This window comes from Cupriavidus sp. FW305-46 (genome assembly GCF_058787075.1).
In genome coordinates this window covers 1-55,799 of record NZ_JBYSZI010000012.1, presented here as the reverse complement: position 1 = coordinate 55,799, position 55,799 = coordinate 1, and the positions used below count along the sequence as shown (strand labels likewise).

At 67.1% G+C, this 55,799-nt stretch carries 51 protein-coding genes (1 of these 51 running past the window's edge); 13 read left to right on the top strand and 38 right to left on the bottom strand.

All coding sequences use genetic code 11. The features are described from left to right. The 8 genes from AC3WON_RS08260 to AC3WON_RS08225 all read right to left on the bottom strand — a co-directional run. On the bottom strand, positions 1–236 hold the 5' end (the start) of the coding sequence (locus AC3WON_RS08260; protein WP_492317305.1) for a DUF4397 domain-containing protein. 544 nt of this gene lie to the left of the window's left edge; only the first 236 of its 780 coding nucleotides appear in the window; it begins with the start codon at positions 234–236; its stop codon lies off the left edge, out of view. Between the two features lie 331 nt (positions 237–567). After that, a complete protein-coding gene (locus tag AC3WON_RS08255; RefSeq protein WP_492351583.1) occupies positions 568–1,587 on the bottom strand; it encodes a diguanylate cyclase domain-containing protein in 1,020 nt (339 codons plus the stop codon). A 54-nt stretch (positions 1,588–1,641) separates the two neighbouring features. Next, on the bottom strand, positions 1,642–2,661 hold the full coding sequence (locus AC3WON_RS08250) for a chemotaxis response regulator protein-glutamate methylesterase (RefSeq protein ID WP_492317307.1): 1,020 nt from the start codon (positions 2,659–2,661) through the stop codon (positions 1,642–1,644). Beyond that, positions 2,658–4,913, bottom strand: coding sequence for a hybrid sensor histidine kinase/response regulator (locus AC3WON_RS08245; protein ID WP_492351582.1), 2,256 nt, complete (start codon positions 4,911–4,913; stop codon positions 2,658–2,660). Before AC3WON_RS08245 ends, AC3WON_RS08250 begins: the two co-directional genes overlap by 4 nt. After that, positions 4,910–5,596: a chemotaxis protein CheW gene (locus AC3WON_RS08240; RefSeq protein ID WP_492317309.1), complete on the bottom strand. Its 687-nt coding sequence runs from the start codon at positions 5,594–5,596 to the stop codon at positions 4,910–4,912. The genes AC3WON_RS08245 and AC3WON_RS08240 overlap by 4 nt, the downstream gene beginning before the upstream one ends. Beyond that, positions 5,589–6,860 (bottom strand): CheR family methyltransferase, encoded by a 1,272-nt coding sequence (locus AC3WON_RS08235; RefSeq protein ID WP_492317310.1) that lies wholly within the window; start codon positions 6,858–6,860, stop codon positions 5,589–5,591. The genes AC3WON_RS08240 and AC3WON_RS08235 overlap by 8 nt, the downstream gene beginning before the upstream one ends. Further along, entirely contained in the window at positions 6,857–7,333 is a 477-nt protein-coding gene (locus AC3WON_RS08230; RefSeq protein WP_492351581.1) for a chemotaxis protein CheW, read from the bottom strand. The genes AC3WON_RS08235 and AC3WON_RS08230 overlap by 4 nt, the downstream gene beginning before the upstream one ends. 18 nt (positions 7,334–7,351) lie before the next feature. Further along, positions 7,352–9,007 carry a methyl-accepting chemotaxis protein gene (locus AC3WON_RS08225; protein WP_492351580.1) on the bottom strand — a complete coding sequence of 552 codons (1,656 nt, stop codon included), beginning with the start codon at positions 9,005–9,007 and terminating at the stop codon, positions 7,352–7,354. Positions 9,008–9,252: 245 nt separating this feature from the next. Here AC3WON_RS08225 and AC3WON_RS08220 point away from each other — a divergent pair, with 245 nt between their 5' ends. Both AC3WON_RS08220 and AC3WON_RS08215 read left to right on the top strand, forming a co-directional pair. After that, positions 9,253–10,581, top strand: a complete 1,329-nt coding sequence (locus AC3WON_RS08220; RefSeq protein WP_011617609.1) for a putative bifunctional diguanylate cyclase/phosphodiesterase — start codon at positions 9,253–9,255, stop codon at positions 10,579–10,581. A 288-nt stretch (positions 10,582–10,869) separates the two neighbouring features. After that, positions 10,870–13,719 carry a DUF6600 domain-containing protein gene (locus AC3WON_RS08215; protein WP_492351579.1) on the top strand — a complete coding sequence of 950 codons (2,850 nt, stop codon included), beginning with the start codon at positions 10,870–10,872 and terminating at the stop codon, positions 13,717–13,719. A gap of 103 nt (positions 13,720–13,822) precedes the next feature. Here the strand turns inward: AC3WON_RS08215 and AC3WON_RS08210 are convergent, their stop codons facing one another. From AC3WON_RS08210 to AC3WON_RS08180, 7 genes are all read right to left on the bottom strand, one after another. After that, positions 13,823–14,995 (bottom strand): ABC transporter substrate-binding protein, encoded by a 1,173-nt coding sequence (locus tag AC3WON_RS08210; RefSeq protein WP_035824303.1) that lies wholly within the window; start codon positions 14,993–14,995, stop codon positions 13,823–13,825. A 114-nt stretch (positions 14,996–15,109) separates the two neighbouring features. Then, positions 15,110–15,817, bottom strand: coding sequence for an ABC transporter ATP-binding protein (locus tag AC3WON_RS08205; protein ID WP_010812719.1), 708 nt, complete (start codon positions 15,815–15,817; stop codon positions 15,110–15,112). After that, a complete protein-coding gene (locus AC3WON_RS08200; RefSeq protein WP_492317315.1) occupies positions 15,804–16,568 on the bottom strand; it encodes an ABC transporter ATP-binding protein in 765 nt (254 codons plus the stop codon). Before AC3WON_RS08200 ends, AC3WON_RS08205 begins: the two co-directional genes overlap by 14 nt. Further along, positions 16,561–17,592, bottom strand: coding sequence for a branched-chain amino acid ABC transporter permease (locus AC3WON_RS08195; RefSeq protein WP_492351578.1), 1,032 nt, complete (start codon positions 17,590–17,592; stop codon positions 16,561–16,563). Before AC3WON_RS08195 ends, AC3WON_RS08200 begins: the two co-directional genes overlap by 8 nt. Positions 17,593–17,605: 13 nt before the next feature. Beyond that, positions 17,606–18,469 (bottom strand): branched-chain amino acid ABC transporter permease, encoded by an 864-nt coding sequence (locus AC3WON_RS08190; protein ID WP_492317317.1) that lies wholly within the window; start codon positions 18,467–18,469, stop codon positions 17,606–17,608. A gap of 847 nt (positions 18,470–19,316) precedes the next feature. Continuing rightward, complete coding sequence (locus AC3WON_RS08185; RefSeq protein WP_492351577.1) at positions 19,317–21,305, bottom strand: thioredoxin domain-containing protein; 1,989 nt, start codon at positions 21,303–21,305, stop codon at positions 19,317–19,319. 212 nt (positions 21,306–21,517) lie between these two features. Beyond that, entirely contained in the window at positions 21,518–22,285 is a 768-nt protein-coding gene (locus AC3WON_RS08180; protein WP_492317437.1) for a ParA family protein, read from the bottom strand. A gap of 255 nt (positions 22,286–22,540) precedes the next feature. Between AC3WON_RS08180 and AC3WON_RS08175 the strand changes: the two genes are divergently transcribed. Beyond that, positions 22,541–23,488 (top strand): pseudouridine-5'-phosphate glycosidase, encoded by a 948-nt coding sequence (locus tag AC3WON_RS08175; protein WP_492351576.1) that lies wholly within the window; start codon positions 22,541–22,543, stop codon positions 23,486–23,488. 167 nt (positions 23,489–23,655) lie between these two features. Continuing rightward, a complete protein-coding gene (locus AC3WON_RS08170) occupies positions 23,656–23,994 on the top strand; it encodes a penicillin-binding protein (RefSeq protein WP_492317320.1) in 339 nt (112 codons plus the stop codon). Positions 23,995–24,090: 96 nt separating this feature from the next. Here AC3WON_RS08170 and AC3WON_RS08165 read toward each other — a convergent pair whose 3' ends face one another. The 3 genes from AC3WON_RS08165 to AC3WON_RS08155 all read right to left on the bottom strand — a co-directional run bounded on the left by AC3WON_RS08165 (position 24,091) and on the right by AC3WON_RS08155 (position 25,536). Continuing rightward, the gene (locus AC3WON_RS08165; RefSeq protein ID WP_492317321.1) at positions 24,091–24,531 is read right to left on the bottom strand and encodes a hypothetical protein; all 441 of its coding nucleotides are present in this window, start codon (positions 24,529–24,531) and stop codon (positions 24,091–24,093) included. 177 nt (positions 24,532–24,708) lie between these two features. Continuing rightward, a complete protein-coding gene (locus AC3WON_RS08160; protein ID WP_010812734.1) occupies positions 24,709–24,912 on the bottom strand; it encodes a cold-shock protein in 204 nt (67 codons plus the stop codon). Between the two features lie 249 nt (positions 24,913–25,161). Continuing rightward, positions 25,162–25,536 carry a PHA-granule associated protein 4 gene (locus tag AC3WON_RS08155; RefSeq protein WP_492317322.1) on the bottom strand — a complete coding sequence of 125 codons (375 nt, stop codon included), beginning with the start codon at positions 25,534–25,536 and terminating at the stop codon, positions 25,162–25,164. 1,020 nt (positions 25,537–26,556) lie between these two features. Between AC3WON_RS08155 and AC3WON_RS08150 the strand changes: the two genes are divergently transcribed. Further along, complete coding sequence (locus AC3WON_RS08150) at positions 26,557–27,126, top strand: phasin family protein (RefSeq protein ID WP_492317323.1); 570 nt, start codon at positions 26,557–26,559, stop codon at positions 27,124–27,126. A 75-nt stretch (positions 27,127–27,201) separates the two neighbouring features. Here AC3WON_RS08150 and AC3WON_RS08145 read toward each other — a convergent pair whose 3' ends face one another. Next, positions 27,202–27,510 (bottom strand): EthD family reductase, encoded by a 309-nt coding sequence (locus tag AC3WON_RS08145; RefSeq protein WP_492317324.1) that lies wholly within the window; start codon positions 27,508–27,510, stop codon positions 27,202–27,204. 142 nt (positions 27,511–27,652) lie between these two features. On the opposite strand from AC3WON_RS08145, the gene AC3WON_RS08140 reads away from it, so the two are divergent. After that, positions 27,653–27,856: a hypothetical protein gene (locus tag AC3WON_RS08140; protein ID WP_010812739.1), complete on the top strand. Its 204-nt coding sequence runs from the start codon at positions 27,653–27,655 to the stop codon at positions 27,854–27,856. A gap of 75 nt (positions 27,857–27,931) precedes the next feature. On the opposite strand, the gene AC3WON_RS08135 is transcribed toward AC3WON_RS08140, so the two are convergent. The 11 genes from AC3WON_RS08135 to AC3WON_RS08085 all read right to left on the bottom strand — a co-directional run bounded on the left by AC3WON_RS08135 (position 27,932) and on the right by AC3WON_RS08085 (position 39,776). Next, positions 27,932–28,522, bottom strand: a complete 591-nt coding sequence (locus tag AC3WON_RS08135; protein ID WP_492317325.1) for a helix-turn-helix domain-containing protein — start codon at positions 28,520–28,522, stop codon at positions 27,932–27,934. 57 nt (positions 28,523–28,579) lie between these two features. After that, complete coding sequence (locus AC3WON_RS08130; protein ID WP_492317326.1) at positions 28,580–29,896, bottom strand: M20 family metallo-hydrolase; 1,317 nt, start codon at positions 29,894–29,896, stop codon at positions 28,580–28,582. Positions 29,897–29,911: 15 nt separating this feature from the next. Further along, complete coding sequence (locus tag AC3WON_RS08125; protein WP_492351575.1) at positions 29,912–31,216, bottom strand: amidase; 1,305 nt, start codon at positions 31,214–31,216, stop codon at positions 29,912–29,914. A gap of 15 nt (positions 31,217–31,231) precedes the next feature. Further along, positions 31,232–31,945 carry an ABC transporter ATP-binding protein gene (locus AC3WON_RS08120; RefSeq protein WP_492317328.1) on the bottom strand — a complete coding sequence of 238 codons (714 nt, stop codon included), beginning with the start codon at positions 31,943–31,945 and terminating at the stop codon, positions 31,232–31,234. Beyond that, the gene (locus AC3WON_RS08115) at positions 31,942–32,724 is read right to left on the bottom strand and encodes an ABC transporter ATP-binding protein (protein WP_492351574.1); all 783 of its coding nucleotides are present in this window, start codon (positions 32,722–32,724) and stop codon (positions 31,942–31,944) included. Before AC3WON_RS08115 ends, AC3WON_RS08120 begins: the two co-directional genes overlap by 4 nt. After that, positions 32,721–33,932 carry a branched-chain amino acid ABC transporter permease gene (locus tag AC3WON_RS08110; protein ID WP_492351573.1) on the bottom strand — a complete coding sequence of 404 codons (1,212 nt, stop codon included), beginning with the start codon at positions 33,930–33,932 and terminating at the stop codon, positions 32,721–32,723. Before AC3WON_RS08110 ends, AC3WON_RS08115 begins: the two co-directional genes overlap by 4 nt. Continuing rightward, complete coding sequence (locus AC3WON_RS08105; RefSeq protein ID WP_013953596.1) at positions 33,919–34,848, bottom strand: branched-chain amino acid ABC transporter permease; 930 nt, start codon at positions 34,846–34,848, stop codon at positions 33,919–33,921. The genes AC3WON_RS08110 and AC3WON_RS08105 overlap by 14 nt, the downstream gene beginning before the upstream one ends. An 81-nt stretch (positions 34,849–34,929) precedes the next feature. After that, the gene (locus AC3WON_RS08100; protein ID WP_492317331.1) at positions 34,930–36,105 is read right to left on the bottom strand and encodes a branched-chain amino acid ABC transporter substrate-binding protein; all 1,176 of its coding nucleotides are present in this window, start codon (positions 36,103–36,105) and stop codon (positions 34,930–34,932) included. Positions 36,106–36,538: 433 nt separating this feature from the next. Beyond that, positions 36,539–37,486: a tripartite tricarboxylate transporter substrate binding protein gene (locus AC3WON_RS08095; protein ID WP_492317438.1), complete on the bottom strand. Its 948-nt coding sequence runs from the start codon at positions 37,484–37,486 to the stop codon at positions 36,539–36,541. Positions 37,487–37,539: 53 nt separating this feature from the next. Further along, on the bottom strand, positions 37,540–38,550 hold the full coding sequence (locus AC3WON_RS08090) for an NADPH:quinone oxidoreductase family protein (RefSeq protein ID WP_492317332.1): 1,011 nt from the start codon (positions 38,548–38,550) through the stop codon (positions 37,540–37,542). Further along, complete coding sequence (locus AC3WON_RS08085; RefSeq protein ID WP_492340408.1) at positions 38,547–39,776, bottom strand: CaiB/BaiF CoA transferase family protein; 1,230 nt, start codon at positions 39,774–39,776, stop codon at positions 38,547–38,549. The genes AC3WON_RS08090 and AC3WON_RS08085 overlap by 4 nt, the downstream gene beginning before the upstream one ends. A gap of 90 nt (positions 39,777–39,866) precedes the next feature. On the opposite strand from AC3WON_RS08085, the gene AC3WON_RS08080 reads away from it, so the two are divergent. Beyond that, positions 39,867–40,841, top strand: a complete 975-nt coding sequence (locus tag AC3WON_RS08080) for a LysR family transcriptional regulator (RefSeq protein ID WP_492340409.1) — start codon at positions 39,867–39,869, stop codon at positions 40,839–40,841. A gap of 29 nt (positions 40,842–40,870) precedes the next feature. Here AC3WON_RS08080 and AC3WON_RS08075 read toward each other — a convergent pair whose 3' ends face one another. Beyond that, positions 40,871–41,845: a Bug family tripartite tricarboxylate transporter substrate binding protein gene (locus tag AC3WON_RS08075; RefSeq protein WP_492351572.1), complete on the bottom strand. Its 975-nt coding sequence runs from the start codon at positions 41,843–41,845 to the stop codon at positions 40,871–40,873. 332 nt (positions 41,846–42,177) lie between these two features. On the opposite strand from AC3WON_RS08075, the gene AC3WON_RS08070 reads away from it, so the two are divergent. Next, positions 42,178–42,480, top strand: a complete 303-nt coding sequence (locus AC3WON_RS08070) for a DUF1330 domain-containing protein (RefSeq protein ID WP_492317333.1) — start codon at positions 42,178–42,180, stop codon at positions 42,478–42,480. Positions 42,481–42,618: 138 nt separating this feature from the next. Here AC3WON_RS08070 and AC3WON_RS08065 read toward each other — a convergent pair whose 3' ends face one another. Further along, positions 42,619–43,110, bottom strand: a complete 492-nt coding sequence (locus tag AC3WON_RS08065; RefSeq protein WP_492317334.1) for a polyhydroxyalkanoate granule-associated phasin — start codon at positions 43,108–43,110, stop codon at positions 42,619–42,621. A gap of 364 nt (positions 43,111–43,474) precedes the next feature. On the opposite strand from AC3WON_RS08065, the gene AC3WON_RS08060 reads away from it, so the two are divergent. Both AC3WON_RS08060 and AC3WON_RS08055 read left to right on the top strand, forming a co-directional pair. Further along, positions 43,475–43,954 (top strand): carboxymuconolactone decarboxylase family protein, encoded by a 480-nt coding sequence (locus tag AC3WON_RS08060; RefSeq protein WP_492351571.1) that lies wholly within the window; start codon positions 43,475–43,477, stop codon positions 43,952–43,954. A gap of 4 nt (positions 43,955–43,958) precedes the next feature. Continuing rightward, positions 43,959–44,369, top strand: a complete 411-nt coding sequence (locus AC3WON_RS08055) for a cupin domain-containing protein (RefSeq protein WP_492317335.1) — start codon at positions 43,959–43,961, stop codon at positions 44,367–44,369. A 72-nt stretch (positions 44,370–44,441) separates the two neighbouring features. On the opposite strand, the gene AC3WON_RS08050 is transcribed toward AC3WON_RS08055, so the two are convergent. The 3 genes from AC3WON_RS08050 to AC3WON_RS08040 form a co-directional block, all read right to left on the bottom strand. After that, on the bottom strand, positions 44,442–44,942 hold the full coding sequence (locus tag AC3WON_RS08050) for an Ohr family peroxiredoxin (protein ID WP_492317336.1): 501 nt from the start codon (positions 44,940–44,942) through the stop codon (positions 44,442–44,444). A 17-nt stretch (positions 44,943–44,959) separates the two neighbouring features. Beyond that, on the bottom strand, positions 44,960–45,718 hold the full coding sequence (locus tag AC3WON_RS08045; protein ID WP_492317439.1) for an SDR family oxidoreductase: 759 nt from the start codon (positions 45,716–45,718) through the stop codon (positions 44,960–44,962). A gap of 144 nt (positions 45,719–45,862) precedes the next feature. Beyond that, complete coding sequence (locus AC3WON_RS08040; protein WP_492317337.1) at positions 45,863–46,879, bottom strand: GlxA family transcriptional regulator; 1,017 nt, start codon at positions 46,877–46,879, stop codon at positions 45,863–45,865. Positions 46,880–47,250: 371 nt separating this feature from the next. Between AC3WON_RS08040 and AC3WON_RS08035 the strand changes: the two genes are divergently transcribed. Continuing rightward, positions 47,251–48,270, top strand: a complete 1,020-nt coding sequence (locus AC3WON_RS08035; protein WP_492351608.1) for a LysR family transcriptional regulator — start codon at positions 47,251–47,253, stop codon at positions 48,268–48,270. Between the two features lie 37 nt (positions 48,271–48,307). Here the strand turns inward: AC3WON_RS08035 and AC3WON_RS08030 are convergent, their stop codons facing one another. Further along, positions 48,308–49,243 carry a LysR substrate-binding domain-containing protein gene (locus AC3WON_RS08030; RefSeq protein WP_492351570.1) on the bottom strand — a complete coding sequence of 312 codons (936 nt, stop codon included), beginning with the start codon at positions 49,241–49,243 and terminating at the stop codon, positions 48,308–48,310. Between the two features lie 119 nt (positions 49,244–49,362). On the opposite strand from AC3WON_RS08030, the gene AC3WON_RS08025 reads away from it, so the two are divergent. Then, positions 49,363–52,929, top strand: coding sequence for an indolepyruvate ferredoxin oxidoreductase family protein (locus AC3WON_RS08025; protein ID WP_492317339.1), 3,567 nt, complete (start codon positions 49,363–49,365; stop codon positions 52,927–52,929). 39 nt (positions 52,930–52,968) lie between these two features. Here the strand turns inward: AC3WON_RS08025 and AC3WON_RS08020 are convergent, their stop codons facing one another. Further along, a complete protein-coding gene (locus AC3WON_RS08020; RefSeq protein ID WP_492317340.1) occupies positions 52,969–53,586 on the bottom strand; it encodes a LysE family translocator in 618 nt (205 codons plus the stop codon). 52 nt (positions 53,587–53,638) lie between these two features. Then, the gene (locus tag AC3WON_RS08015) at positions 53,639–54,262 is read right to left on the bottom strand and encodes an FMN-binding negative transcriptional regulator (protein ID WP_492317341.1); all 624 of its coding nucleotides are present in this window, start codon (positions 54,260–54,262) and stop codon (positions 53,639–53,641) included. 83 nt (positions 54,263–54,345) lie between these two features. On the opposite strand from AC3WON_RS08015, the gene pdxR reads away from it, so the two are divergent. Next, on the top strand, positions 54,346–55,799 hold a 1,454-nt coding region (gene pdxR, locus AC3WON_RS08010; protein WP_492351569.1), incomplete at its 3' end, for a MocR-like pyridoxine biosynthesis transcription factor PdxR.

Here is a 55,799-nt window from a genome sequence, read left to right as displayed (position 1 = left end):
GTCTCCACGTTGAAGTAGGTCGAGACGAACTTGTAAGGCTTGTTCACGAAGCTGGTCAGGGTGCCGTTCTGCAGCACGTCGACGTTCGGGCCGCCGGTGATGGCGTGGATCACGCGGATGCTCGGCTTGCTTAGCCCGACGCGGTCGTCGATGCCGTCATCACCGCCGCCGCAGGCGGTCAGGACTGCGGTTGCAGCTAACGCGAGGCCGATGAACAGGGTCTTGGATCGGAACATGGGTCACCTCTTGCTGTTGGAGTCAGAGACGATCTGGCCCATGCCCGCGCGGGGGCGCGCCGGTCGCGTGGCCAGTTGGCTGTCTTTCGTTGCAGGCGCAGTGATTGCACCTGTCGTGATGCAACGATAGGTATCAACGCAACGGCGAGACAGGCGCGGGGCTCCGAATCGCATGTCGGACAATTCCGACAAGCGGTGACGCGTGCGTGCGTGGCGGGGCCGGCCAGGCCCGCAGGCGCGGGGCCTGGCGGACGTGGGCGGGGCTGGTGCCCCGGTTGGCCGGTGGCCGCCAGTGTGTAACTGGTTGTTGCAGTTGTGCTGCTGCAGTGACTCAGCCTTGCGCCATCATCACCTGGTTGCGGCCATTGCGCTTGGCCTGGTAGAGGCCTGCATCGGCGGCTTCCACTACCTGGTTCGGCGCCTGGTCAGGCTGGGGCACCAGCACGGCGCCGCCGATACTGACGGTGACGCAGTCGGCGGTGGGGGAGCCGCCGTGGGCAATGGCCAGCCCCTGCACCGCGCGCCGCACCTTTTCGGCCAGCAGCCGCACGCCGCCCGGCGAGGTCGCCGGCAGCACCATGGCGAATTCCTCGCCGCCAAAGCGCGCGGGCAGGTCGGTGGGGCGCACGCAATTGTCGCGGATCACCGCGGCCACGCGGCGCAGCACCTCGTCACCGGCGACGTGGCCGTAGGTGTCGTTGTAGGCCTTGAACGCGTCGACGTCGATCATCAGCAGCGCCACCTGGGTTTGCTCGCGCAGCGCGCGGCGCCATTCCGCGCCGAGGTATTCATCGAAATAGCGCCGGTTGGACAAGCCGGTCAGGCCGTCTGAATTGGTCAGCCGCTGCAGCTCCAGGTTGGTTTCCAGCAGCTGTTGCTGGCTTTGCCGCAGCGCGCGATAGGCTTCGTCGCGCTGCAGCTGGTTCAGGTAGGAGCGCGAGTGGTAGCGGATGCGCGCAATCAGCTCGATGCTGTCGGGCAGCTTGACCAGGTAGTCGTTGGCGCCTGCGGCAAACGCCGCGCCCTTGGTCGCGGCTTCTTCCTTGGTCGACAGCACGATGATGGGGATGTCGCGCGTGGCGGGGTTCTCGCGATAGCGCTGCACCAGCGTCAGGCCGTCCACGCCCGGCATCACCAGGTCCTGCAGGATCACGGTGGGCTTGGTGCGTTGCGCCACCGCCACGGCCTCGTCAGGCTGCGCGCAGTAGTGGAAGTCGATGTCGGGCTCGGTGGAGAGCGCGCGGCGCACCGCTTCGCCGACCATGGCCTGGTCGTCCACCAGCAGCACCATGGCAAGGTAGTCCTTGTCGGCCGCAGGCGCTGCGGGTTGGTTGGGGGATTCCGGTTGCATGTTCAGTTCCTGGGTGTCACGGTCCGGGTGCCGGTCGCGACGTATTGCATTGGGTCAAAGCGGTACGGTGCCGCCGCATGCCTGCACCAGCCGCGGCGCAATGCGCGGCAGCGGCAGGATCTCCGCGGCAGCGCCCATGGCTGCGGCGGCCTTGGGCATGCCGTACACGGCGCTGGTGGCGCGGTCCTGGGCGATGGTCAGGAAGCCGCGCTCGCGCATCGCCTTCAGCCCCAGCGCGCCGTCGCGGCCCATGCCGGTGAGCAGCACGCCGATCACGTCGCCGCGCCAGTGCTCCACCACGCTTTCGAAGAACACATCGATGGAGGGGCGGTACAGGTAGTCGCAGGGCTGTTCGGTGTAGGCCATGCGCGTGGGACTGGCCAGGCGCAGGTGGTCGTTGGTGCCGGCCAGCAGCACCGTGCCGGCCTGGGGCGCGTCGCCGGCGCGGGCAATGCGCACCGGCAGCTTGCACTGTCCGTCGAGCCAGTCGGCCATGCCGGCGGCAAAGGCCTCGTCCACATGCTGCACGGTGACCACCGCGGCGCCGAAGTCCGCCGGCAGCGCGCCCAGCAGCGTGGCCAGCGCGGCCGGGCCGCCGGCCGAGGCGCCGATCGCCACCAGCCGTGGTGCGGCCACTGCGCGTGGCGCCGCCGTCAGCGTATGCTGCGGGGCCACGCGGCCGGCCAGCAGGCGGCCGATATTGCGCAGCTTGCGCAGCAGCGGCCCGGCGGCAAGCTGGGCGTCGGGCTCGGCCAGCGTGGGGGTGTCGACCGCGTCGATGGCGCCGTGGCCCATCGCGTCGAACACCTGCGAGGCGTTGCGGCCCAGGTCCATGGTCACCACCACGATGGCGCAGGGGGTGGCGGACATGATGCGCCGGGTCGCCTCGACGCCGTCCATGACCGGCATCAGCAGGTCCATCAGGATCAGGTCCGGGGTCTGGCGCGCGGCCATCTGCACCGCCTGCTCGCCATCGCCGGCGACCCAGGCGATCTCGAACGACGGATCCAGCGCAAGCGCGCGGCGCAGCGCGGCTACTGCAAGCGCCGAGTCATTGACGATGCCGATCTTCATGGGCGTGCCTCGCCGATCAGGTCATGGACCGCGTCGAGCAACGCGGCGTCGTGGAAACTGCCCTTGGCCAGATAATAGTCCGCGCCGGCCTCGAGCCCGCGCTGGCGATCCTGTTCGCGGTCCTTGTACGACACCACCATCACCGGCAGCTGCCGCAGCGCGGCGTCCTGCCGGATCCGGCGCACCAGTTCGATGCCGTCCATGCGCGGCATGTCGATATCGGTGATGACCAGGTCGAAGGGCTCGGCGCGCAGCACGTTCCAGCCGTCCATGCCGTCGACCGCCACCGCCACGTCATAGCCGCGCCCGGCCAGCAGCTTGCGCTGCAGCTCGCGCACAGTGAGCGAGTCGTCCACCACCAGCACGCGCCGCGCGCGCGCCTGGACGCTGGCCACGGCCGCCTGCCGCACGCCTTCGATGCGGCCCTCGGAGACCAGCTTCTCGACCGAGCGGATCACGTCCTCGACATCGAAGATCAGCACCGGCGTGCCGTCGTCGGTGAGGCTGCCGGCGGCGATGTCGCGGACCTTGCCCAGTGCCGCCGGCAGCGGCTGCACCACCAGCAGGCGCTCGCCCAGCATGCGGTCGACGGCAATGCCATAGATGCGCTCGGCCTCGCCGATGACCACCACCGGCACTTGCGCGTGCGCATTGGCAGCGTCAGCGTCGGGGCGTTGCAGCACCTGCGTCGCGCTGACCAGCCCGATGGCGCGACCTTCGTGGCGGAAATGCTGGTGCCCTTCGGTCTGCTCGATCTCGCTGCGCGCCACCGAGGCCGCGCGCAGCACGCGGCCCAGCGGGAAGGCATAGGCTTCGCCCGCGACCTCCACCAGCAGCGTGCGCACCACCGACAGTGTCAGCGGCAGCTCCATCCGGAAGTGCAGGCCCTGGCCCGGCTGCTGCGTCAGGCGCAGGCTGCCGCGCACGCGGCGCACCATCTCCTGCACCGCATCCAGGCCCACGCCGCGGCCGGAGACCTCGGAGACCGTGTCGCGCATGCTGAAGCCCGGCAGCAGCAGGAAGTCAAGCAGCTCTGCCTGCGACAGCCGTGCCGCGGTCTCTTCGGACGCCAGCCGCCGCCGCGCGATGGCGTGGCGCAGGGCTTCCAGGTCGACGCCGGCGCCGTCGTCGAAGATCTCGATCACCAGGCGGCCCGCGTTGTGGCGGGCCTGCAGCGTGACGCGGCCTTCCGCCGGCTTGCCCTGCGCCGCGCGTACCTCGGGCGCTTCGATGCCGTGGTCCACCGCGTTGCGCAGCAGGTGCGCCAGCGGCGCGTCCAGTGCTTCCAGGATATCGCGGTCCACCTGCGTGCCGGCGCCGATCAGCTCCAGGTGCACCGGCTTGCCGAGCGTGCGCCCGAGGTCGCGCACCATGCGCGCGTAGCCGGTCAGCGCGTCCGCCAGCGGGCGCATGCGCGAGGCCAGCGCGCTGTCATAGAGCCGGCGCGCCAGCCGCGTGGCGCGGTGATCGTACTGTTCGAACTCTTCCAGCCGCGCGGCCAGCTGATCGTGGCTTTCGTCCAGCAGCTGGCGCAGTTCGGCCAGCGCGGTGTGCGCAGCCGCGCCCGCGTTGCCGTCCTGCAAGGCTTCCTGCAGCGCATCGACGGCGCGCAGTGCGCGCGCCTGTTGCCGCCTTGCCTTCTGCAGCGAGGTGCCGAAGGGGCGCAGCCAGTGAGACTCGACCATGGCCTCGCCGGACAGCGCCAGCAACTGGTCAAGCGCGTCGGCATTCACGCGCAGCATGCGCTCCTGCGTGTCATCTGCCGGTGCCGCCGGCGCCGGTATCGCGGGCGCTGGTTCCGGTAACGGGTCCGGCGCTGGCTGTGCCTGCACGACCGGCGCCGCGGCACCGCCATCGACCGTGCCCAGCCGCTGCACCACTGCATCGATCTCGGCGCGGCCGGCGTGCTCGGCCCAGCCCGGATCGCCGCCGGGCGGATGGCCGATGCGTAGCAGCAGGTCGGTGCCTTGCAGCAGCGCGTCGATATGCGCGGCGGTCAGCGGCATGCCGCCCTGAGCGGCGACCAGGCAGTCTTCCATGGCGTGTGCCACGCGCACGCCGCCATCGAGCCCGACGATGCGGGCCGCGCCCTTGAGCGAGTGGGCGGCGCGCATGCAGGCTTCGAGCTGCTCGGCGGCTGCCGGGTTGCGCTCCAGCGCCAGCAGGCCGGCATTGAGGACTTCGGCCTGGGCATCGGCTTCGAGCGCGAACAGTTCCAGCAGCGAGGCGTCGCGCAGTTGCTCGGAATTCATGCCAGGCTCCTGGCCAGCGCCTGGCGCACCAGTGCGGCATCGAGCAGCCCGACGCTGCGGCCCTGGTCGAGGAAGAGCGCCTGCGTGTAGCGTGCCGAGGCCCGCGCAAGGGTGGCGGGCAGCGGCTGCAGCGCGGGCTGCGGCACGCGGGCGATGCCGGACACCTCGGCCACCGGCAGCGCGATCGCGGCGCGGCCCTGCCCGAGGATCAGGAAGCGGCTGCCGCTGGCACTTTCACCGGCGCCCGCGTCGAACAGCCGGGCCAGCGACAGGCAGGCCAGCAGGTTGCCGCGCACCGCGGCCAGTCCCAGCACGGCGGCATCGCGCCGGTGCGGCAGCGAATGGATCGGGCAGGGCGCGGTGACTTCGCCCAGCGCGGCGGTCGGCAGGGCCAGCCATTCATCGCCGATGCGGAACACCAGGCAGGCCAGCGCGGTGCCGCGTTCGGCCGGCAAGGCCCCGTCATCGTCGGCGAATGTGGCGGCGTCGGGCAGTGCATCCGGCATTACGTCCAGCCGTTGCGCGTCCAGCAGCATGGCCGCGGCCTGGGCGTAGGTGGGGCAGTTGCGGCAGTGCGCGTGCTCGGCCAGCGCGGGGCACGAGCCGTCGCCGCGCACGCCGATGCGCCGCCAGCAGTCGTCGACGTTTTCGGTGCGCAGGAGAATGCCTGGGGGCTCAGCCATGGTGCTTGCGGGTGTGGCGTTGCGCGCGCTGGCGCAGGCGCATGGCGCCATCGTGATCGCCTTCGGTATCGAGCAGCGCGGCCAGGTGGTACAGGCATTCCTGGTGCGCCGGGTCCAGGTACAGCGCCTTGCGGTAGGCGGCATGGGCCTGCGCGGCGCGGCCCGCGGCGTCGTGCAGCACACCCAGCATGCAATAGGCGTCGGCGTTGGCATCCGCGGTGCGCTCGAGCAGCGCCAGGCAGGCTGCGGTGGCAGCCTCCAGCTCGCCGCGGTCGGCCTGGGCGGCAATGGCAGCCAGCGCGGCGCGCTGATCGTTGCCAGGCGCGGGCGCTGCGGGCCGCAGGGGCGGGGGCGTGACCGGGACGGGCCGCATCGAGGCAGGCGGCCGCGGCAGCCGTGGCGGTGCGGCCATGCGCGGCGGCTGGGCCGCGTGCACGGGCGCACGCGGCGCCGCCCTGGCGGCGGGCACGGCGGACGGCTTGCGGAAGGCAAAGGTCAGCGGCAGGCCGACTGGCTCCAGGCCCTGCGCGCTCAGCACGCTGGCCTCGGCCGGCCCGACAAAGAGAATGCCGTCGGCAGCGGCCAGCCGCGCCAGCGTCTGCACCGCATGCCGCTGCCCCGGCGCGTCGAAGTAGATCAGCAGGTTGCGGCAGAACACGAAGTCATAGGGCGGCTCGCCGGCCAGCAGGCCGGGATCGACCAGGTTGCCCTGCAGCAGCCGCACCTGCGCGCGCACGCGTGCATCCAGCACATAGCCGCTGGGCGTGGCCGTGAAATAGCGGTCGCGGAAATCCAGCGGCGCGCTGCGAAAGGCGTTTGCGCCGTATTCGCCCTGGCGTGCGCGGGCCAGCGCGCGGGCGCTGATGTCCACCGCATCGATGGCAAAGCGGCCCGCCGGCACGCCCGCATCGAGCATGGCCATGGCGATCGAGTAGGGCTCTTCGCCGGTGGAGCAGGGCAGGCTCAGCACGCGCAGGGTGCGCCTGCCGTCGGCAAAGGCGCGCTCGGCGGCAAGGCGGCCCAGCGCCAGCAGCGCTTCGCGATGCCGGAAGAACCAGGTCTCGGGCACCACCACGGCCTCGATCAGGGCCTGGAATTCATCGGCGGTGCCGTGCAGCAGGTCCCAGTAGGCCTGGGTGTCCGGCGCCTGCCGTGCCTGCTGGCGCTCACGCACGGCGCGTGCCACCGCGCCAGTGCCGATGGCGCCCGCATCCAGGCCGATGCGGGCCTTGAGCAGGGCCTCGATGTGCGTGGCAGTGCTCATGCCGCGGCCTCCCCGGAGGTGTCGGCAAACAGCATGGCATGGACGTCGTCCGGCAGCAGGGCATCGACCTGCACCCACTGCAGCAGGCCGCGCGCGTCGTGCCGCACCGGCCCAAGGTAGCGCGGGCTGGCTCCGGCGATGCCGCCGTCGACAAACGATTCCACCGGGCAGCGCAGCGTCTGGGTGGCCGATTCCAGGCGCAGGCCCAGCAGCCGGCCGGCCTCGCCGCCATGGCGGCGGTAGTGGACCAGCACCGTGCGCGTGCTGGTGCGCAGCGCCGCCGGCACGCCGGTGGCCAGCGCCGGCAGGTCGATCACCGGCACCGGCTGGCCGCGGCGCTCCATCAGGCCCGCCACCCAGGCCGGCGTGCCGGGGATCTGCTTGAGCCGCGTGAGCGGCAGCACCTCGGCCACCTCGGCGGCATCGAGCGCATAGTGGTCAGCGCCGAGGCGGAACAGCAGGAAGAGTTTCATGGCGGCGGGGCGCAGGCCCTAGACCTTGAAGCGCGAGACGCCGCTGCGCAGGTCGTTGGCCACCAGCGTCAGTTCGTCGATCGCCTGGCTCGACTGGCGCAGCGACTCCACGGTCTGCTGCGCGGCCTCGGACAGCTGCATCAGCGCCTGGTTGATCTGCTCGGCGCCGCCGGCCTGGGCCTGCATGCCTTCATTGACCATCAGCACGCGCGGCGCCAGCGACTGCACCTGCGCGATGATCTGCGACAGCTGGTCGCCCACCTGCGTGACCTCGGACATGCCGCGGCGCACTTCCTCCGAGAACTTGTCCATGCCCATCACGCCCGCCGACACCGCCGACTGGATCTCGCGCACCATCTGCTCGATATCGTAGGTGGCCACCGCGGTCTGGTCGGCCAGGCGGCGGATCTCGGTCGCCACCACGGCAAAGCCGCGGCCGTATTCGCCGGCCTTCTCGGCCTCGATCGCGGCGTTCAGCGACAGCAGGTTGGTCTGGTCGGCCACCTTGGCGATGGTGGTCACGACCTGGTTGATATTGCCGGCCTTTTCGTTGAGCGTGGCCAGCTTGGCATTGACCGAGCCGGCGGCGTCCATCACATGCTGCATGGTGCCTTCCATGCGCGACAGCCCGACCTGGCCGGTGCCGGCCAGCCCGGCCGCCTGCTCGGCGGCGCTGGAGACTTCATGGATGGTGCGCACCAGGTCGCGCGCGGTGGCCGAGATCTCGCGCGAGGTCGCGCCGATCTGGGTCGTGGTGGCGGCGGTTTCGGTGGCGGTGGCCTGCTGCTGGCGCGCCGTCGCGGCGATCTCGTTGACCGAGGTGGTGACCTGGATCGCGGTACGCTGGGCCTGGCCCACCAGCGAGGTCAGCTCGCCCGTCATCTGGTTGAAACCTGCCTCCACTTCCTGGAATTCGTCCTTGCGGCGCAGCGCCATGCGCAGGCGCAGGTCGCCGCCGCGGATGCCGGACAGCAGGCTGACGATCGACTGCATCGGCACCGTGATCGCGCGCAGCAGCAGGTAGCCGCAGACGATGGCGACCACCAGGGCCACGATCAGTGCCGCTTCGATGCCGATCTTGGCCGCATTGACGGCGTCGTCGATGCCGCGCGCCGCCCGCGCATTGACCGCGCTGTTGTCGTCCACCAGGTGCTGGGCCGCCTTGCGCGCCTCGACCCAGCGGTCATGCGCTTCGCCGCGCAGCGCTGCCGCGGCTGCGGCGCCGTTCCACTCGCCCTGGCGGGACAGCGCCTGGGCGGCCTGTTCGTAGCGCGCGCGCACGTCCCGATAGGCCCTGAAGGCGGCGCGGTCTTCGTCGCGCGTGATCGAGGTCTCGTACTGCTGCTCGACCTTGTCGAGCCGGCTTGCCGCGTCCTGGCCCTGTTGCTGGAAGCTGCGCCGCTCGGCCTCGTCGGCGGCATTGATGGTCTGCCACGCCAGCACGTACCGCTCGCCCCAGATGCCGCGGATGCCGGTGCTGTGGTTCAGTCCGGGCAGCGCGTCCGTCAGCATCAGCGTGGTTTCGCGCTCAATGGCGCTCAGGCGGGTGTAGGAGACAACGCCCATCAGTGCCATGACAAGCAGGATCAGCGAGAAGCTTGCCAGGATGCGCGTGCGGATGGTCCATTCGTTCACGGTGTGGTCCCGGTGATGTTCTTGTTCAGGAGCGGCCATTCCCCGCAAAGCCGCCTCAGGGGCGCCTCTCGGGGTAGCAAGGGGCAGCGCGGCGGCGGCGGGCGGCCTCGATGCGCGGTAGGGTACTGTAAGCCGGGAGCCGATTCAACGCGCAATGCGGCGCCGTTGCGCGGGCGCATAGCCATTCCCGCCACAATCGGAACTGCTTGATTTTTTCCAAGTTTTCGTCACACTTGCTAAATTGCTAGCGGGTAACAATGTCGACAATTACAGATGGGGCAGGGATGGTGGCCAAGTCGGGGGCGAAGGCGACTGGCGCCTCGCCAGGCTCGGATCTCGATCCGCTGACCGGCGTTGACAATCGCCAGGGATTTCTGAAGCGGCTGGAGGCACGCCTGCAGAGCGAGGCGGTGCCCCGCTGTGCTTTGCTGTTGATCGGCATTGACGATTTCCGCGCCTTCAACGACATGCACGGGCATGCCGAAGGCGACCTGATCCTGCAGCGCGTGGCCCGCCGCCTGCGCGACGCCTCGCCGCGCGACGCCGCCATCGGCCGCATTGGCAGCGACGAGTTCGGTGTGCTGCTCCCCTCCATTGCCGATCCCACGCTGGTGCGCCATGTCGGTGCGGCGATCCTCTCGATGCTGTCCTCCCCGCATGAGAACGCGGGTGGCCGCCACCATGTGCTGGCCAGCATCGGCGCCTGCGTGATCCCCGCCGCCGGCGAACAGGGGTCAGACGTGCTGGCCGCGGCCAGCCTGGCGCTGGCCCGCGCCAAGCACGACGGCGGCCGCACCATCCGCTTCTTCAAGCCGCAGATGCGCTCGGACGTGACCACGCGGCTGTCGCTGGTGCAGGCATTGCACGAAGCCTATGCCCAGCGCCAGTTCGAGCTGCTGTACCAGCCGCAGGTCGACCTGCGCGACGGCCGCGTGCACGGTGCCGAGGCGCTGATGCGCTGGCGCCATCCGACCCGCGGGCTGCTGGCGCCGGCCGCCTTCATCGACGCCCTGGCCGGCAGCAGCATCGCCAGCGATGTCGGCATGTGGCTGCTGCAGACCGCCTGCGCCCAGGCGCGCGCGTGGTCGCTGGCCTTTCCCCAGCCGCCGCGGGTGGCGATCAACCTGTTCGCGGCCCAGCTGTCCGAAAGCCGGCTGCTGACCGAGGTGCGCCACGTGCTGCGCGCGCTGGAACTGGCCCCGGACTGCCTGGAGATCGAGATCACCGAAACCATCGCGCTGCAGCAGGGCGACGAGGTCGCGGACCAGCTGCAGGCGCTGCGCCGCGACGGCGTGACGCTGACCTGCGATGACTTCGGCACCGGCTATGCCTCGCTCAGCTTCCTGAAGTCGTTCCCGGTGGACCGGCTCAAGATCGACCAGTCCTTTATCCGCAACGTGACCGAAGACCCGGTCGATGCCGCAATCGTGCGCTCGGTGATCAACGTGGGCGCAAGCCTGCACATTGGCGTGGTCGCCGAAGGCGTGGAAACGCCCGAGCAGCGCGACTTCCTGCTGGCCAACGGCTGTCATGAGGCGCAGGGCTACCTGTACGGCCGCCCGATGCCGGCCGAGCGCCTGACCGAAATGCTGCGCCAGCAGTCCGGCCGCTGAGCCGCTTCCGCCCCCGTTTTGCCCCCCGCCCTGTCAGGGAAGTTGTTTCCACCTTTGACGGCGAGCCTGCCCGTCCCGGGCACCCGCTGACCCCCCGCCCGCCCGCAGCCTGCCTGGGATAGCGGTCCTGCCTGCGCGGCATGGCCGCATGGCGAAATACGAACTTACAAAGTCTGCCGCGCCGGGCGTGCCGCGGCTTCCGGGGCAATGTATGGTGACATTAGGGTTGCCGCTGACATCGGCCGGCCGCTCCGGTGCGTTATGCGTTTTGTCCTGGTCCTGACTTCCATGTTCGATCCTTCCCAATCTGTCCCCCCTGCTCGTGGCCAATTCCGTGGCAGGCTGGCGCTGACGGCCCTGGCCGCCGCCGCCGGCCTGGCGGTGGCGGCTGCTGCACTGGCCCAGGTGCCGGCCGGCCCCCCCGGCGAGGCCTATCTTGATGCGCCGGCGACTGACGGCCAGTACCAGCAAGCCGATCCTTCCTCGCGCATTGCCACGCTGACCGCCGTCGACGGCAACCTCAGCTTTGCGCCGGCAGGCTCGGATGACTGGGCTGCCGCAGGCCTGAACCGGCCCTTCACCACCGGCGACCGGCTCTGGCTGGACTACGGCGGCCGTGCCGAGCTGCATGCCGGCACGGTGGCGGTCCGGCTGGGCGGCGCCACCGCGGCCAGCATCCTGAACCTGGACGACAGCGCCACGCAGGTCAAGCTGACCCAGGGCACGCTGCAGCTGCGCGTGCGCGCGCTGCCGCCGGGCCAGACGGTCGAGGTCGACACCCCCAACCTGGCCTTCGTGCCGCGCGAGCCGGGCGACTACCGGCTGGACGTGGCGCCTGACGGCAGCACCACCACCGTGACCATGCGCCACGGCAGCGCCGTGGTCTACGGTGACAGCCGCTCGATCGAGCTGCAGCGCGGCGACCGCATGCGCTTTGCCGGCACCGACCTGGCCGACGCCGGTGGCGGCGGCGCGCCGGAAGACGCCTTCGACCGCTGGACCGCGGCCCGCGACGCGCGCGAAGACGCCTCGCAGTCCGCCCGCTATGTGCCGCGCGAGATGCCGGGCTACGCCGCGCTGGACGGCTACGGCGACTGGCAGGAAGACCCCGGCTACGGCGCGGTCTGGTTCCCGCGCGTGGTCAGCGCCGGCTGGGCGCCCTACAGCGTCGGGCACTGGGCCTGGATCGCGCCGTGGGGCTGGACCTGGATCGATGACGCGCCCTGGGGCTTCGCGCCCTCGCACTACGGCCGCTGGGCCTATGTGGGCTCGCGCTGGGGCTGGGTGCCGGGCCCGCGCGTGCGCCCGTGCTACGCCCCCGCGGTGGTGGCCTTCGTCGGCGCCAGCGGGCCGAACTGGAGCGTGCGCATTGGCAGCGGGCCGGGCGTGGCCTGGTATCCGCTGGGGCCGCGCGACGCGTACCGGCCGGTCTATCGCGCCAGCCCGACCTATGTCGCCCGCATCAACCGCGTCACCGTCAACAACATCGTGATGGGCGACCGCCGGCCGCCGCCTTACGCCAACCGCAACGTGCCCGGCGCCATCACCGGCATGCCGGCACGCAATTTCGTCGAAGGCCGCCCGGTGCGCGGCATGCATCGCGACGAATGGCGCAACCTGCCGGCAGGCGAGGCCAGGGGGGCGCCGCCGGTGGCACCGGTCAAGGGCAGCCTGGTGGGATCGGCCCCGATGCGGCCGCTGCCGCCGCAGGCCCGCCCTGGCTTCGAGCGCCAGGCCATCGCCGCCCGCCCGCCGGGGCGGCCCGCCACGGACGACCTGGCCCGCCGCTTCGCGCGCGAGGGCGGGGTGGTGCCCGGCGCCGGCCCGGCCTGGCGTGGCGGCAATGAACGGCGGCCCGGGCGCGAGGTGCAGCGCGCGCCCGATGTGCGCATGAGCCAGGCAGCCATCGCCGCGCGCGACCAGGCATCTCCGCAGCCGCGCGCCGGCCGCGGCGATGCCGATGGTCCCGCGCGTGGCGATCGCGGCGATCGCAACTATTCGAACGCCCCGGGCGAACCCTGGCGCGGCAACGGCCGCGGCCAGAGCAGCCGGCCCGACGAAGCCCGCGGCTTTGTTGGCCAGCCTGGCCAGCCGGGCGGACCGGCCGACCCGCAACGGCAGGCGCAGGGCATGCAGCGCGAACAGCAGCAGGCTTTGCAGCGCCAGCAGATGGAACAGCAGCGGGAACAGCAGCGCGCGCTGCGCGAGCAGCAGCGGCAGGGGCCTGATCTGCAGCGGCAACAGCAGGAGGAGGCGCGGCAACGCGACGCCCAGCAACGGCAGTGGCAGGACCAGGCCCGCGACCAGCAACGCCAGCAGGATCAGCAGCGCATGCAGCAGCGCCAGTGGGCGGATGGACAGGACCGTCCCGATCCGGCGCGGCAATCGCAGGAAATGCAGCGGCAGCGCTTCGAGCAGCAACGGCAGATGCAGGAAGCCCAGCAACAGCGCCAGATGCAGGAAGGCCAGCAGCAACGTCAGATGCAGGAGTCGCGGCAGCGCCAGGCGCAAGACGCCCAGCGCCAGCAGATGGAGCAGCAGCGCCAGTCCGAAGCCCAGCAGCAACGGCAGATGCAGGAATCGCGGCAACGCCAGGCGCAGGACATCCAGCGCCAGCAGATGGAGCAGCAGCGCCAGTCCGAAGCCCAGCAACGCCAGGCCGCCGACCAGCAGCGCCAGCAGGTGGAGCGCCAGCGCCAGATGGCCGAGCAGCAGCGGCAGGGCCAGGAGATGCAGCGCCAGCGTTTCGAGCAGCAGCGGCAAATGCAGGAGGCGCAGCAGCGGCAGGCCGAGGCGGCCCAGCGCCAGCAGATGGCACAGCAGCGGCAGATGCAGGAGCAGCAACGCCAGGTGCAGGAGCAGCAACGGCAGCAGGCCATGCAGCGCCAGCAGGCGGAACAGCAGCAGCGTCACATGCAGGAGCAGCAACGTGCCGCGCAGGAGCAGCAGCGTGCGATGCAGGAGCAGCAGCGGCACCAGCAGGACCAGCAACGGCAGATGCAGGAGCGCCAGCGGCAGCAGATGGAGCAGCAGCGCCAGCAGCAACAGCAGCAGCAACAGCAACAGCAACAGCGCGCCCAGCAAGAGCGCGGCCAGATGGAGGCGCGCAACGGGCGCGACGGCGATCGCCGGCAGTAGCACGGCCCGCTTGACGGAGCGCGGAAGGCAAAAACCCCGGCAGGCCTCGCGGCCTGCCGGGGTTTGTTCTTGCGCGGTGCCGCGCGCGGCGCCGCGGCCTGGCTTACTTCGCCAGTTCCGACAACCGGACCTGCGAGATCTTGCCGTTCTGCACCCAGCCGACGATGGTGTCGGCCATCGACCCGCCCTTGGCGTCGATGCCGTCGACTTCGTTGGGGTTGACCTCCTTGGCCAGGCCCTTGACCGCGTCGGGCATTTTCGCCCGGATCGCGGCCGCGTCGCTGGTGGTGCCGGCCAGCTTCATCGCACCGGCCAGCGCGTACACCATGGTGTAGTTCAGCGACATCTCGGTGGTGGCATCGCGCCCGTCATGCAGCTTCTTGTACTTGGCGTTGAAGTTCTGCGCGGCGGGGCGGCTGTCATTGACCAGCGGCAGCACGCCGATGGAGCCCTCCAGCATGCCCAGGCCGTTGGTGACCTTGGCCATTTCATCCATCTTGGCCTGGTCCATCACGATAAAGCCGCCCTTGAAGCCCAGCTCGCGCGCCTGCTTGACCACCAGTGCGGTCGGCTCCGACGGGCCGCCGACGAACATCACGTCCGGCTTCTCGCTCATCGCGCGCGACACGCCGCTGTAGAAGTCGGTGGCCTTGGTGTATGACATCGGGTTGTTGGCCACCACCTTGCCGCCGGCCGATTCCCACGCCGGCACGAAGGCCTGCACCCAGGCCTTGGCGTAGTCGTGGTCGGCCGGGGCCAGCGCAACGTTCTTGCCGTAGCGCTTCATCTGCGCCTTGACGAAGGGCTCGATATAGCCGGTGTACGCGGGCGGGATGCGGATGGTCAGCTTGTTGCCGGCGTCGGTGATGCGCGGCACGCTGGAGTAGGCCATCACCAGGAACTTCTCCTGCTCATTGAAGGCCTGCAGGGCGAAGATGCCGCCCGAATGCGGGACGAACACCGCCGGGGTCTTGTGCTGCTGCACCAGGCGGCGGCCGTTGATGGCGGCCTCGGCGGGCGAGTACTTATCATCCAGCGCCACCACCTCCAGCTTGACCTTCTTGCCCTTGACTTCCAGGCCGGACGCATTGATCTCGTCCACCGCCATCTGCACGCCCGACAGCACGTTCTTGCCATACAGCGCGGCACCGCCGGACAGCGGGCCGGTATAGCCGATCTTGACCACTTCCTGTGCCAGCGCGGTGCCAGAGGCGAGCATGGCGGCCATCGCAGTGGCGGCCAGCGGGAAGATACGGCGCATGATGTTGTGTTGCATGTGTTGTCTCCTGAAAGTACTGCGCTTGTTATGTCTGCTATCCGTTGACGACCGCTCGGCTTGCTCCCCTCTCCCGCAAGCGGGAGAGGGGGCACACAGTCGGTGATTCCGGTGCTACCCCCCGATATACGCCTTCCGAATCCCCTCATCCTTCAGCAACGTATCCCGGTCCCCTTCCATGACGATGCGCCCGCTCTCGATCACATAGGCGCGGTGGGCGATCCCCAGCGCCGCGTAGGCGTTCTGCTCGGCCAGCAGCACGGTGGTGCCGGCGCGGTTGATGCGCTGGATGATCTCGAACATCTGCTTGACCACCAGCGGCGCCAGCCCCAGCGACGGCTCGTCCAGCAACAGCGCGCGCGGGCGGCTCATCAGGGCGCGGCCCAGCGCCACCATCTGCTGCTGCCCGCCGGACAGCGAGCCGGCCGGGTCGTCCTTCTTCTGCCGCAGGATCGGGAACAGTTCATAGACTTCTTCCAGCGTCTTGCGGATGCCCGCGCCGTCGCGCCGATGCACATACGCACCGAGCACCAGGTTCTTCTCCACGCTCATCGCCGGGAACAGCTTGCGGCCCTCCGGGCAATGCACCAGCCCGGCCTGCACGATCTGCGATGGCTTCATGCCCGACAGCTCGCGCCCGTCGAAGCGCATGCTGCCGCCGCTGATGCGGTGGATCGCGCTCATCGCCAGGAAGATCGAGCTCTTGCCGGCACCGTTGGCGCCCAGCAGCACCACCAGTTCGCCGGCGCCGGCGTGCAGGGTGATGTTGTCGAGGGCGCGGAAGCTGCCGTACGACAGCGAGACGCGTTCAAGCTGCAACATGGTCGGCTCCCAGGTAGGCCTCGATGACATGCGGATCCTGCTGGATCTGCGCGGGCGTGCCTTCGGCAATCTTCTCGCCGTAGTTCAGCACCATGATCTTGTCTGCCAGGCGCATGATCATGTCCATCTTGTGTTCGATCAGGCAGACGGTCTTGCCATGGCGCACCATCTTGCGGATCAGCTCGGCCAGGCCCACGGTCTCTTCCGGGTTCACGCCGCCGGCAGGTTCGTCGAGCAGCAGCAGTTCCGGGTCGGTCGCCAGCGCCAGCGCAAAGGCCACGCGCTTGCGCGCCTCTTGCGTGATATCGGCGGCGACCTCGTGCGCCAGGTGCGACAGGCCGACGAAGTCCAGCGCGGCTTCGGCCTTGTCGCGGCACAGGCGCTCTTCTTCACGCAGGCGGCGCGTGTTGAACAGCACGTCGCGCAGGCCCGAGTGGATGCGCAGGCGGTGGCCGACGATCAGGTTGTCGAGCACCGTGGCGCGGTCGAACAGCGCCGTTGCCTGGAAGGTGCGGGCCACGCCCAGGCGCGCGATCTGGTCGGCGCGCAGGCCGGCCACGTCCTGGCCCTTGAACAGGATCTGGCCGGAGCTGGGCGCATGCGTGCCAGCCACCAGGTTGAAGAAGGTGGTCTTGCCGGCGCCGTTGGGGCCGATGATGGCGTTGATATGGCCTTGTTCGAGGGTCACCGAGACATCGTGCACCGCGGTCAGGCCGCCGAATTTCTTGGTCAGGTTGCGGATCTCAAGCATGGTCGGCTCCGGCGCGGGTGGTCGGGACAGCGGTGGCGGGTTGTGCAGGGGGCTGCGCCGCCAGCTTGCCGCGCCGTTCGGCCGCGGCCTTGCGTGCCTGCTTCTTCAGCCAGGAACCCACGATGCCGTCCGGCACGAAGATGATCAGCAGGATCAGCACCGGGCCGAACACCAGCATGCGGTAGTCCTGCATGAACTGCAGCGACTGCGTGATCCACGGCACCAGCACCGCGCCCAGCAGCGGCCCGAAGATGGTGCCGATGCCGCCTACCAGCATCGACATCACCATGTCGAAGGTCAGGTCGGTGCGCGCGATGTCCGGTCCCAGGAAGCGCACCTGCCCGGCGTACAGCGCACCGGCAAAGCCGGCGTAGCCCACCGACAGCACGAACGACAGCACCTTGGTGCGCATCAGGTTGATGCCCAGCGCCTCGGCCAGGGCGTCGCTGTTGCGCACCGCCATGAAACTGCGGCCCAGCAGCGAGGTGACGATGCGGTGCATCAGGAAGGTGCCGGCCGCCAGGAAGAACAGCACCAGGTAGTACTGCGCCTGCACGCTGTCAAAGCTGAGCGGCCCGATCGCCGCCGGCACCGGGATGCCGATCAGGCCCACCGTGCCATGCGTCAGGCTTTCCCACTTCTCGATCAGCAGGTAGATGATGTAGCCCACGCACATGGTGAAGATCGAGAAGTAATGGCCCTTCAGGCGCAGCGACACCACGCCGATCACATAGCCCAGCACCATGCAGATCACGCCGGCCAGCACGAAGGCCAGCCAGAACGGCACCTGGTGGTCCACCGTCAGGATGCCCAGCGTATAGGCGCCGATGGCCATGAAGCCGCCATGGGCCAGGTTGAGCTGGCCGGTGTAGCCGGTGATCAGGTTCAGCCCGAGCGTGGCGATGGCATAGATGAAGGCCAGCGTCATCACGGTCAGGTAGTAGCTGTTGGGCGTGATCAGCGGGAAGGCGATGGCCAGCGCCAGCAGCAGCGTCCAGCCGGTTTTTCCTTGCAGTGCTTGCATTGTGTTGTGCTCCTCAGGCCGTCTTGCCGGCAAACAGGCCCTGCGGCCGGATCGACAGGATCACCACCAGCAGCACGAAGGCGATGATGTCCTTGTAGTCGGTGGAAACGTAGAAGCCGCCGAAGCTCTCGGCCATGCCGATGATCAGCCCGCCGACGATGGCGCCGGGGATGCTGCCCATGCCGCCCAGGATGATGATGACGAAGGCCTTGGTGATCACCAGGTTGCCCATGCTGGGGTAGACCAGGTTGATCGGGGCGTAGAGCGTGGCCGCGATTGCGGCCAGCGCGCCGGAGATGGCAAACACCAGCAGGGTCACGCGGGTGGCGTCGATGCCGACCAGCGCGGCGCCTTCGCGGTTCTGCGCCATGGCCATGATGGTGGCGCCGGTCATGGTGCGCGTCAGGAACAGGTGCAGCATCACCATCAGCGCAAAGGCGGCGCCGATGATCAGCAGGCGCTGCAGCGGTGCGGTCAGCCCGAACACGTCGACGATCTGGCCATAGGGCGTGGGCATGCGGTGGAAGTCCGCGCCCCACAGCGCCTGCGCGCCGGCTTCCAGGAACAGCAGGATGCCGATCGCGGCGATCATGTCGTGCAGCTCGGGCGAGTTGCGCAGCGGGTGGAACACCAGCCGGTCGGCAGCCATCGACAATACGGCCACCACCAGCGCCGCGCCCAGCATCGCCAGCCAGTAGTTCACGCCCAGCGATGTCATCAGGAAGTACGACACATAGGCGCCAGCCATGTAGAAGGCGCCATGCGCGAAGTTGGGCACGTGCAGGATGCCATAGACCAGCGTCAGGCCAAGTGCCACCAGGCTGTAGACGCCTCCCAGCGTCAGGCCGTTCAGGAACTGTTGAAGGAACAATGCCACAGGGGTACCTCGTGCGGTTCGGGAAACCAGGCACGCAGCGGCAAAGGCCGTGCGTGTTCCGTCGCGGCGGCGCCAGGCGCGGCCACGGTCAGGAAGTCAGGGGTGGAACTCAGGCGGGCGGCAGCGCCGGCTCGCGCGCGGTGATGCGCGGGCGGGATGGCCTGGCCCAGGGCGCGCCGTGGCGGTCACGGTGCGGGTGTGCAGATGCGTGTTGCAGGTACTGCATGGTTGTCTCCTGTGCGATGCGGCACGCTGGCCGCCCGGCAAGCCGGGGCACTTGGCCGCGTCGGCGTGGACGGCGGCGTTGCGACCCGGTGACGAGGTGTCGGGAGTATTCCCGCACGATCGTTCGTTTTCACCGACTTTTGCATAGGCGTCGCGGCATCGTCAAGGAAAGCGGCGGAGTATTCCGCACCGCGAAATAGCAGTTGGCGCGTCTCCGGGTAAGCCCGGAGGCTTGCCCCGCCATCCATCGACAAGGCCGATGACCCCTATGCGTTCCCTGCATGGAGAGCAGCCCGCCATTCCTTTGTTGCTGACTTCATTGATGCGACTGCGGATTGCGTGCCCAGCACGTCCTGCGTTCTTTTTGAGAGCATCGCGCAGGCTTCCGTCTGCCGTGGCGGTTGCCTGGTCGGCTTCCTTTATCGCGTGGGCGCTGGTGTAGAAAATCCTAAAAATCAAGAGGAAGGACAGTTCTGTAAAGAGGCCACCCTTCGCCGCTGGTGGCGAACGATGTTTTCGATCGGCCATTACGCTGGGTGCCCGCTGCAGCAATGTCGTGCTTCCTAAATTCCGAGTCTTGACGGGACGCTGCTGGCGGCCGCTCTCTGCAGCATCGCGACAGTTACCCCACGCAGCGCTCAAGGAGCGCCTGGCCGCTGGTTACCGGTGCAGCACAGGTGCGATGCCGGCACACGTAGGCCGCCGGCAGGCCGTTGACCGGGTGCCGCCCCTGGCCGACTGGAACGTCTTCGGCAAATGCGAGGACGCGTGCCGGGAGGTACGTGCGGTGAACGCTCTCGACAAGCGCGGCGGCAGCCGCCTTATCGCCGGCAAGAATGATCCCGAACGGGCCGCGCTGTGCGAAATCCCTGGCGGCCAGGAGGTGCACGAAGCCGGCCGGGGCCGCGGTGGCGGCAGTCCGGTAGTACTGGAATTCGTGCTCGGCAAGCTCGTGGTAGCGATCCTGGCCGGTCAGTTCATGCAAGCGCAAGCAGGCAAAGACGCTGGCTGACATGCCGGACGGCCAGGCGCTGTCGTACGGCGCCCGGGGCCTGTGCACCAATGGCTCGCCATCATGGGGCGTAAAGTACAGTCCGTCGTCCCAGAACTTGTCGAGGATAAGCGCCACGAGTTCGACCGCGCGATCGAGGTATCGCTTGTCGAAGCAGGACTCGTAGAGGTCAAGCAGAGCGTTGGCCAGGAAGGCATAGTCTTCAAGGAACCCCGGCACCCTGGCTGTGCCGTCCTTCCAGGACCGGTACAAGCCGCCGTCCGGCATGGTGAGTTGGTCCTGGATAAAGCTGGCGGCACGCCTTGCGGCGGCGAGGTGTGCTCCGTTGCCGGTCGCCTGGTAAGCCGCACAAAGTCCCTGGATCATCAGACCGTTCCAGCCGGCGAGGATGTTGTCGTCGCGGCTGGGGCGCACGCGTTGGGCACGTGCTGCAAATAGCCGCTCGCGCCAGCGTTCGAGTCGCGCCTCCTCCTGGGGAGTCAGCGTGACCGCCCGGTGGAGCACCGATCTGCCGGCTTCAAAGTTCCCGCTGTCGGTCACGCCGTAGGCGCGACACGCGAGGGCGCCCTCGGATTCGCCCAGCACCGCCTTCACCTCGGCCGGTGTCCAGACATAGAAGCGGCCTTCCTCGCCTTCGCTGTCGGCATCTTCGCCGGCATAGAAGCTGCCATCGGGGTGCGTCATGTCGCGCAGGATGTACGCGATGGTTCCCTCGAATACACGGCGCCAGGCTTGCTTGCCGCTCAGCCTGTAGGCGTTGGCGTACAGCGCGACGAGCTGGCCGTTGTCGTAAAGCATCTTTTCGAAGTGGGGCACCGCCCAGCGTTCGTCGACGCTGTAGCGGGCGAACCCACCGCCGAGCTGGTCATGGATGCCACCGGCCGCCATGCCGTCGAGCGTGCGCTCCAGCGCTTCAAGCAAGGTGGGTTCACCGGTACGTTGATGGATGCGCAACACGAGGTCGTAGGCGCTTGCGTTGGGAAACTTCGGCGCTCCGCCCAACCCGCCATGGGTCGGGTCCGTATTCCGTGCCATGGCGCGGGCTGCTTGCGCGGGCAGGTCCTCGACCTCGGTGGCGGCACGGCCCGGGTCCGCTTCGTCTAGCTGTCGGAACCCCTGCCGAAACTGCTCGACAGTTTTGCTCAGCTCCTGGCGGCGATGCCTCCAGGCTTCGCTCAGGCTCAGCAGCACACGCTCGAACCCTGGGCGACCGTAGCGATCATCCGGCGGAAAGTAGGTGCCACCGAAGAATGGTTCTGCTTGCGGCGTCAGGAACACCGTGAGCGGCCAGCCGCCGCCCTGTCCCATCATCTGCGGGACCTTCTGGTAAATGTCGTCGAGGTCGGGACGCTCCTGCCGATCGACCTTGATGCTGATGAAGCGCTCGTTCATCAGGCCGGCGATCCGGGGATTCTCGAACGATTCGTGCGCCATGACATGGCACCAATGGCATGCGGCGTAGCCGACGGAAAGCAGAACCGGTTTGTCGTCGTCGCGGGCGCGGAGAAAGGCCTCTTCGCACCAGGGATACCAGTCGACCGGATTCTCTGCGTGTTGTCGGAGGTAGGGTGACGTTTCTGAGGCGAGCCGGTTTCCCATCACAGTCTCCAGCCTGGTGCGGTAGGACAACTGTGGCGCAGAACAAGGCCCCCGGCAAGCGATCAGCGCGCCACTGCCACGCCGGCGCCCGGGAGTGCCGGATCAGGCATTCCGTCGTTCAATGTCCGCATAGCCTGGGCGCGCATGTCGCTGGCTCACGCCGGCAGTGCCATTGCGTGGGGAAACCGATTTCAGCGCGTCTTGGCGACTCTTCAGCCAGCCAGCTCGCGGTGCAACGCCACGTATTCCTGCGCCAGCTTGTGGCGCGGATCCAGATGGATCATGGGGGTGGCATGCTGGTGCGATTCGCGGATCTTCACCGATGCAGACAGCCGCGATTCAAGTACTGGCAGGCCCTCGCTTACCAGTTCGTCGACCAGTTTCTGCGGCAAGCTCGCTCGCGGCTGGAACTGGTTGATCACGATCCCCTCGACCTGCAGCCCGTCGTTGTGGTCCTGCTGGATTTCCTTCACGTTATCGAGCAGCGTGTAGAGGGCACGGCGCGAGAAGTCATCGCAATCGAACGGGATCAGGCAGCGCTCCACGGCGATCAGTGCCGAGCGGGTATAGAAATTCAGGGCCGGTGGCGTGTCGATGTAAATGGCGTCATAGACTGCCTCCAGCTCGAGCAGGGCGTCGCGTAGCTTGTAGATCTTGTAGCGCGATTCGAGCTTGCCGTGGAGGGAATCCAGGTCAGGATGCGCGGGCATCACATCGAGGTTCTCGAACGGCGTCGGGTGGATAAAGGACGTAAATTCCACCGGCCTGAAGTTGTAGGTCAGGGAGGTCTCGAAAAAATTCGCCGCGGTCGGACTTGCCTCCGCGGCTTGCGCGCCAAGCAGGTACTGGGTGGAGTTGCCTTGTGCATCCAGGTCAATGACCAGGGTGCGCAAGCCCTCGCTGGCGCTGATCGCCGCGAGATTGCATACAATGGTCGATTTTCCGACCCCACCCTTCTGATTGAACACGACGCGCCGCATATGCCCCTCTGGAGAGAATCGATCCGAAGGCGGCAGCATACCTTAGCGTGAGGTTCTCGGCAGCACCCCGCCTGGCTATGACAACGATTCCGGGGCCGCGATGAGGTGGCGCCTGCGGGCAGGCGGGTGCCAGCGTCAGCCGTCCGATTCCTGCTCGCTGTACCATTGGCGCGTTGAGGTGGTCCCGCGCTTGGGCACCTCGTGGACCAGCCGTGAGCTGCACACCATGCGGCTCACGCCACCGAAAGCATCGACATGGTTGCCGACCTTGCCCGCTCCTGGTTGACCTTCAGTGCGCCCGTGGCCGCTGCACAGGCTGCCGGCCGCCCGCTCGTGGCGCTCGAATCCACCATCATCGCCCACGGCATGCCCTACCCGGAGAACGTTCGCACGGCGCGCAAAGTGGAGGCCCTGATCCGCGACCTGGGCGCCGAGCCCGCGACGATCGCGCTGATTGGCGGGCGAATCCGCATCGGGCTTTCGAACGACGAGCTGGAGCTGCTCGGGCGCTCGGAGCGGGTGCACAAGGTGAGCCGCCGCGACCTGCCAGCCGTGCTGGCCGGCGGCGGGCTCGGCGCCACGACCGTGGCCGGCACGATGATATGTGCCGCGCTGGCGGGCATCGAGGTCTTCGTCACCGGCGGGATTGGCGGTGTGCACCGCGGTGCGCAGGAGACCTTCGACATCTCGGCCGACCTGCAGGAACTGGCCAGGACTTCGGTGGCGGTGGTCTGTGCCGGGGCGAAGTCCATCCTGGACATCGGACTCACGCTGGAATACCTGGAAACACACGGCGTGCCGGTGCTCAGTTGCGAGCAAGACAATGTTGCTGCGTTCTACACGCGCGACAGCGGCTTTCGTGCTGACTTCAGGCTGGACGACGCGGCGGAGCAGGCACGCTTCATCCGCACCAAGTGGGACCTGGGCCTGGCGGGCGGCGTGGTGTTGAGCACACCGGTGCCGCAAGCGGCAGCGATGGCGTCCGGGGAGATCGACGCGCTGACCCAGCAGGCGCTTGCCGAGGCCAGGGCGCAGGGAATCACCGGCAAGGCCGTGACGCCTTTCCTGCTGGCTCGCATCAAGGCGCTGACGAGCGGACGCAGCCTGGCGGCAAACATCGCACTCGTGAAACACAATGCCGAGGTAGGGGCAAGGCTGGCGCTGGCATTGGCACGCGCGGGGCGCGGGGCGGACGCAGCCTAGCCAGGTGAGCAGGCCGGCATCCGCAGGGTGCGGGCGCGCACCTGGCAAGCTGTGTCTGTGCGCCAATGTCGCCTAATCTTGTGTCTTAGCGATCAGCGAGTGGAAGACTCGCCTGAAGTCGCAGCGCGTACACTTTCGATCCGGGGCTGATGGCAGGAGTCATCATCATGCGACTCTCACTAATAGTCAGCGGCGCCATGCTGGCGCTTTCGGCATGTACATTGGAACCGGCCGGAACAGGCGCCTTTACCGTCATGGGGCCGGCCAGCTTCGATCGCACCTTCACGGCGGCTGCCGGGGCCATGCGTGACCAGGGCCTGGCGATCAGCGTCGAGGACCCGGTCAATGGCGTGGTTGTCGGCAGCCTGGATACCAGGACGGTGATGGCCGGGGTTCACCAGCAGGCAGACGGCCACGTGCGCGTGGAATTCGACGGCATGGCTGCACACGATCCGGCGTTGATGGCGCGCATTTCGCGCAGCTACAACCGCCGCATGGGCCGCTGAAGGGCGTCAGAGGCGTCCAGAATCCGCCGTGCGATGCCGTCAAGGGCGCGACGGGATGGACGCCCAAATGACGGGCGCCATCGCGCGTCGCCGCGCTCAGTCGTGGTGGCGATGCTTCTTGTGGCCCTTGTGCTTGCCGCGATTGCCGTTCTTGTGGTCATCGGCATAGTTGTTGCGCGACACATTGCCGCCCAGCGCCGAGCCCGCTGCACCACCGGCCGCGGCACCGACGATGCCGCCGGTTCGGCCGCCCACGGCATTGCCTGCCGCCGCGCCGGCACCACCGCCCAGCGCGCCACCCACGATGGCGCCGGTTCGTTCCTTCTTGTTGGCAGTCACCGCGCCGCCCGCGCCGCCGCCCACCGCGCCGCCGACCACGGCACCTGTGCTGCCGCCCAGTGCGCCACCGACGGCCGCGCCCGCGGCGCCGCCCAAGCCGCCGCCAACGGCGTTCTTCAGGTCATCGGCCAGCGCCGGTGTGGTGGCAGCGGTCAGCAGCAGGGTCAGGCACAGCGCACGAAGTGGTTGTCGAGTCATGTTTTTCCTCAAGGGGGATGGTTGGCGATCCGCCGATGGGGGAGTTTACACGGAGCGGTCCGTGGCGCAGGAAACAGCGACCCCCGGGATGGAGCCGCCACGAGCCGGAAAACAGAAAAGCCCTTCACAATTCGTGGAGGGCTTTTTCAATTCAGGCCGTCATGCGGCGCAGGGCGACTATAGCGGGCGAATCTTTGACGCTTGTGGGCCTTTCTGACCTTGCGTCACTTCAAATTCCACTCTCGCACCTTCCTCCAACGATTTGAACCCGGTGCCCTGGATTTCGCTGTGATGCGCAAACAAGTCCTTGCCGCCATCATCCGGCGTGATGAACCCATAGCCCTTTTCACTGTTAAACCATTTCACGATGCCAGTCGCCATCTCGTCCTCGAAATTTGGTGCACACAGGTTGCGTGTTGAGAAACCCCGCCCCGGAATCGCCGCGTCGCCAAAATATGGTTGAACGCGGTACGGCGCGCCGAAACCCTAGCATACCGAAGAGGAGGGCGGGCAGCATCTGCGGGTTAACCTCTGGGTCGGAGCGCAGATGATGAGGCGGGCGAGTCGCGGTATGGGCTGAGTGCGCAAATTTCCGACCGCGGAATCCGGGAAAATCCCCTCGATCCAGCCTTACTCAGACCAAACGGCATCGACGTCCCGCAGCAGGTGCCCGGCCAGGATGTAGTCGCCGGCCTTCATGGCCTTGGTCTCCAGGGCAACCAGCTCGTTGGCTGCGAGCTGGTCCAATGCAAACTGGCAGTAAAGGTTCCGTTGCCGGAAGGACACCTTCGGCCGGCTGAGGCCGGCAATGAGCGCCGCGAGGGACTTCACGGCAATGCTCTCGTGTCCGCGATATTCCACCCGTATCCCTACCTTGTTACCAAGGCGCCCGAGCTCAATCGCATCCTGCCAACCTGACTCATAGTCGAGCTCGACCAGCGCGACCCCCTCTGCCTCCAGGAGCCTGATGGCTTCCCCTTTGGTTCCAGCCCGAGCCGTTGTCATTTCTGCCTCCACTCACACCCTCCCGCGCGCGGGTCGCCGGTCTGGTTCAACGTGCTACTGAACTCAACTCAACGTCGCCCCGCTCACCTTGACTCTTGGCTTCAGATTTGGAGTCAAGATCCAGCTTAATTCTGACGTAAGAAAAATCTAAGTCAATATAGAATCGCCCTGTAGTCCTGCTACCACCCGCGCAACCGCTCCGGCGACGCGGGTTCTTTTTTTGACACCGAGCGGTCCCCATTCGGCCTGAAGCTCAACGCCTTTTCCCCAGTAGCGACATATTGGTAGCAGACCTCGGCGAGTGGTGCTAATGCAAGCCGTCCGGCCGGTCGGCGAATGGCTGCTCCTGAACCTGGATGCATATCATGTTGCGATATTCGTTGAGCCGCCGCCGCGCACGTTTTGGCAAAGGAAAAAATGCCGGGGATTACGGCAGACATGCTTCCAATCGTATTGAACACAAGGTGGCGAGCAACTAAGATGAACGTTCCGGGTGCGAGACCAAGCACCCGCCAGCCAGAACCTCGCGTCCGAGGCGAAACAAGCGGCCTGTGCAACTCAGGCCGACTGTCGCGGACGGTAGTGAAGTCCCGTAGCAAAAGTACACCTACAGCTTGGGAGACGACTGTGCTGAGTCATCATGAATTCGCCACGCTTGTGCTGGTAAGCGGCAGCTCCGACCCAATGGAGCTTGACCGCGCGGATATGGACGCGCTGCTCGCGCATCAACTGGTTACGCTTGAGCGCCTCGGGCCAAACCACAGCCGCCCTCGGGTGACAATCCAGGGCTACGCTTTTCTGAAGGCCGTCGACCAAGTTCGCGCAAGGGAAGGTCGAGCTCGCCAGGCCTCCTTATGAGCGTATGCCTTAGCTGGTAGCGCCTGCCGGCGTTGGTGCGCTTTCGCCTGATCGGCGTGGCCTGCCAGAGTCGCGATGCAGCAATCGTTATCCACTCGATTTCCGTCCCGTCGGAGCTCCATCGGATGGCTCAGGTGGCGGGTCGCACTTAGGAGACGCAACATGACTCAGTGGTCCCCCGAGCAATTCATGAAGGTCCAGATGGCAGGTATCGAAGCCTTGACCGGGCTGACCGGCAAGGCCTTTGAGGGCTTCGAAAAACTGCTGGAGTTGAATCTGCAGACGATGAAGACGGCGCTGGCTGATTCACGAGAAGGCGCAAAGAAGGCGCTTTCAGTCAAGGACCCGCAAGAACTGGTCGAACTGCAAATCGAGCTATTCCAACCCGCGGCCGCCAATGTATTGGCGTATCGCCGTCAACTGTACGAAATCCTCGCCGCCACCCGGGCGGAGTTCGAGAAAGTCGCCGAGGTTCAATACACGGCAGGCAAGCAGGGTCTGAACGACTTCCTTGGCAGCGTGGTGAACCAAACACCTGCCGGCACGGCGGCGGCGCCATTTGCTGCCTGGCAGGAGGCCGTCAACGCGACCACGACGCTCTATGAGTCGATGCAAACGACGGTAAAACAGGCCGCGCAAGTGGCCGAGAGCAGTTTCAATACTGCTGCGCAGGTGGCCTCGAAAGGCATGCAACGTCGTGCATCCCACGCCTCAAAGGCAGCTGCGAACTAAGTCGGCCTTGGCTCCTGAGGGAGCCAGACGAGGTGGAGCGCTGGGGGCGGTCATGTGCTTTGCACCGCCGCCGGCCTAAACTTCCTTCGTGTCGAATATAAGCATGTCAACGCCGGCCTGGGCAAAATTGGCCAGGTCAGCTGCTGCTGCGGCGCCCTCAGGCGAAGCCATCGCCTGCTGGAGCGCCGGCAGCGAATCGAAGCTCAGCACCGCAACCAGGTGAAACGGCGAAGCACCGGCCGGGCTTGCAACCGGGCCGCTGCTGACCTCGTAGCGTCGCAGGCCGGTGATCTTCTTTGCGATCGGAATATGGGTCGAGAAGTAGTATGAATCAAACGCCGCCGTGTCCGCAGGCTTCTTGTAAAGCACCATTAGCTTTGCCATCGTTGTTCCTCAAAACGTGGGTTTGATATAGCGCAAGCTTGCAAGTGTATCGTCCCTATAGCGGGTGAACCCATTTCTGTCAGAGGATCGGGCTGGCCAGTTTCTTCATGCTACGATTTTCCTATCTGAAGCGGAGGTCGTCATGACAATCGAAAGCTACCAGGGCTACATCGTCCGCGGCTTTGCCAAGCAGCTTGGCGATGGATCGTTCGAGGCATCCGGTGCGGTTGAGAAGGACGGCCGCATCGAGGAGGGATCGGATCCGTTGGGGTACTACCCCTCGTTTGAGCGTGCTGCGGCAGCCGGCATTGCCTGGGCGAAAGCGTGGGTAGATGATCACGGCTGAACCCTTCCGAACTCACCAAGGCCGGCTTGCAGCCTTTTGCGGCTAGGCCAAATCGTTTCGATCGTCCCACCTGTCTCAGAAGGTGGCTGGCGAGTTCACCCACAGCACCCTGGCCACCACGTCGCCCACATTGCGGTAGCCATGCGGCACCTGGCTGGAGAACGTGAAAGCATCGCCCGGGCCGATCAGGTAGACGTCGTCGCCGAGCATCAGTTCGAGCTGTCCTTCGAGCACGTAGCCCACTTCCTCGCCCTGGTGCTCGATCTGCCCGTCGCTGGCCTCGCCAGGCCAGACGATGTGGATGTTGGCTTGGAGCAGGCCGCCACGTTTGGGCAGCACCACGCGTTCGAGCGCGACGCCGCCGGCCCGGATCACAGGGCGTTCACCATGCCGCAGGATCGGCGACTGGTTTGGCTCCCCGTCGCTGGTCAGCGCGCCGATATTGGTGTCCAGCGCCACGGCCAGCCGGTGCAGCGTGGCAAACGACGGGGTGGCCAGCCCGCGCTCAATCTTTGAAATCAGGCTTTCCGAGCAGCCCGCCTTCCCGGCGAGCTGCAGCAGCGTGTAGCCGGCCACCAGCCGGGCGTGGCGCAGCTTGACGCCAAGCGTCAGGGTGGCCGACTTGCTGTCGGCCGCTTCAGGTGTGGGTTGCTCGGTCTTTGCCATGCAGGCTCGGAATTGATTGGACTTGGATCGGCCGCCAGGCGCCGTACGTCAATGTGTTCAGCGGCTGGCCAGTTCGGCGACAGTGTAAGCCAGTGCCTGGGCCCCAAGGAACAGGTCGGCACCTGCCGTATCTTCGGCGGCATTGTGGCTGATGCCCCCTTTGCTCGGCACGAAGATCATCGCCGTGGGGCAATGGTCGGCCAGGTACATGGCGTCGTGGAACGCGCCGGAGGTCAGCCGCATCGGCAGCGCGCGGCCGGCGTTGCCGCTGGCACGCGCGCAGGCGCGTTCGATGGTGCCCAGCATGGCCTCGGGGAAATGCGTCGGCTCGCGATGGAAGAAGCGCGTGACCGTAACCGCTTCGGGCGCATGCGCATGCCTGACGCACGCCGCGCGCAGTGCCGCTTCGGCGCGGTCCAGCGCGGCGTCGTCAAGGCAGCGCATATCGACCGTGAACGTGACGTGGCCGGGAATGGTGTTGACCGAGTTTGGCGCCACGCTCCAGCGGCCCAGCGTCAGGCGCAGTTCGGGAGTGCCGGGGGCGGCCGCATGGCGCGGCGCCAGCGCGTACAGGTCTTGCGCGATGGCCACGGCCGCGGCCATCGCATCGCATCGTACCGCCATCGGCGTGGTGCCGGCATGGGCCATCGTACCCGTGCATTCCACGCGGAACCAGCGCACCGCCTGGATGCCGGTGACCACGCCCAGCGGCACATTTGCGCCTTCCAGCACCGGCCCCTGTTCGATGTGCAGTTCGACGCATGCCGCCATGGGCCGCGCCATCGGCACCCTGTTCACGTCGTGGCTTTGCGCCAGCGCGGCATCGAGCGCCTCGCCGAAGCGGATGCCGGCCGCGTCGGCCACGTCGCGATAGCCTGCCAGCCGGGCCGGTTCGACGAAGGCGCTCGAACCCATCGCGCCGGGACCGAAGCGGCTGCCTTCCTCGTTGGTCCAGGACACGACCTCGATGGGGCGCAAGGTCTCGATGCCGGCCGCGTTGAGCGCAGCAATCACTTCCAGGCCGGCCAGCACGCCGTACGCGCCGTCGTACTTGCCGCCCACCGGCTGGGTATCGGCGTGGCTGCCGGTCAGCACCGGCGGCAGGTCTTCGCGGCCGGGGCGGCGGAAGAACAGGTTGCCGCAATCGTCGATGCCGACGGTGCAGCCCAGCGCGCGTGCCTGGTCGATCAGGTGGCGCCGGGCGGCCAGGTCGGTCGCGGTCAGCGTTTCGCGGGAAACGCCGCCGTCGTGGCGCAGGCCAAAGCGGGCCAGGGCTGCCAGCGATGCGGCCAGGCGCCCGGCGCCCACATGATCCTGCGCGCGTTCGGCAATGGCTTGTGCGTTGACGAGGGTGGGCGGGTTCGATACGGTCAATTTGGTCTCCAGATATCAGGCAAGGCTGGTGCCAAGCGCCTGCTCAAGGCGATGAGCCACGCCGAGCACGCGGGCATCGGCATGGCGCGGCCCGGTCACGGTCACGCCAACCGGCATGCCGGTGGCGCCGGTGCCCGTCGGCACATGGACGCACGGGGTGCCCAGCAGCGACCACATGCGGCAGAAGATTGGATCGCCGGTGGCGCCCAGGCCAGCTGGCGCTTCGCCTTCGGCGCTCGGGGCCAGCACGACGTCGAATCCGGCCATCGCCATGTTGAACGCCGTGCGCGCCGCTTCCGCGTGGGCCAGCGCGAAGTGGAAGCGCTGGCCGGTGACGGCGCGGCCCGCTTCGAGCTGGCGCGCGAAAGCCGCGCTGAAGCCTTCTGCGTGCTCGCGTGCTTCCGGCGCGAATGCGGCGAGTGCCTCGAATGCCATGATGTCCATTTGGGCTTCAGTCAGCCCGTGGCAAGCCTGCGGCAGGTCGAAGTCGCGCACCGTGCCACCGATGCATTCGAGCGCACGGATCGCGGTGTCCAGCGCGGCTTGGGTATCGGCACTGGCGCGTTCCCAATGCGGCGTGCGGCAAATGCCAATGCGCAGCGGCGCGTGGTGTAGCGTGGACGCGTCCGCTACCGCGGCATCGCGCGCCAGGGTGCCGATGAAGAGGGCCGCGTCGTCCACGCGGCGGGCCAGCACGCCCACCGTATCCAGGCTCGGTGCCAGTGGCTTGATGCCGGCCAGCGGCAGCGTGCCATGGGTGGGCTTGTAGCCCACCACGCCGCAATAGGCGGCCGGCCGGATGATCGATCCCGCGGTCTGTGTGCCGAAGGCCAGCGGCACCATGCCTGCGGCGACGGCGGCGGCCGATCCGCTCGACGAACCGCCGGGGGTGCGGGGCCTGTCCGCCGGCGCGCGCGAGTTGCGGGTCGGCCCCGGCTGAAACGTGGCGAATTCGGTGGTGACGGTCTTGCCGACCACGACCGCGCCCGCCGACCGGGCCAGTGCCACCGCCGCCGCATCCACGCCCGGCCGATGTCCGGGGTATATCGGCGAACCATAAGTGGTCGGCATGTCGGCGGTATCCATCAGGTCCTTGACGCCAAGCGGGACGCCCGGCAACGCGCCTGACGCGCCGCCGGCATCCAGCCGCCGCGCCTGCGCCAGGGCGGTGTCGGCACCCACATGCTGCCAGGCCAGAATGCCTGAGTCTTGCGCCGCAATGCGGGCCAGTGCCGCACGGACCACCGCTTCGGCGCTCAGTTCGCGCCGGGACACCATCTGCGCCAGGGTGCGGACCGGAAGATCGAGGAAGTCGTCCATCGCCTGTTCTCCAGGTCAGCCGAAATAGGCCGCGCGAACCTCATCGTTCTCGCGCAGCGCCTGCGCGGTGCCCTGGGCCACGACACGGCCCTGGCTCAGCACATAGCCCTGGTGTGAGATGGCCAGCGTCTGGCGCGCGTTCTGTTCCACCAGCAGCACCGTCATGCCCAGTTCGTTGATCTGCTGGATGACCTTGAAATTCTCCTTCACATAGAGCGGCGACAGGCCCAGCGACGGCTCGTCGATGACCAGCAGCCGCGGCTGCGCCATCAGTCCGCGCCCGATCGACACCATCGCCTGTTCGCCGCCGGACATGGTGCCGGCGAGCTGGCCCGCGCGCTCGCGCAGCCGGGGGAAGATCGTGTACACGCGCTCGATGCGCTCGCGCACCCTGGCCGGGTCCGCCTCAAGGAAGGCGCCCAGCGCAAGGTTTTCAGCCACCGTCATGCGCGGGAACACCTTGCGGCCTTCGGGAATGCAGGAGATGCCGCGTGCGATGATGTTGTGGGTCTTCTCTCCCGCGATGTCCGTGCCGTCCCACAGGATGCGCCCCTGGCGCGGCGGCGTCAGGCCCAGGATCGAGCGGATCAGCGTGCTCTTGCCGGCGCCGTTGGCGCCAAGGATGCAGGTGATCTTGCCCGGCGGCACCTCGATCGAGACATCGTGCAGGACGTTGACCTTGTCATAGCCCGTGGTCAGCCCTTCCACGCGCAGTGTGCTGTCGCTCATGCGGCTTCCTCCCCCAGATAGGCGGTCTGCACGTCGGGATCGGCGGTAATCTCGGCGTAGGTTCCCTCGGCAATCTTCTTGCCGTAATTCAGCACGATGCAGCGGTCGGTGATGCGCTCGATCACGTTCATTTCGTGCTCGATCAGCACCACCGACAGGTCCTGCAGCTTGCCGCGCACCTGCAGGATGTCGTCCATCAGCTCGTGGGTCTCGTCATGCGTCATACCCGCCGAAGGCTCGTCGAGCAGCAGCAGGCGAGGGCGGCTCATCAGGGCCCGGCACACCTCGATGCGGCGGCGGTCGATCATCGTGAACGTTTCCACCGGCTCGAACAGCCGCGCCACCAGCGGCGGGCTGAAGATGCCCAGCAGGTCGCGCACCGACTCCACGTAGCGTTCGTACTCGGCGCGGAACGCCTTGCGCCGGAACAGGTTGAAGACCAGCCCGTGCCGCATGTTCTGGTAATCGCCGATCACGATGTTGTCGAACACCGTCAGCGGCAGCGACAAGCGCGAACGCTGGAACGTCCGCGCCACGCCGCTGCGGTAGATCTGCTGCGGCGTCTTGCCGATGACGTTGTTGCTGTCATAGGTAATGGTTCCGGCGCTGGCCTTGTACAGTCCCGTCAGCACGTTGAAGAACGTGGTCTTGCCGGAGCCGTTGGGGCCCAGCAGGCCCAGGATCTCGCCACGGCGGATCTCGAGCTGGAGGTTGTCCAGCGCGGTCAGGCCGCCAAAGCGCATGGTCAGGCCGCGCACCTGGATCATTGCGTCGCTCATTGCGCATCCTCCCGGGGAAAGAACAGGCGGGTCTTGCGCGGCATCAGGCCGTCCGGGCGGAACAGCAGGATGGCGATGACCAGCGCCGCATAGAACAGGAAGCGGTATTCCTGGATGAACTGCAGCTTTTCGGGCAGCACCAGCACGATGATGGCCGCCGGCACCAGGCCCACCACGTTGCCGAGGCCGCCCAGGATCACGATCGACAGCATCAGCAGCGAGTCGGCGAAGGTGAAGTTGTTGGGCGCCACGAACGCAGTGACCATGCCGTAGACACTGCCGGCGATGCCGGCAAAGAAGTTGCCGAGCATGAACGCAATCACCTTCCACCGGGCGATGTGCAGGCCGAACGCGGCGGCGGCGGTCTCGTCGGTGCGCACCACGTCCATCGCCAGGCCTACCCACGAGCGCTCCAGCGCCTTGACCACGGCAAAGGTGCCCGCGCAGATCAGCAGGCTCAGCAGCGCATAGCTGGCGTAGAACGACACGTCCACGCCGAACAGTGTCACGCCCTCATTGAACGCGAAGCCGAACAGCGTCATCCCGGGAACCTGCAGGCCCTGCGGCCCGCCCAGCACGTCGTTGACCTCAAGGAAGGTCTTGAACAGGATGCCGAACGCGATGGTCACCAGCGCCGCATAGTGGCCGCGCGTGCGCAGCACGGGCGCAACCAGCACCGAGCCGATCACGGCCGCTGCCAGGCCGGACAGCACGATCACCAGCACGTGGGGAATGCCCGTGTGCGTGGCCAGCACGGCCGTGGTGTAGGCGCCGATGCCAAAGAACGCCGCGCCCGCGAAATTGGACACGCCGGAAAACCCGAGCTGGACGGTCAGCCCCAGGCAGGCGGTGGTGTAGAGCAGCACCGCGCACAGCATCAGCAGGACGAAATGGCTCTCATGGAACAGCGCGACCAGTGCCAGCGTGCCGGTCAGCGCCCATAGCCTGGACTGGCCTGGCCGCCGCGCTGCTGCCTGCTCCACGGCCTGCGTCAGGCCCAGCCGGCCCGCCGCGAACAGCGCGGCCCCGGCCAGCGCCAGCAGCACGGCTACCGCCAGTTGCGATTCCGCATGCAGGAAGAAGTAGAGATAGGCCACCATGGCGATGGCCGAGATGGCCAGCACCATGGCCGGGCGCCGCTGCGGGCCCTCGGCCGTGGCGGCGGAGGCCGCCGGCAGCGGCTTCGAGACGTTGTCAGACACGTTCACTGGCTTTCTCCGCGATGAGTCCGGTCGGCTTCCAGGCCATCAGCACGATGACCACGGCAAAGGCAAATACGTCCTTGTAGGCGCTCGGGATGTCGGGCACCAGGGCCGGCAGCATGGCACTGCCCAGTACCTGCAGCGCCGCAAACAGGAAGCCGCCGAGGATGGCGCCGTAGATATTGCCGAGCCCGCCCAGGATGGCAGCGGCAAAGCCGATCACCCCGAGCAGCAGCCCGACGTTGAAGTTGATCTCGTTGTAGTAGAGGCCGTTCATCACGCCCGCCAGTGCCGCCATGGCGGAACCCAGCGCAAACGTGACCAGTACCACCACCTCGAAGTTGATGCCCATCAGCCGGGCCGTTTCGCCATCCTGGGCCACGGCACGAATGGCCATGCCAAAGCGCGTGCGGGTGATCAGCAGATGCACGCCGAGGATGATGGCCACGCCGGCGGCCAGCAGGATCAGGTTGTCCGCGCGGATGGAGAGCGCGCCGATGGTGAACTCGCCAGCGGGCAGCAGCGCGGGAAACGGCTTCGGGTTCGAGCCGTCCGGGTAGAACAGCCGGACCGCCTCACGCAGCACCGTGCCCAGCATCAGCGTGGCCAGCAGCGTGTTCAGCGGCGGCGCACGGCGCAGCGGCAGGATCAGGACGCGGGCGATGCCGGCGCCCAGCAGGCCGGTCACCGTCACCGCGCACACCACGATGGCCAGCAGCTGCAGCCACGGGGAATCCACGTGCATCGCCACCACGCCGGCTGATGCCGCCAGCCCGGCAAACGCGCCCACCATCAGCACATCGCCATGAGAAAACTTGATCACGTCGAGCACGCCGAAGAACAGCGTGAACCCTACCGCCACCATTGCGTAGATCATCCCGAGCATCAGCCCGTTAAAGACATACTGCCCTAATACACTCATCGGTATCCCCCGAATTCCGGATGCCCAGGCGGGCGCGGGGCCGGGCGGGGGGCAGGCGCGCCCCGAACCCGGCCGCCATGCTTACAGGCCGGTCAGCTTCTTCTTGCCCTTGCCGTAGGTGCTGTCTTCCCAGATCACCCACTTGCCGTCTTCCACCACATACTTGGTGATCAGCGGCACCACGTTCTGGCCGTGGTCGTCGAAGGTGACCTTGCCGATGATGGTGTTCACGTCCCTGGTGCCGTTCAGCACATCACGCACCTTCTTGCGGTCCGGGCCCACCTTTTCCACGGCGTCCATGATCAGGTTGGCCGCGGCAAACGCAAACGGTCCGTACGCTTCGGGCGGTTCACCGTATTTCTGCTGCGTGTAGCGTTCCATGAAGAACTGGCCGCCCGCCAGCTTCTCTACCGGCGCGCCTTCGATGAACGCCAGCGAACCCTCCGACAGCGACTTGCCCACGCCTTCGATATAGGCATCGGACTTGATACCCGACGTGCCCTCGAACTGGGCCTTGATGCCGAGCTTGTCCATCTGCGTGCGGATGCGCACGCCGAGCGGCGTGAGGCCGCCGAAATACACCACGTCGGGCTTCAGTTCGCGGATCTTGGTCAGCTCCGTGGTGAAGTCCTGCTGATCGGCTGTGACGCCGAACGTGCCGACGATGGTGCCGCCGTCCTTCTTCAGGAACTCGCTGAAATACTTGTTGTGGCCCTTGCCGTAGTCGGTGGTGTCATGGATGATCGCCCACTTCCTGTAGCCCAGCCCGGTCATGAATTTGGCCGCCACTTCGCTCTGGTTGATCATCGTGCCGTTGACGCGATGGATCTCCTTGAACTTGTTGCCGTAGGTGACCTCGGGCAGCACGGCGCCCCACACCACGGCGGGCATGCCGAAGCGGCTGTAGACGCCCACTGTGCCCATGGCCACGGCCGAGCAGAAGTGCGTCACGCCGGCAACGATGGACTTGTCCGCCGCGATCTTGGTCGCCACCTGCACGCCGACGTTCGGCCGGCATTCGTCGTCCTGCACCACCAGTTCATAGGTGTACCTGGCCTTCGGGTCCGCATTGCGCAAGCGCACGGCCAGGTCCGCGGAATTGCGTCCGCCCAGGCCGATCGACGACACGCCACCGGTCAGCGGACCGACAAAGGCAATCTTGACGACATCCTTGGCCTGCGCCGGTGCTGCCGTCAGGACCATTCCGGTCGCCGCGGCTGCCATGGCGGCGGCTACTGCAGTGTGTTTCTTGCGCACTCTCTTTCCCCCTGGGTTGCATGGACAAATTGGACGAACCGCTGGCGCGGCGTCACGGACCCGAACCGATGCAAGGCGCCCGCGGACGCCCGGGAAAGCTCTTGGAAAGCTGCCTGCACCATATTCAAGTCACTTGAATACTATGCAACAGCCATGCCACCTTTCAACGAGCGAAAACCCGTAGCTTGCATGGGGGTCTGGGGAAATGAGGGGGAGCCCATGCTCAATCTGGGCGCATGGGCGCACGGTTGCGGTGCGCCGGGGAGCAAAACAAGGGAAGAAACATAGGGCCGTACGTAGGTGCTGTTTGGGGCACTTTCATTGCATCTCGCAGGCACCCACACAGATGCAGGTAGCGGTAGGTAGTGATGGCCGCCAACCGCGCGTCTGGCCGACACCCGGCATCGGCCAGCCCTGCGGCAACCGCCGTGCGCTACTGGTCTGCCTTCGCCCCCGACCGCCGCACGATTTCCGCCCATTTCCTGCCTTCGGAAGCGTTGTAGCGGGCAAAGTCGCCGGGTGAAGAGCCGACCGGCTCGGCGCCCATGTCGGCATATTGCTGCCGCACATCGGGCCGTTTCAGCGCGCTGGCCGCATGCGCGGCCAGCTTTTCCACGACCGGGGCCGGCGTGCCGCGCGGCGCCCACAGGCCGTACCAGGTGCTGATGTCGAAGCCGGGCAGGCCGGACTCGGCGACAGTGGGCACGTTTGGCAGCGCGCTCGCGCGGCGCTCGGTGGTCACGGCAACGGCACGCAGCTTGCCGGACTTGATGAAGGGCATCGCCGACGGCATGGAATCAAACATCAGCTGGATCTGGCCGCCCATCAGGTCCGTCAGCGCCGGCGCGCTGCCCTTGTACGGCACATGCTGCATCGGCACTTTTGCCGCCAGCTTGAACGATTCGCCGGCCAGGTGCTGGGCCGAGGCATTGCCCGCCGAGCCGAAATTGAGCGCACCGCCCTGGCTATTGGCGTAGGCGATCAGGTCCTGCACGGTCTTCACCGGCGATGCGTTGTTGACCACCAGCACCAGCGGCACGTCGGCCAGCTGCGTGATCGGCACGAAGTCCCTGAATGAGTCATAGCGCATCTTCGGCTGGATGCTGGGGTTGATCACATGCAGCGAGGCATTGGCCAGGATGGTGTAGCCGTCGGCGGGCGCGCGCGCCACGGCTTCGGCGCCGATCATGCCGCTGGCGCCGGGTTTGTTGTCGACCACCACGCTCTGGCCCAGGCTCTCGCCCATCTTGACCGCGACCACGCGCGCGAGCAGGTCGGTGGGGCCGCCGGCGGGGTAGGGCAGCACCATGCGCACGGGATGCTGCGGAAAGTCCTGCGCGCCCGCGGCGGCCGGCAGCGCGGCAGCGGCTGCCGCCAGCATCAGTGCGGCGCGCAGCCGCGGCCACGCAGGAAGTCGTTTCTGGTATCGGGTGTTCACGTCTCTGTCTCCTTGATTTTTATCGCTACCTTGCCCACCACCTGGCGGGATTCCAGCGCGGCCAGGGCGTCGCCCAGGCCGGTGATCGGATAGACCGCGGATACGGTCGGATCCAGCTTGCCCTGCGCGGCCCAATCGAACAGCGTCGCCATGACCTCCTGCAGCGCCGCCGCATGCTCGGCCCGCTCGTTGGCGGGCGTCCAGCCGATGTAGCGGCCAAAGAAGAACCCGTGCAGCGTGAGGTTCTTGACCAGCAGCAGGTTGACCGGGGCCTGCGGGATGGTGCCGCTGGCAAAGCCGATGCTGAGGATGCGTGCGTTCGCCGCCGCCGCGCGCAGCGCCTGGCTGAACAGGTCGCCGCCGACCGGGTCCACCACCACGTCCGCGCCACGGCCGTCCGTCAGCGCCTTGACCGATGCCGCCAGGTCCGCCGGGGCCAGCGCGTGCGTGGCGCCGCGCCGTAGCGCGTCGGCACGCTTGGCCTCGGTGCTGGCGCAGGCGATGACCGTGGCGCCGAGCTGGCGCGCAATCTCCACGGCAGCCAGGCCGACCCCGGCCCCGGCGCCAAGCACCAGCACCGTGTCGCCCGGGCGCAGCGCGCAGCGCCACACCAGCCCGCAATACGCCGTGCCATAGGAAATTGGGATCGGCAGCGCAGTCTTTGACGGCAGCGCGTCAGGGACGCGGTAGACGGTGTACTCGGGCACGATGACCTGCTCGGCAAAGCAGCCCCAGTCCGCGATCGCCACCACCCGGTCGCCGGGACGCAGCCGCGTGACCGCGTCACCGCAGGCCACCACGCGGCCGACCGCTTCGGTGCCGGGCACGAAGGGCAACGGGGGGCGGCGCTGGTACTGGCCGGCGATCATCAGGCCGGTGGCATGGCTGACGCTGGCGTACTCGACGGCAATCGTGACCGCATGCGGGTCGGCCAGCGCCGGTTCCGGAATGGCCTGCAGCGCCACGTCCTGCACGCCGCCGAACTGCTTGCAGACAAGCGCCTTCATTGCGCACCTGCCTTGGCCGCCGGGGCCGCCGCCTGTCGCACCACACCCTGCTGCAGCCATGCGTCGATGGCCTGCTGGCCGAAGCCGGCCTCGTGCAGGACCTGCACGGTATGTTCGCCGTTGGCCGGCGCCGGGCCGGCTGGCCGGCGCATGTCGCGCGCCGGGATGCCGGCGAAGGGCAGCGGTCCGAGCCCCGGCTGCGTGATTGTCTGGAAGGTCTGCCGGTGTGCCGCCTGCGGGTGCGCCAGCACGTCGTCATAGCTGCGCACCGGGGCATGCAGCACGTCGTGCCGGCTGAGGATGTCTTGCCATTGCGCGGTCGTGCGCGTGGCGATCTGCTCGGCCATGTGCTGGTTCAGCAGCGCGGCGTGGGCCATGCGCGCCGCATTGTCGGCAAAGCGCGGGTCTTCCAGCCAGTCGGTGCGGTCCAGCGCATGACATAGCTTGGCGAACTGCGCGTTGTTCAGCGCCAGCAGCGTCACGCTGCCGTCGCTGCTGGCATAGACGCCATTGGGCGCGCTCACCGGCCCGGCGGCCGCCGGGCCACCGATGGCATGCTCGAGCAGGTTGTTGGCCTGCAGCGCACAACAGGCATCGAACAGGTTCAGCTCGACGTGGCCGCCGCGCCCGCCGCGAAAGCGCCGGCACAGCGCCGCGGCGCAGGCCTGGGCGGCATAGAGGCCGGTGGCGGCGTCGGCCAGCAGCATGCCGATGCGGCGCGCGCCACCGTCGGCGCCACGGTTGGCGAACATCAGCCCGGAGTCGGCCTGCATCACCGAGTCCGAAGCGGGATAGTCGGCATAGGGACCATCCGGGCCATAGCCGCTGATCGACACATAGACCAGCGCGGGCCGTCGCGCGGCCAGTGCCGCATAGCCCACGCCCAGCCGTTCCGCCACCTGGGGGCGGAAGTTCTGCACGACGATGTCGGCCTGCAGCGCAAGCCCGAGCAGCACTTCCTTGCCCGCGTCAGTGGTGGCGTCGACGCAGACGCTGCGCTTGCCGGCGTTATAGGCGATCGCCAGCGCGCTGGTATCGCCGCGCACGACCCCGACCTTGCGGCCCCAGTCGCCCGCGGGCGGCTCGACCTTGATGATTTCAGCGCCTTGCTGCCACAGGATGTGCGCGCAGTACGGGCCGGCAATGCCCTGGCTGATGTCCAGCACGCGCAGGCCGGCGAAGGGCAGGTGGGTGTCGGACAGGTCGGAAGCGGGCAGTGCGGACATGGCGTTCGAAAGGTGGGTAAGCAGGAGGTTTATGCTAGGGTTGGCTTCCTGCCAGGACAATCCCTCGATTTGTGCCTACGGTGTTGACTCATGATTGACAATAATTTCGATCTCAACCTGGTGCGGCTGTTCGTCACCATGGTCGAGTCGCGCACGCTGACCGCCGCCGCCGAGCGCAGCGGCATGACCCGATCCAACGTATCGCGCCGCCTGAAATTGCTGGAGCAGCACCTGGGCGCCCAGTTGATGCGCCGCACCACGCGCCATGTCGAACTGACCGAAGCGGGCCAGTTGCTGTACGCGCATGGCTTGCGCATGCTGGACGAGCTGCAGTCGGCCAATACCTCGATCGACAGCCTTGGCCAGGTGGTGCGCGGCGATGTGCGTATCCGCCTGCCTACGGGATTGGGTCATCTCTACCTGACGCCATTGCTGCTGGAATTCGCGCGCAACTACCCGCAGATTTCGCTGCGCGTCGTCATCAACGACAACATTGGCGACCTGATCCCGGCCGAGGTCGACGTGGCGCTGAAGATCACCTCGCAGCCGCCCGATGACCACGTGGCGCGGCGCATCTGCGATGTCGGCTGGTGCCTGTGCGCGTCGGCATCGTTCCTGGACAGCCACGGGCCGATCCGGACCGTGGCCGACCTGGAACGCTGTGACATGATTGCCCCCGCATCGCTGGGGCGCCGCTTTACGCTGAAGATATGGCTGGCGGGCACGCCGATGACGTTGCGCGTGTCGCCCCGGATCCAGTCAGGCGACTATCCGTTCCTGTTCGAGTCGGTGATGGGCGGGCTGGGCGTGGCCCTGCTGCCGCGCTATGCGGTCTGGCGGCAACTGCAATCCGGACAGATGCGCGAGGTGCTGGCCGAGTGCGAAGCCGAAGGCGTGGGCGACAGCGTCTACATGCTGACCGCGCCAAACCGCTATCCCACGCTGGCAACGCGAACGCTGATGGACTTTATCCGCCTGCACCTGGAGCGGCAGGCAGAGAACTGGGGGCGCCGCAACCTGCCTGCGGCAACGGCCAATGAAAGCCGTGCCGCCCCGGCGTCCTGACCGATGGGGCGGCATGGCGGGCGCAGCGATTACTTCTCCTGCATCCTGGCGGCCTTGACGATCTCGCCCAGCCGCTTGCGCTCTGCCTCGACAAACTTCACGAAGTCCGCACGCGTGCCGCCGACCGGCTCGATGCCCACGGCTTTCAGCTTGGCGGCGGCGGCCGGGTCCTTCATGGCCTTGTCCACCGCGGCGGCCACCTTGTCCAGGATGGCGTCGGGCGTCCCCTTGGGGGCATGGACGCCGGCCCAATGCGCGATCTGCAGGTCCGGGAAACCTTGCTCCACCGCGGTGGAAAGCTGCGGGTAGGCCGAGATGCGCTGCGTCCAGGTGGTGGCGAGCGCCTTGAACTTGCCATCGTGCAGGATATGCGGAAGGGCGATGATGCTGGCCTCGGAGGTTCCTTCCACCTGGCCGCCCAGCACTGCCGTAGTGCTTTCCGACCCGCTCTTGTAGGGCACCGGCTGCAGCTTCGCGCCGTACTTCACATTCAGGATCTCCGCCACGAAGTGCGGGGTGCTGCCGGTTCCCGCGGTCGCGAAGTTGAAACCGTTCCCCTTCTTTGACGCCTCGACGAAGTCGCGCAGATCCTTGTAGGGCGCGTTCTTCGGCACCACGATGACCGAAGGCGCAAGGCCGATCATGGCCACCGGGACCAGCGCGTCATCCTTGAACGGCATGGACTTCTTGATCATGCTGTTGGAGATGACGCCGGCTGCGCTGATCAGGAAGGTATAGCCATCCGGCGCGCTCTTGGCCACGATGTCGGCGCCCACGGTGCCGCCCGCGCCGGGCCGGTTCTCGATCAGCACGGTCTGGCCCAGCGCCTTGGTTGCGCCCTCGGCCGCGGCGCGCGCCATCAGGTCATTGGCGCCGCCGGCGGCAAAGGGCACGACAAAGCGGATCGTCTTTGCTGGCCACTGTTCTTGTGCGCAAGCCGGGGCAACTGGGATGAGGGCTGCTGTTGCCAACAGGCCCAGGGTGAATCGGTTTTTAATGGTCAAGGCATGTCTCCGTCCGTGGATGTTGATATGGGCTGGTGAGTGCTACGAGAACCAGTCCATGCCGTGCTCGCGATTGAATGCTGTGGCGATCTGCATTTTACCGGCGCTGCGCCCAGCAGGCTTGACCGCTTACGGAGGCCGTGATCCTTGGACTTGCGCCAGCACCGGGTGATGCCGATGCTGGCCATCGGCGCCGAGCATGCGATTCCTGGAGGCGGGGTGGGCAGGGCAGGCGCGTGGTGGTTGATGGGGATCTCGCTCGCGTCCCGGCCTGTACTGGCGATTGTGGCAACTACAATCAAGCGGGGAACTACCGCAGATAGGAGCGTGCCATGGCTGCATACCTGATTGCCGATGTTGACGTCACGGACCCCGCCGTTTTTGAAGAGTACAAACGAGACGTACCCGCTACCGAGGTGCGCTATGGTGGGAAATATCTGGGCCGTGGCGGTGCAACCAAAGTGCTCGAAGGAGACTGGCAGCCGCATCGTCTCGTCATCGTCGAGTTCCCGGACATGGATGCCTTGATAGCCTGGTATGACTCGCCAGAGTACGCGCGCCTCAAGGCGATACGGGAAAGGTGTGCGACAACAAGGATTATCGCGCTGGAAGGGGTCGCGGCCGTCACCGTCTAGGAAATCGGCGCAAGCGTTGCCGGGGTCTGGCCTCGACCGGGTCGGCCTGGTCGGCGGTTTCCTGTTCGCGCGCCCGCGCCCGCGTGCGGGTGCTGTCTGATTCGTTCCGTGGCGATGCAACCGCGGGCCTGGCGCCCTTCACGCTGCACTCAGGCGCTTCGCATTCGCCATCGCACGGCCGTGGATCGGCGCGAGGATCTGCTGCATCAGGTTTGTCGCCAGGTCTGCCAGCTGCAGCGGGTTGCCGGGGAACCCGGCGGCCAATTGCAGAAGGTCGGCGTGGCGTTCGAACCATTGCGCGGCGGATCGACTGGACGCCAGCGTCGCCGCGGCCGCGGAGGTCGCCCAAAGATGATCGCTGGTGTCCTTTGCGAGGGTCATGGTCAGGTTGATCCATCCCGAACCCATCGCAAGCAACGATTCAGACGCGGCCTCTCCCTTCTCAATGCTCATCAGGCTGAATTCGCGCTGGTCCTGCTCGTCAGGCGCCGGACCGGCGATCGCCATGCGCGTGGTGCGAATGCTGACGACATGCATTGCTGCCTGGAGCAGTTCGCACATGTCACTAAAGAGGCGGGAGGCGTTTGCGGAAACGTCGAGGACAGGCTGCGGAATAACGGAGGAGGGCACGCGGGTTTTCCTTCGGCATCCGCTGAAAAACGGACACCTGGCAAATTCTTGGGAGGCGAGCGGCGTCCGGGTCGCTTTTCGAAGGCGTGGCCGGCCGGCATTCCTCCAAGCATAGGTGCATTTATGTTGCATTGCACCATTTCTTTTGGTTTTCTGCGCTGGATCGGGCACGACACGACAGGACCCGGCTTCCTCCAAGCCGCGCCACGCCAAAGCGCTGATTGGTGTCGAAGCCTCAACAGTGTGGGTACCTTGGCGCGCCTACCGCGGTGCGCCGCCGCGGCCTACGATTTGCTCCATGCCGCGGCACGCGGTGGTGAGTGCCCCGGCATCCCTTCACATTCTCCATCCCTCAGGAGCCGTCATGACCCAACGCGTGAATGCCATGAAGCAGTCCCCCGAACTCTTCAAGAAGTACCTGGAGTTCAGCACCCTGCTGCAGGACAGCGCGATCGAACCAACCATCCGTGACCTGGTCGAGATTCGCGCTTCGCAACTCAACGGCTGTGCCTTCTGCCTGGACATGCACGTCAAGCAGTCGCGCATCCATGGCGAGCGAGAGCTCCGCCTTCACCATGTCGCGATCTGGCGCGAATCGACGCTGTTCCAGCCGCGCGAACGTGCCGCGCTGGCGTGGACCGAGGTGCTGACCAACATCCCGGCGCACGGTGTGCCGGATGACCTGTACGAGCGCGTGCGCGCGCATCTGTCGGAAAAGGAACTCTCGGACCTGACCTTTCTGGTCATGGCCATCAATGGCTGGAACCGGCTAAACGTGGCCTTCCGGACCGTGCCGGGCTCGGCCGACAAGGCCTATGGCCTCGATAAGGCAAAGCTGGAGTGACATCATGAAGATCACCAGAACGCTGGGCATGGCCCCGCTGCTGCTTTCCGTCCTGCTGGCGGCGCGACCGGCCATGGCTGCGCCGCCAGAGCCCAAGGTGACGCTGCTGTCGACAGAGGCGCTTCCGGAATATCCCGGCAAGGAGGTGCAGATGATCGTGGTGGAATACCCGCCCGGCGGCGCCGACCCGGTGCACCGCCATGACGCGCACGGATTCGTCTATGTCCTTGAGGGCAGTATCGTGATGGGTGTCCGGGGCGGCAAGGAAGTCACGCTCACTGCCGGGCAGACCTTCCACGAAGGCCCTGACGATATTCATACTGTCGGGCGCAACGCCAGCAACACCAGGCCCGCGAAGTTCATGGTGCTGTTGCTGAAGAACAAGGGCGCTCCGATCCTGACGCCAACGAAGTAGCACATTGGCCGGCTGCGGATGCGACCCCTAAGGTTCAGGGATCGCATCCTCGGGCCCGTCGTTGCGCGCAGCTCAGTCAACCACCGCCACGACGCTGACGATGCCCTGCCTGGCCATCTTCACATAGGGGCAGAAGCGCTCGGTATTGCGCACCAGTTCTTCCGCCACCTGTCGTTGCACGCCAGGCATCCTGACCCGGATGTCCGCGGCCAGCGCGAAGCCGCCGTCAACGGGATCGCGGCCGAACGCTATCTCCACTTCCACTGCGAGGTTGTCGACGCTGACATTGGATCGCTGGGCCAGCAGGTACAGCGCCCCATGAAAGCAGGCGGCGTAGCCCGCGGCGAACAACTGCTCGGGATTGGTGCCGTGGCCGGGGCCGCCCAGCGCCGCCGGCAGCCGCAGGTCGACGACAAGATTGCCGTCATCGGAACGCGCCACGCCCGAGGCGCGGCCGTGTCCGGTTTCCCCGCCCGAGACGGTGACGGTGGTGGTGTAGAGGGCGTGGAAGCCCTGCCCGCGATACTTGTCGAGCAGGCTCAGCGGGGGGGCTTGCAGCCCCTTGTTGTCCATATGGCCCGCCCGCGTTGTCAGGCCTTCGGCTTCTGGCTCTGTCGCAGCCACGCTTCGAAACCGGTCTTGCCCAGGCGTGCCGGGCCTTCCGGTACCAGCGTATCGTCTTGCAGTTCGGCGCCGAAATAACGGCCCTTGCCATCGACGACAACCTTGCGCGGATCCTTGGTGGCATCGAGATAGCGTTGCACGAGGTCGCTCAGGTGGAAGCGTTCCGGCCCGGCGATATCGACGATGCCGTTGACGGGATCGGCAAGGGCGTGGTCGGCCACGGCTTCGGCCACGTCATCCGAGGCAATCGGCTGGATCGATGCGGATGACAGGCGCACGGAATCGCCATCGGCGCCCGACTGGACGATGCCGCCAAGGAATTCGAGGAACTGCGTGGAGCGGACAATGGTGTAAGGGATGCCGGCGTTCCGGATCAGCGCTTCCTGCGCAATCTTGCCGCGGAAGTAGCCGCTTTGTGAGAGCTTGTCCGTGCCGACCACTGACAGCGCCACATGGTGCGCGACACCGGCTGCCTTCTCCGCCGCCGCAAGGTTGCGGCCCGACGTCTCGAAGAAATGCAGGACGGCATCATCCGCGAACGATGGCGAGTTGGCCACGTCCACGACAACCTGCGCCCCGGCAAGTGCCTGGCTCAGGCCTTCGCCTGTCAGCGCATTCACGCCGGTCTGCGGAGACGCGGCAACGACTTCATGGCCTTGCCCGGCAAGCCGGGCGACGACCTTGCTGCCGATCAGGCCAGTACCTCCAATCACAACGATCTTCATCATGCACCTCGATTCTGGTGGAAGGGATGGGCATTCAACCCATGTCCCATGCTAGGCGAAGGGGTGCAGTGACGGTAGCGCCGGCGGCGGACGCATGGTGTTTCCCGTTCGGCACCAATGGTGCGGCCGGGTTGTGGCGTTTTCTCAGCCGGTCACCCTCGACCGATACTCGCTGGGCGAGAAGCCCAGGTTGCGCTGGAACGTAAGGCGCATCCGTTCCTCGCTGCCGAAGCCGCACTGCCTTGCGATCTGCTCCACCGGCAGATGCAGGTCCTGGAGCAGCCGGCGTGCGGCTTCCAGCCGGAAATGCTCAACCCCCTTGGCCGGGGTGCGCCCGGTCTTCTGCTTGTACACCCGGGCAAAGTTGCGGGGGCTCATTCCGACCTGTTCGGCGAGCTGTTCCACTGACAGCCCTTCCCGCGACAGGTTTTCGATGATCCATAGATGGAGCGCCTCGAACAGCGGCACGTGCCGGCTCTGCGCCAGCAGGATCTCGCTGATCTGTGGCTGCGTGCCCGGCCGCTTGATGAAGACCGCCAGCTCCCTGGCCGCGCTCAGCGAGATATCGTGGCCATAGTCGTCCTCGACCAGCGCAAGCGCCATGTCGATGCCGGTGGTCACGCCGGCCGAGGTCCAGATGCGGTCCTGGCGGACGAAAATGGCGTCCCGGTCCAGTTCGACCGCGGCAAAGCGCGCGCGGAACTGCGCATGCATCGCCCAGTGCGTGGCAGCGCGCCTGCCGTCAAGCAAGCCCGCTTGCGCAAGCAGGAAGGCCCCGCTGCAGACCGAGGCAACGCGGCGTACCTGTCCGGCGGCCTGCTGCAGCCAGGCGACCAGCGAGGAGGCGCTGTCGAGCACCCTGACCATCTCGGGGGCACCGGGGAGGATGATCGTATCGATGTGCTGCAGATCGATTTCCGAGAGCGCGATGGCCTGCACGGCGGTGCCTTCGGCCGAGGCAACCAGGCCGCCGTGCTCGCTTGCCAGATGGCTCCGGTAGCCGGCGAATCCCCGCTCGCGTGCGTACCGGGAGGCAGCCCAGAACACGGTTTGCGGTCCGGTGAGATCCAGCAGGCTCATGTCCGGGAAGGCCACGAACAGAAGATTGCGCGGCGGGTCGTCAATTGTCCGGGAAGAGGGCGCAGGCGCAGAGGGAACCATGGCAGGGATCTTGAAAGTCGGTGGATGTTATGCCGCTGGCGCGATTCCGCGCAAGGCATGTTGCCGGCAGGCACCCGCGGTGCGACGCCATCGCCACGGATCGCACCCGAAGGCTTTGTGGGCCGGCTCGTTCCGCTCCTCATGTCTGCATTGTCGCCGTTCGCGCCGGGCCGGCTGGCAGAAAACCAGGGGCATCTGTCATTTACCCGGGCATGGCGTGTCACTACGATCATGCCATGGTTGTGCACCGCACAGCGTGGACTCTCATTCGTTGCGCCGCTCCGAAAGGCATTGACATGGACATCGTCGTTCCAGACGTTCGCCCGGCGTCCCCTGTCAACCGCGGGGGGGCGGATAGAGACGTAACCGGTATGCCGCAGCGGGGCTTTCGCCCCGGCCCGCCGGATCGCGCGGACGGATTGTCCGCCAGTTTCGCGGCAAGCTACGCCGGCATCATCGCCTTCATGGCGGTCGCCACCGAGGGCAGCTTCTCCAAGGCCGGAGAGCGGCTGGGCATCGGCCGCTCAGCGGTCAGCCGCAATGTCCTGAAGCTGGAAACGCAGCTGAGCACCCGGTTGTTCCTGCGCACCACGCGCACCACCCAACTGACCCGCGAGGGCGAGCGCTTCTTCGAGAACTGCCACCAGGGCGTGGCGCATATCGTCGAGGCCATGAACGACATGCTGGAACTGCGCCTTGGGCCGCCAAGCGGCCTGCTTCGCATCAGCGCGACGGCCGGCTTCGGGCGCAAGGTGGTGGCGCCGCTGCTGTCGAGGTTCTCGGCGGCTTATCCGGACATTTCCCTGGACCTGGTGCTCGATGACCGGCCAACGGACTTCGCGGCCGGGAACATCGACGTCGCGTTCCGCAATGGCCGCATCGAGGATTCAAGCATCGTTGCGAAGCAGCTGATCCCGATGCAGATGGCTGTGTGCGCGTCTCCTGCCTACGCGGCGCGGCATGGACTACCGTCGACGCTGGAGGATCTCGCCCGGCACGAATGCATCAACACCCGCATCGCCGGCGCGCGCATCCTTGAATGGGAATTCAAGGTCGAGGGGCATGTGCGCAAGGTTGTGCCTGCCGCAAGGCTGACGTTCAATGACCCTGAGCTGGTGCTGGCGGCGGTGCTCGACGGGCTGGGCATCGCGCAGATGGCGGGCTACCAGGCCTGCGACCGCATCGCCCGCGGCGAACTGGTCATCGCCATGGGACGGTATGCGCCTGACGACCGCGGGCATTACATCTGTTACCTCAGCCGCCAGCACCTGCCCTCGCGCATCCGCGTTTTTGTTGACTTCATGACTGAAGAGATCCGGGCGCTCAATCTGCATTGCCTGGCGGATTTCTACACGGACTACTCGACGACAAGCTACCGGTCCTTCAGATAGCGTTGTTGTAAGGGCGCGGGCAATCGAATGTCCCGCCTCAGCTCCCGCACGCGTGAATCAGGAACTCCCTCAGCGCATCCGCCGGCTTGCCCAGCTTGCGCCCGGGCTGCCACAGCATGCCGACCTCCATGTCCGGCACCGCATTGGCAATCGGGCGGGCCTCGATCTGCTTTCCTTCCAGTGACCACGGGCGATACACCATGTCGGACAGCACAGTGACGCCGAAGCCATGCGCCACCAGCCCGCGCAGGGCCTCCATCGAGCCGGTCCGGAATGCGACCTTGGGTGCGAGCCGGTGGCTGCGCCAGTAACGCAGCGTGGATTCCTCGGCCTCGTCCACGGTGATGAGGATATACGGATAGGCCGCAATATCGCGCAGCGAAGGCCGCTCCACGGCCAGCAGCGGATGGCTGGACGAAGTCCACAACTGGCGCCGGGATCGCATCAGCGTATGGCGCCGGAAGCGCTGGGGCCGCTCCAGGTTCGACAGCAGCGCGATGCCCAGCTCGATCTCCCCCGCCAGCACGGCCCGCTCGATATCGGGCCGGTCCATGTCGAGCAGATCCAGTTCGATGTCCGGGTAGTTGGTGCGAAAGCGCGCCAGCAGCCCCGGCAGGAAGTAGCCCAGCACTGTATAGGAGGCGGCCAGGCGCACGCTGCCCTGCAACCCATGCACCTGGAAGCGCGGCTCGCGCAGCGCATCCTCGACCGAATCCAGGATCTGGCGGGCGTGCTGCAAGAAGAGGTGGCCTTCTGCCGTCAGCGTCACCCCATGGGGCCGGCGCTCGAACAGGCGTACCGCCAGGCGCTGCTCAAGCGCCAGCACGGCATTGGTGATGGCCGACTGCGAGACATGCTCGGCGGTCGCGGCCATCGAGAATTGCCCGGTCTCCGCGGCCGCGACGAAGTAGCGGAACTGCCTCAGCGTGACTTCCTTGGCCAGTCTTTCCGAGCCTTCGCGCGCCTTGAACATGGGAATCTCCGAGTTATCCGTTTTTCGGATATCAGGTGTTTGAATTCATGATTTTACGATGACGGCACGGATTTCTAAACTGCTCCGGATACAAGAGAACAAGCACGGAGACTGAGATCGTGAATGCCCCGCTGAACCCCGCCTTGCTCGAAGCCCTGGCCAGCGCCAGCCTGGACGACAAGTACACCCTGGAGCAGGGCCGCGTCTACATGAGCGGCGTGCAGGCCCTGGTCCGCCTGCCAATGCTGCAGAAGGCGCGCGACCGCGCCGCCGGCCTCAACACCGCCGGGTTTATCTCGGGCTATCGCGGCTCGCCGCTGGGCGGCGTCGACCAGGCATTGTGGAAGGCCAAGCAGCACCTGGCTGCCAGCGACGTGGTGTTCCAGCCCGGCGTCAACGAAGACCTTGCCGCGACCGCCGTCTGGGGCAGCCAGCAGGTCAACCTGTTCCCCGGCGCCACGCGCGACGGCGTGTTCTCGATGTGGTATGGCAAGGGGCCGGGCGTGGACCGGTCCATCGACGTGCTCAAGCACGCCAATTCGGCCGGCTCGTCGCGCCATGGCGGCGTGCTGCTGCTGGCCGGCGACGACCATGCCGCCAAGTCCTCCACCGTGGCGCACCAGTCGGAGCACGTGCTGCAGGCCGCCGGCATTCCGGTGCTGTACCCCGCCAATGTGCAGGAGTACCTCGACTACGGCCTGCATGGCTGGGCCATGAGCCGGTATTCCGGCCTGTGGGTGGCAATGAAGTGCGTCACCGACGTGGTGGAGTCGACCGCCTCGGTCGAGATCGATCCCGAGCGCGTGCAGATCGCGCTGCCGCAGGACTTTGTCATGCCGCAGGGCGGCCTCAATATCCGCTGGCCCGATTCCCCGCTGGAGCAGGAAGCGCGGCTGCTTGACCACAAGTGGTATGCGGCGCTGGCCTATGTGCGGGCCAACCGGCTCAATCGCGTCGTGCTCGATTCGCCGAACGCACGCTTCGGCATCATGACCGCCGGCAAGGCGTACCTGGACGTGCGCCAGGCGCTCGCAGACCTGGGTCTGGACGATGACACCTGCGCCCGCATCGGCATCCGCGTCTACAAGGTGGGTTGCGTGTGGCCGCTGGAGGCGCACGGCGCCCGTGAGTTCGCCACCGGCCTGGAAGAGATCCTGGTGGTGGAAGAGAAGCGGCAGATCCTCGAATACGCGCTCAAGGAAGAGCTGTACAACTGGCGCGAGGATGTGCGGCCCAAGGTCTTCGGCAAGTTCGACCAGCGTGGCAACGATGGCGGCGAGTGGTCGGTGCCGCGTGGCAACTGGCTGCTGCCCGCGCACTATGAATTGTCGCCGGCGCTGATCGCCAAGGCCATCGCGCGCCGGCTGGAACGCTTTGACCTGCCGGAAGCGGTGCGCGCACGCATTGCCGCGCGCGTGGCGCTGATCGAGGCCAAGGAGCGCGAGGCCGCGCAGCCGCGCATCGCGGTGGAGCGCAAGCCCTGGTTCTGCTCAGGGTGCCCGCACAATACGTCCACGCGCGTGCCGGAAGGCTCGCGTGCGCTGGCCGGCATCGGGTGCCACTACATGACCCTGTGGATGGACCGCAATACCGACACCTTCAGCCAGATGGGCGGCGAGGGCGTGGCCTGGACCGGCCAGATGCATTTCACCGGCGACAAGCACGTGTTTGCCAACCTGGGCGACGGCACGTATTTCCACTCGGGGCTGCTGGCCATCCGCGCATCGATCGCGGCCAAGGCCAATATCACCTACAAGATCCTGTTCAATGACGCCGTGGCAATGACCGGCGGGCAGCCCATCGACGGCGTGCTGACGGTGCCGCAGATTGCGCACCAGGTGCTGGCCGAGGGCGCGAAGAAGCTGGTCGTCGTCACCGACGAGCCGCAGAAGTATGGCGACGGCGCCATGCTGCCGTCCGGCGTGACTGTGTTCCATCGCGACCAGCTCGACGCCGTCCAGGTCGAGCTGCGCGATACCGCGGGCGTCACCATCCTGATCTACGACCAGACCTGCGCGACCGAGAAGCGCCGCCGCCGCAAGCGCGGCACCTATCCTGACCCGGCCAAGCGCGCGTTTATCAACGACGCGGTCTGCGAGGGCTGCGGCGATTGCTCGGCCAAGTCCAACTGCCTGTCGGTGGAGCCGCTGGAGACCGAACTCGGGACCAAGCGCAAGATCAACCAGTCGTCGTGCAACAAGGATTTCTCCTGCGTCAACGGCTTCTGCCCGAGCTTTGTCACTGCCGAGGGGGCGCAGGTGCGCAAGCCAGCGGCAGCGGGCGGCAAAGGCACAGGCGCCGACTTCGAGGCGCTGCCGCTGCCGCGGCTGCCGGCCCTGGAGCGGCCGTACGGCGTGCTGGTCACCGGCGTGGGCGGCACTGGCGTGGTCACCATCGGCGGCCTGCTGGGCATGGCATCGCACCTTGAACGCAAGGGCGTGACCGTGCTCGACATGGCTGGCCTGGCACAGAAGGGCGGGGCTGTGATCAGCCACGTGCAGATCGCACCGGGCCCGGACGACCTGCATGCGACGCGTATCGCGACGGGTGAGGCACGCCTGGTGATCGGTGGCGACGCCATCGTTTCGGCCTCGCCCGAGGTGCTGTCGAAGGTCCGGCATGGCCTGACCGCCGCCGTGGTCAACAGCGCCAACACGCCCACCGCGGAATTCATCAAGAACCCGAAGTGGAAGTTCCCCGGTGCCAGCGCCGAGCAGGACCTGCGCGCCAGCGTGGGCGATGCCTGCGCGTTCTTCGACGCCAGCGCATGGGCGGTGACCCTGCTGGCCGACGCCATCTACTCCAACCCGCTGTTGCTCGGCTTTGCCTGGCAGAAGGGCTGGATCCCGCTGCAGCGTGAAAGCCTGCTGCGCGCGATCGAACTCAATGGGGTGTCGATCGACAAGAACCGGCTGGCATTCGAATGGGGACGGTATCTCGCGCATCATGGCGAGGCGGCGCTCAAGGCGCACTTGCCGGGTGCTCCGGCGGCCCCGGCCGCACAGGTCGTGGCAATCCCGCAGACGCTCGACACCCTGATCCGCAAGCGCGAGACGATGCTGGCCGATTACCAGAACACTGCATATGCCGGCCGCTACCGCGAGGCCGTCGAGCGCATCCGCGCAGCGGAGCAGCAACTGGGCCTCGACCGCAAGCTGCCGCTGACCGAGGCCGTGGCCCGCAACCTGGCCAAGCTGATGGCCTACAAGGACGAATACGAGGTGGCGCGCCTCTACGCCGATCCCGCCTTCCTGGACAAGCTGCGCGCCCAGTTCGAAGGGGAGCCCGGCCGCGACTACCAGCTCAACTTCTGGCTGGCGCCGCCGCTGCTGGCCAAGACCGACAAGGGCCACCCGGTCAAGCGCCGCTTCGGTCCGCGCACGATGACGGCATTCCGCTTGCTGGCGCGCCTGAAGGGGTTGCGTGGCACGGCGTTCGATGTGTTTGGCAAGACTGCCGAGCGCCGCGCCGAGCGGGCGCTGGTCAACGACTATCTGGCCATGGTCGACGAGTTCGCAGCGTCCCTGAGCGCGGACAACGTCGACACCGCGCTGGCGCTTGCCGCGTTGCCGGAGGATATCCGCGGCTACGGCCACGTGAAGGAGGCCAGCATGGATGCGGCGGCAGTACGGCGGGAGGCGTTGCTGGCGCAGTATCGCGGCGCGGCCCGGCGGGCTGCTGCTTGAGAGGCGGGCGGTTCGAGCCCTGCGCCGAACCGCCCCTGTCTATGCCTCGCGCCGGGCCAACGCCAGGAAGGCGCCCAGGCCCAGCATCGTGACACCCGACATCCGGGTCATCAAGCGGGCGCGAGCTTCGCGGGCGGCGCCGGACTTGAGCAGACGATGCGCGGCAAACACGATAACAACGTCGACCAGCGTATTGAGCGCGACGCAAATGCAGCCCAGCAGCACCAACTGCGGCACCAGAGCTTCGCTCGCCGAGACAAACTGCGGCAGGAACGCCAGAAAGAACAGCGCCGTCTTGACGTTCAGGACCTCGACCATGATGCCCTCGACCAGAGCGCGGCGCGCACCTCTGGATGGCATGGCTTCGAGCGTGACCGGCGCCTGCTTGCGCATCAGCATGCGAATCCCCAGGTACACCAGATAAGCAGCACCCAGATACTTGAGCAGGTTGAATGCCACGGCCGACTGGGCAATGACCAGCGACAGGCCCAAGGCTGCCGCGAGCACATGAAGCAAGCCTCCGAGGGCGGCGCCGAAGCATGAAGCCAGGCCCTCGGATCGGCCGCCAGCCACCGTTCGTGCAACGACATAGGCGATTCCGGGGCCGGGGGTGATCGCGAGAACGATGGCAGCGATCAGGAAGGGGAGGAATGACATGGTGTGGTGTTCGTCAATGGTGAGGAAAAGCTGAGCGCGGGCCGGGGGCAATTCAGCCAGCCTTGCGCATGGACTGCGCAAGTTCGCCATACCCCCGCGCCTCCAGGGTCTCGGCGGCACCGAGGCGGTCCCGCAACTCCCTGTTCTGGCTGAGCTTGACCTTGCCCACCAGCGAAGTGACGGCGATCTCGATGCCCACGATGTTGCGCAGCATGCTGTCGATGTACTCCGGCGCGGAGTCCCCCATCTTCCAGGGCCTGGGTTCGGCTGCCTCGTGTCGCCGTGTCAGGCGCGCAACCAGGCGGCGAACAAAACGCTCGTCGTCATGCACGGTGATCGTGCCGTGCGCGTGTACCACCTCGTAGTTCCAGGTCGGCACCTGGCGGTGCGCCTCATGCTTGCTCGGGTACCAGTTGGGCGAGATATAGGCCTCGGCGCCCCGGAACACGACCATGACCGGCGAGCCGGTGGGGCAACGCTGCCAAAGCGGGTTCGCGCGGGCCACGTGGGCTGTGAGCACGCCGTGAGTTCCCTCGCCGGGATCGAACTCGAACGGGATGTGGTCGGCATCCAGTCCGGCGCTGCCTTGCGTAACCAGCATCCCCAGCGGGTGCACGCGGATGATGCGGCCCAGTTCCTCTGGCCGGTTTTCAGCAAAGTGAGCAGGAATATACATGGTGGGGAATCGGAAGCGATGGAATGCTCGATACTCTCGCCGACAACTGGCACAATCGGAAGGTCCGGTTTTCATGATTCTTTATGGGCCAGTCACGCCAGCCAGCCGGTACCCGTGCCGGAGCCACGGGCGCGGGGCGCCGCATCTACGATCTTCTGCGTGCCCAGATCGCGGACGGCACCCTGCCGCCGGGCGCCCGGGCGCCGTCCACACGGGCGCTGGCGTCCGAGTTGGGGGTGTCGCGTACCACTGTCACCGCCGCCTACGAACAACTTGCTGCCGAGGGCTTCCTCGTCACGGCGGTGGGGCGGGTGGCCCGAATCGCCAGCCCCCTGGCGGCACCGGCACCAGCCGCGATGAGCGCAGGCCGGCGCGCCAGGTCCGCCCCAACCCTGTCCGGATTCGGGCGCCGCGTGGCGGGACTCGGCATGCCGGCACCGCTGCAGGCTGAACCGGTTCGTTTCGACTTCCTGTATGGGGCGGTGGCTTCGCGGGACTTCCCAACCCTGGCCTGGCGGCGTGCCTACCAGGCCGAACTGCTGCGCCAGCAAAACAGCCTGTCCTATGCCCCGCCCGAAGGTGAGGCGTCGCTGCGACGCGCCCTCCAGGGCTATTTGCGGCGTGCCCGGGGACTGGCCTGCGAGGCCGAGCAGGTTCTGGTGGTGCATGGCTCGCAGCAGGCCATCGACCTGTGCGCACGGCTGCTGCTGGATGCCGGCGACGCCTTTGCCTTCGAAGATCCCGGCTACCTGATGGCGAGGCGCTGCTTCGAAGCCACCGGCGCCAGGTGCCAGGCCACGCCGGTGGACGGGCATGGCCTGGATACCGCCAGCCTTCCCCAGGACGATCGTGTGCGCCTGGTGTACGTGACACCGTCGCACCAGTTCCCACTAGGGGGCGTGCTGCCGATCGGCCGGCGCCTGGAGCTGCTGCAATGGGCGCAGCGCCACGACGCCTGGATCATCGAGGACGACTACGACGGGGAGTTCCGCTACGGCCAGCGCCCGATCGACACGCTGCGCTCGATCGACACCGACGGCCGCGTGATCTACGTCGGCACTTTCTCCAAGGCGCTCTCGCCGCAACTGCGGCTCGGCTACCTGGTGCTGCCGCCTGAGCTGGTGCCGGTGTTCCGGCAGGCCAAGCGGCTGGCCGACCGCCATGCGCCCGTGCTGGAGCAGCGCGTGCTGGCAGCGCTGATCGAAAGCGGTGCCTACGAACGCCATGTGCGGCGCATGCGCCGGGAAAACGAGCGCCGGCGAGCGGCCTTGCTGGATGGCGTCGCACGTTTCCTGCCAGCGGACGCGGAAGTCTGCGGTACGGCGGCGGGGCTGCATGTGGTGCTGTGGTTGCCGTCGCTGCGGCCCCGCGACGAGACAGCGCTGGTGGCCGCTGCGCGCAGCCAGGATGTGGGGGTCTACCCGGTATCACCGTTGTTTGCAGGGGCCCGGCCGCACGGACAGCGTCGAGCGGCCGGGCTGGTGCTCGGTTATGCGAGTTTGACGGTGGAGCAGATTCAGCGGGGGATGCAGATTTT

Excerpts from the sequence above, each read along its gene's own strand:
- AC3WON_RS08220 (WP_011617609.1), top strand. The coding sequence starts at position 9,253 with ATGGTGGCCAAGTCGGGGGCGAAGGCGACTGGCGCCTCGCCAGGCTCG.
- AC3WON_RS08070 (WP_492317333.1), top strand. The coding sequence starts at position 42,178 with ATGGCTGCATACCTGATTGCCGATGTTGACGTCACGGACCCCGCCGTT.
- AC3WON_RS08095 (WP_492317438.1), bottom strand. The coding sequence starts at position 37,486 with ATGCTGGCGGCAGCCGCTGCCGCGCTGCCGGCCGCCGCGGGCGCGCAG.
- AC3WON_RS08240 (WP_492317309.1), bottom strand. The coding sequence starts at position 5,596 with ATGGCTGAGCCCCCAGGCATTCTCCTGCGCACCGAAAACGTCGACGAC.
- AC3WON_RS08135 (WP_492317325.1), bottom strand. The coding sequence starts at position 28,522 with ATGGCAAAGACCGAGCAACCCACACCTGAAGCGGCCGACAGCAAGTCG.
- AC3WON_RS08030 (WP_492351570.1), bottom strand. The coding sequence starts at position 49,243 with ATGTTCAAGGCGCGCGAAGGCTCGGAAAGACTGGCCAAGGAAGTCACG.
- AC3WON_RS08250 (WP_492317307.1), bottom strand. The coding sequence starts at position 2,661 with ATGAAGATCGGCATCGTCAATGACTCGGCGCTTGCAGTAGCCGCGCTG.
- AC3WON_RS08195 (WP_492351578.1), bottom strand. The coding sequence starts at position 17,592 with ATGCAAGCACTGCAAGGAAAAACCGGCTGGACGCTGCTGCTGGCGCTG.
- AC3WON_RS08200 (WP_492317315.1), bottom strand. The coding sequence starts at position 16,568 with ATGCTTGAGATCCGCAACCTGACCAAGAAATTCGGCGGCCTGACCGCG.
- AC3WON_RS08040 (WP_492317337.1), bottom strand. The coding sequence starts at position 46,879 with ATGGTTCCCTCTGCGCCTGCGCCCTCTTCCCGGACAATTGACGACCCG.
- AC3WON_RS08090 (WP_492317332.1), bottom strand. The coding sequence starts at position 38,550 with ATGAAGGCGCTTGTCTGCAAGCAGTTCGGCGGCGTGCAGGACGTGGCG.
- AC3WON_RS08080 (WP_492340409.1), top strand. The coding sequence starts at position 39,867 with ATGATTGACAATAATTTCGATCTCAACCTGGTGCGGCTGTTCGTCACC.
- AC3WON_RS08035 (WP_492351608.1), top strand. The coding sequence starts at position 47,251 with ATGCCGCAGCGGGGCTTTCGCCCCGGCCCGCCGGATCGCGCGGACGGA.
- AC3WON_RS08145 (WP_492317324.1), bottom strand. The coding sequence starts at position 27,510 with ATGGCAAAGCTAATGGTGCTTTACAAGAAGCCTGCGGACACGGCGGCG.
- AC3WON_RS08085 (WP_492340408.1), bottom strand. The coding sequence starts at position 39,776 with ATGTCCGCACTGCCCGCTTCCGACCTGTCCGACACCCACCTGCCCTTC.
- AC3WON_RS08235 (WP_492317310.1), bottom strand. The coding sequence starts at position 6,860 with ATGAGCACTGCCACGCACATCGAGGCCCTGCTCAAGGCCCGCATCGGC.
- AC3WON_RS08255 (WP_492351583.1), bottom strand. The coding sequence starts at position 1,587 with ATGCAACCGGAATCCCCCAACCAACCCGCAGCGCCTGCGGCCGACAAG.
- AC3WON_RS08150 (WP_492317323.1), top strand. The coding sequence starts at position 26,557 with ATGACTCAGTGGTCCCCCGAGCAATTCATGAAGGTCCAGATGGCAGGT.
- AC3WON_RS08045 (WP_492317439.1), bottom strand. The coding sequence starts at position 45,718 with ATGAAGATCGTTGTGATTGGAGGTACTGGCCTGATCGGCAGCAAGGTC.
- AC3WON_RS08155 (WP_492317322.1), bottom strand. The coding sequence starts at position 25,536 with ATGACAACGGCTCGGGCTGGAACCAAAGGGGAAGCCATCAGGCTCCTG.
- AC3WON_RS08185 (WP_492351577.1), bottom strand. The coding sequence starts at position 21,305 with ATGGGAAACCGGCTCGCCTCAGAAACGTCACCCTACCTCCGACAACAC.
- AC3WON_RS08105 (WP_013953596.1), bottom strand. The coding sequence starts at position 34,848 with ATGAGTGTATTAGGGCAGTATGTCTTTAACGGGCTGATGCTCGGGATG.
- AC3WON_RS08180 (WP_492317437.1), bottom strand. The coding sequence starts at position 22,285 with ATGCGGCGCGTCGTGTTCAATCAGAAGGGTGGGGTCGGAAAATCGACC.
- AC3WON_RS08115 (WP_492351574.1), bottom strand. The coding sequence starts at position 32,724 with ATGAGCGACGCAATGATCCAGGTGCGCGGCCTGACCATGCGCTTTGGC.
- AC3WON_RS08170 (WP_492317320.1), top strand. The coding sequence starts at position 23,656 with ATGCGACTCTCACTAATAGTCAGCGGCGCCATGCTGGCGCTTTCGGCA.
- AC3WON_RS08050 (WP_492317336.1), bottom strand. The coding sequence starts at position 44,942 with ATGGACAACAAGGGGCTGCAAGCCCCCCCGCTGAGCCTGCTCGACAAG.
- AC3WON_RS08060 (WP_492351571.1), top strand. The coding sequence starts at position 43,475 with ATGACCCAACGCGTGAATGCCATGAAGCAGTCCCCCGAACTCTTCAAG.
- AC3WON_RS08140 (WP_010812739.1), top strand. The coding sequence starts at position 27,653 with ATGACAATCGAAAGCTACCAGGGCTACATCGTCCGCGGCTTTGCCAAG.
- AC3WON_RS08020 (WP_492317340.1), bottom strand. The coding sequence starts at position 53,586 with ATGTCATTCCTCCCCTTCCTGATCGCTGCCATCGTTCTCGCGATCACC.
- AC3WON_RS08225 (WP_492351580.1), bottom strand. The coding sequence starts at position 9,007 with ATGGCCGCTCCTGAACAAGAACATCACCGGGACCACACCGTGAACGAA.
- AC3WON_RS08125 (WP_492351575.1), bottom strand. The coding sequence starts at position 31,216 with ATGGACGACTTCCTCGATCTTCCGGTCCGCACCCTGGCGCAGATGGTG.
- AC3WON_RS08210 (WP_035824303.1), bottom strand. The coding sequence starts at position 14,995 with ATGCAACACAACATCATGCGCCGTATCTTCCCGCTGGCCGCCACTGCG.
- AC3WON_RS08175 (WP_492351576.1), top strand. The coding sequence starts at position 22,541 with ATGGTTGCCGACCTTGCCCGCTCCTGGTTGACCTTCAGTGCGCCCGTG.
- AC3WON_RS08160 (WP_010812734.1), bottom strand. The coding sequence starts at position 24,912 with ATGGCGACTGGCATCGTGAAATGGTTTAACAGTGAAAAGGGCTATGGG.
- AC3WON_RS08245 (WP_492351582.1), bottom strand. The coding sequence starts at position 4,913 with ATGAATTCCGAGCAACTGCGCGACGCCTCGCTGCTGGAACTGTTCGCG.
- AC3WON_RS08165 (WP_492317321.1), bottom strand. The coding sequence starts at position 24,531 with ATGACTCGACAACCACTTCGTGCGCTGTGCCTGACCCTGCTGCTGACC.
- AC3WON_RS08215 (WP_492351579.1), top strand. The coding sequence starts at position 10,870 with ATGTTCGATCCTTCCCAATCTGTCCCCCCTGCTCGTGGCCAATTCCGT.
- AC3WON_RS08055 (WP_492317335.1), top strand. The coding sequence starts at position 43,959 with ATGAAGATCACCAGAACGCTGGGCATGGCCCCGCTGCTGCTTTCCGTC.
- AC3WON_RS08230 (WP_492351581.1), bottom strand. The coding sequence starts at position 7,333 with ATGAAACTCTTCCTGCTGTTCCGCCTCGGCGCTGACCACTATGCGCTC.
- AC3WON_RS08015 (WP_492317341.1), bottom strand. The coding sequence starts at position 54,262 with ATGTATATTCCTGCTCACTTTGCTGAAAACCGGCCAGAGGAACTGGGC.
- AC3WON_RS08205 (WP_010812719.1), bottom strand. The coding sequence starts at position 15,817 with ATGTTGCAGCTTGAACGCGTCTCGCTGTCGTACGGCAGCTTCCGCGCC.
- AC3WON_RS08120 (WP_492317328.1), bottom strand. The coding sequence starts at position 31,945 with ATGAGCGACAGCACACTGCGCGTGGAAGGGCTGACCACGGGCTATGAC.